Here is a 57,441-nt window from a genome sequence, read left to right as displayed (position 1 = left end):
CGGCATAGTAGCCTCGGGTATCCGGAGCATAAGACGAGGTGTACCGAGGGTAGTCGTAGTACTCGATCGGCTTTTGCAAACTCCAGGTGTTGCTTTCGGCGATACGATAAAGCGGTGGCCCGGAAGGCTTGCGTTCTGCAGGCAGCTTTGCCCGATAGGCCTTCATCGCCTCATCGAACTCCACCATCACCGTTTGTATGCCGCTTTCTGGCGTCTCGTCTGCAACGTCCAAAAACTTTTTGTTCTTGTACAACCTCAGTCCGGCCGCATCGGGTGCGGATAATTCGCTCCCGGGATGTTGTACATAGCGTTCCAGTGGAGAGGTTGGGGTGGTGCGCTGCGTCGTGGCGATATCCGCTATCGGCGATACCGTGACGGCAGGCTCCGGGTGCAGTGTTCCTCCCGTTGTTGTTTCGACTCTCACGCCTGACGTGGTCTCGCTTGAGCCGTCCGGCCTGATTCGACCGGGCAGGTTGAAACTCAGATCGTCCGACCCGTTGTCCGGCGTGGTTGAGCGGGGCGTCGAGATGCCGGATGTATCGCCCGTGGTCGATTGTCGAGTGGCTTTGGGTTTGTTGCGCATTAAGGGTGACTCCATGTGGGTAAGTCAGCCGATCCGTCGGCTGATTGAGACTGGCACCGGTGTGACGATGAACATCACACCGGGCGCCTGACGTTAAGCGGGTTCAGTCAGGATCAAGAAATGTTGGCCGATGCGATAACCAGGTCTTCGGGTTTGATCCGGTACGTCGGTTGCTGGTCGATTCCCCAGTAATCTTTTGTCGAGTTGTAATACACCGTGCCGTCCATTTTCGGTACCACGCCAATGTTCTGGACAATGACTCGAGCCGCCAGCTCATTGCGCTGCTTGTGCAGGCGCATGTCGGCCAGGAGGGCATTGACGCTGGAGTAGCTCTGCGCATTGATCAGGTACAGCTGCAGCAACTCAAACAGGAATGCCACCTCATAGATGTTGCCGGAGCGGGTCACCACGCTGACAGACTCGACCGGTGCGTCATCTTCTATGCTCGGCAGTTCGATCAATGCGCTGCCAACATTCAAGCGTTGGCCTTCGAGTTGAATATCGTTGCGGGTGATCACTTCAGTCATTTGCCCGGTGTAGAGGCTCCAGGTTGAGGCATCGGCAATTTTTGCCGTGGCACCTGGGGTCGTCAGGTGAATGATTGTGTTGCTCATAAGGTAGATATCGTAAGTCGAGCTTTCGCCCTTCAGTACATAGATACCGTTGTGCGAGGTCGCCTCGATATCAACCCGGCTGGGCTTGGCGGGCAGCGCAATGTTGCGCGCGACTTTGGGGCTGGAAAACAGATAGTTTCCGTTACGAAACTTCAGGCAGCTTCGTGCGCTGCGGATCTTGTCGCCGGGTTCATTGGCGTCTGACAAATACGGCATGTCGGGCATTTGCAGTCGATACGAGATACCGTCCTGCATGATCAGAACAATGTCTTGGGCCAGGCGCGGAGTCGTGACCTTCAGGCTGTTTCGACCGCTGTAGCCGTTGGCTTGTGGGGCGACCTGGATGACGCCTTTGAACGTCACGATCTTCGAGGCAAGCAGCAACGAAATGTCGATGTTGCGGTAGATCAAGTGGGCGTTACCCGATACGCCATCGCGCTTTTCGACCTGGTAATTGACGATGACGTCGGCAATTTCAGCGTCCTTGAAGTCAAGGAAGATGACACGGGATGTTTCGGCCAGATCGCTGCGGGCAACAAATTCCACCCGACGGTTGGTCCGTGCCACAAAGTGCCGTTTCGATCCCTGCGCGGTGAGCAGAGCCGTGCCGCCGTTGATGATCTCGGGGCTGACGGACGGTTTGCCCATGACGCTGATCACGACTTCAACATCTGGATCGTCAGATCCATTTATCTGTGGGGGCAGGAGAAGCACCAGCTCGTAGCCGTCCTGGGTTTTGAACAGCAGTTGGTCATTTTTCAGGTGACGCTGACCCTCGACCCACTGGTAGACATTTTCGAGGGTCAGGACATGCTCGGGATCTTCACCGTCCTTGCCGCGCAAAGAGTTGACGATCAACGAGGTGCCGACGATTTGCCAGCGCTGAATCCTTTCGATGGGCCAACCGAACTCGATGGTGCTCGATTGTTGGCCATCTTCGATAAGCGTGACCAAAGCCGAGGTATCGGCGATGTAGTAGCGATCCTGGCCGGAGCCGCCATCGACACGGCAATCCGCGCCGCGGATGGCGATGGTGTCATCGCCCGCACCGGTCGCGATGTGATCGTTGCCATTGGCCGAAATTCGATTGGCATGATCGTCCCCGGTGACCCGGCTGACGCCGTTTGGCAATGTCGAGATATTTTCGATGGCCTGGATCTGCGCCAGCTCGACCGCTTCCGTAGCCGGTGTGTGGCTGCGCAACGCCAACTTTCCGCTGTGCAGATTGATGTCGTAACCGATGTGGCGGGTATCCGTGAAAGGGCGGCGGCCTTCGAAGGCCAGGGTGTCGGAACCTTTGCCGCCATCAAGCGTGCTGGCAAGCGCTGGGGCTGTCACCTGGTTGAGTACGTTCTCGGTGGTCTCAAAGTAAAACTCATCAGCTTTATCGCCGCCCGTCAGGTTTTTTGGCCCCTCCCGATAACTGAAGAGATTGGGCTTGTCCTTGACGCCAACGACTTGATCGTTACCGTCATCGAGTCGCCAAAGCACCCCTTTGTCATCGCCGGGCGCGCCTTTGACGCTGCCCTTGAGGCTTGGCGGTATGCCGTCGCGTGCATCAATGATGTCATCGCCGCCGACGATGACAGGTTCACTGTCGAGCTTGAACGCTGACTCCCCGGCATGCTCGTTCCACTCATGACGCCAGACTTTCAAAGGCTTGAGTTCAACGCTGAAACTGCCGTTCACCACATATTCCACAAAATTTTTGTACGCACCCTCCAGCAAGGTTTTTGCCGAACTCTCCAGTTGCTTGGTGTGATCGCTGAAGGCTTTGGAGATTTTGAAACGATCCAGCACTTCTTTATCCAGTTCCTTCCCGGTGAAGGCGAACCAGCCGGAGCGTATGCGTTCGTGAGTGCTCAGTTCGATGTAGTCGTCAATATCGTCCACGACGCGGGCGGCCTGGTAGATCATCGAGCCGAGGATAAGAATGGCCGCCGCCGCAAGTCCCAGTGGGCCGGCGACACTGCCGAAACCGGCCAGTGCCGCCAGGCCCAGCGCCAGACTGATGCCGGCGCCCGCTACGCTCAGGCCACCGCTGACGTAGTGATCCTGAGCCTCCTTGCCGCTGGTCGCTGCCGCAGCATTGAAAGACTTGACGGCATCATTGATGTCGAACGGAAGAGTGATCGCACTGGCAAACAGGCCGGCGCCCCGACTCAGGAATTTGCCTGCCGACGTCAGCGGGAATCGGCCAAAGGCCTGCGAGCCGTTTCTGAGCATCGTTTCGCCGGTTTTGGTCAGGCCTCGCTCGATAATCAGCGAGCCGACTTCGGCGGCGATCGATCCGCCCTGATATGCCGCCTCCAGCGAGTCGCCTTGCTTTATCGCGTCCATCATCCCCCTGTAACCGCTGTAAATGCCGAACGCTTGCAGCCCTACGCCGGCACCGCTCATCAGGTAACTTTTGGATCTGCTTATCCAGCCCGGTGCGTCGTCGAGGGAGTCGACCCGATGAATGTCCAGTTTTTGCGCGGCGTTGCTCAGTTGGTTGAGACGATCCATCCCGCTGCCGGGGGGCAACGGTTTGGCGCTGACGAACAAGGGGGGCGCATCGACCGAGCGCTTGCAGGCAATTTCAAAGAAGAGGGTGGCCACGACACCGCTGTCGGAGATGTCTGCGTGCTTCAGGCGGGTGTCGACGGTCGCCGAATCAAAGTTCAGCGCGTTCAGAAAGGCCTGATCCGGTGTTTTCATATTGGCGCTCGACGGGCTTAACGCCTGACCGTTGACGGTGGCGCCCAACGCGTTGAGTTCCACGCGAGTGACCCAGATTTCGCCAATGCGCAAAGGCCCGAAATGTTTGTCGAGGGATTTGAGCGTGTGTCGGGAAGTGTCAACCGCGGGCGCGGTGTCCGCTGTTGAAGTGGATGTATCGGCTGCTACTTCGACTCTTCCTGCCTGCGGCGCGTGGATGTTGGCCGAAGTGCTGATCTGCGTTACCTGAATGATGTTGTCGGTTGAAACTGTAATAGCCGGTTCAATAAGTTTTGACACGATTCAATCCTTTGAAAATAAGCGTGATTGCGCCCCGGTGTCCGTACCGGTTTGCTGATTGCCGAGTTGTGTTGTCTGAACAATAAAACTGGATGTAACCCAATGCACTTAAGAGCCTTTATTCAGGCCAGGTTATGTCATCCCCAAACTCGTTTTTATTACCGGAAAGTTTAAGTATGGGTTTGCCTGCTGCTTCCACGGCATCGATCAACCGATCGTATTCATATCGGTTGGAGCGCCCTGCGTGAGTCACCGCTTCAATACGGTCAGCGTCAGCACCGGCCTGGTCGTGGATGTCGTGCACTTTCGCTGCTTTTGTCTGCGTGGAATCCAGCAACCAGATCCGGTCAGCGTCCAGACCCTTTTGAGTCACGGAAATCAGGCCTTCATGGTCATCGGAGGGGAACCAGGTGTCTGGGTTGTCCCGGGCGGATGAATTGAACATATGGTTTTGTTCATGCGGGACCACTTCCAGTTGGCGGGTGTCCAGGACATACAGAAACATCTCTGTCTGGCGTTCTCGAATCCGTTCGTAGTTGCGTTCGCGATCCATCGCGACGGGGCTCCCAGGGTCGGACCACGCAGAGGAGGTGCTGCTGTCACTATCGCTGCCGTCGCTCGAATCGCTGTTCGGGGGCGTATCGTCAGCGGCCCTGCCGGGGTATTTGTTGGTTTGGCTGTTGAAACGCAGGTACTCAGGGTCTGGCGCGCTGGCGTACATTTGCCCCTCCTTGAGGCTGAACGTGGCGCTCATCGGTTTGTGCGTGGTGGCACCGCGTCTGTGGGCATAACGGGGCAGCATGGCGTCGTCTTTTGCCAGCTCGAACGGGGTGCGTTCATCGCCCCTGAACAGCGCCGGAATATCGGTTCGATAAAGGCAGTTTTGCGCGTTGCGCCGATAACCCATTTTGGCCAGCAGGGCTTCGCGCAATTCAACGGTCAGGCTGCTTTCCGGGTCGTACCAGTCATGCCGGGCCTCACGTTTGAGATTCAATTCCTGGATTGCATCCAGGCTGTATTGGTCGAGCCGGTGCGGGTTGTCGACCTCTTCCATCAGGCGCTTATGCACCGTTGCCCACTCCGGCATCGTCAGCGCTGTCTTCATGTCTTGTTGCAGTCGGGTCAGTTGGCTCGGTAACAGGTTGTAAGTTTGCAAGAACGTCTCGCGTTCCTTCGCAGTCATGGACGGATGCAGCCAGCGCAGGGAGTCACGCATCAATACATCGAGCGGATTTCCTGTTTCCCGGGGGGTGGCCCATTGCGGTGGTTTACCGGACGCTTGAGCCTGAAGACGAAAGCGCTCTATGTCCTGGCCTTGAATCGCGAAGGCCTCCCAAATCTCCTGATCGGTCCATTGCGTCAAATGTGTAGGATGCGAACCGAAGCCTGCGCTGGGCGGGTCGACCTGAATCCATCGAGCGTATTGATCCTTGAAGGCAAACAATGTGTCCGTTTCCTTCATTCCAAGCCTTGGCTTGAGTTCGTAATAACCCTGGGTGTCCGGAGAACGGTGCGAAGGACTGTAGCGGTTGGGGTCGATGAACATCGGCTCTTCGGCCGGGCGAGGCTTTTTAGCGGCGGGGGGTTGATCAGCTAGTTCGCCCACGGAGGTATTGGGCCGCTTGGGTGCGGCGTCGCTGACGTTCTGTGGTGCAGGGCTGACAGAGGGCCTTTGGCTTTCGTTGAGGGTCAGGCGCCAGGTTGGCCGGCCATCGTTTTTATAGATGATCGGGCCGAGCGCATGCCGGTCTTTCAGCGTCTTCAACCGATAGACGTTGAGGTTTGCATCGTAGTCGGCGTGAGCGGTACACAAGACACCCTCATATTCGACGTCGACGAATCTGCGCCCGACGATAAAACGCCAGCCGTCAGCGTCCGCTTCCTGCATGCCCCGCAGAAAACTGTCGGGGAACCAGTATTTATCGATAGAGGTTTCGCTCGCGCGGTCCACAGGAGTGCGCGTCGGCATTTCGGTGACCTGCACCGCAGGGTGCCGGGTGTGATCGGTTGCTGAGTGGGGAGCGGGTGCTTGACTCGGGGGGATCGAAAACGGGTTGTCGACAGCCCCGGGCATTCGTGTCGATGTGGCGTCGGTTTGTCGCGGCAAAGAAGTATTAGGTTCAGTTGTTTGTGTTGTCGGCGTGGGCGGTTTGCGCGTTATTTTTGGACTCATGGATTGCTCTGTGTCGATAGCATTTATGGGTATTTGAATGTCGTGATTTTGTATTGGACATATTTATTCAATGACGCTGAATGTTGGCGTCTGTATTTAACTTGATGAATTGAATGTTGATGAGGGTGGGGCGGGTTGAATGTAAATGATTTTTCGAGCAGTGATAGGCGAGAGTTTGTGGTGGTGCAATTAAATATGTAACTTAAGTTAATTATTTGGGTGTTGTGTAAGTTGTTGGTGTTTTTAAGTTGGGAATAATTACCGCGAGGTATAAAACAGACGTAGGGCGGGAGCGCCACTCTTGTCGGAATAGTCCTCAAAGAGTGGCGTGGAAAGGGAAGGGCAGCCGAATCTAGTAGGCGTAACGCAGCAGCGTGTGAGGCAGGTGGCGAAAGACGAAGAAGCTGAACAGCACCACCAGCGCCGGCAGGATCAGCCACCAGACTTTGAAGGGCATGGCATTGAGCGGTGTCTGGCGCTGACTCAGCCACAGGGCCGCAGCGCATACGCCCGATGCCAGCATCGCGCCGGCCAGCACATCGGTCGGCCAGTGCGCCCCCAGATAAACCCGCGACAGGGCAATGGACAGGGCCGGAATACAGCCGACCAGCAGCCACGTCAGGCGCATGCGTGGCGGTTGCCCGCGTCCGGCAAGTACAGCCAGAGTCAGAAACAGCGCGAACGACCCCGAGGCATGGCCGCTGGGCATGCTGTAGCTGGTGATCGGATCGGTCAGTACTTCCGGGCGGACCCGGGCGAAAAACAGTTTGGTCCCCGTGTTCGCCAGCGCGGTGACGAGGAGGGTGCCGCCGGCGAAAACCGCGTGACGCCAATGCCGGCACAGCAACAGCAGGCCGGTCAGGAGGATGCTGAACAGCAGCATGTTGCGGAACTCGCCGATCAGGGTCAGCGTGACCGCGATTTCATCCAGCACGGGTTGGCGATGTTCTTGCACTAGCGTCATCACGCCTTGGTCGAGTGCCGTCAGGTACGGGTATCCGATAAACAGACCAATCAGGATCAGCAAGCTCATGCTGCTGATCCAGATAGTCGCGCGGCGGTGGCGGCGCATGCTGCTGTTCACACTCAGGCCGACCATTACCGCGATGCTGCCAGCAACGATCCCCGCCTCCGGCCAGAAACCTTCCGGCAACGGCAGGCGGAAGGCGGCACCCGTGGCCCAGCCCGGCAACAGATAGGCCAGACTCCAACCAGCGGCGGCGAGCAGGCTGACGGCGGCAAAGCGCGGGAAGGGCATGTCGCACATGCCGGCAACCATCGGCAGCATCGGGCGTAGCGGGCCGATGAAGCGTCCGACCAACAGACTGGCAATGCCGTAGCGCTGGAAATAGCTTTCGGCGCCGGCCATCCATTCCGGATGATGGCGCAGGCCCGGCAGTCTTCGGATGTTCTGGTGAAAGTGGCGACCGAGGAAGTACGAGATCAAATCGCCGAGGATGCCGCCGAGAAAACCCAGCAACAGGGTTTCACTCAACGACAGCGCGCCGCTGCCGGCCAGCACCGCCACGGCAAACAGCAACACGGTGCCGGGCACAATCAGTCCGGCAATCGCCAGGCATTCGACAAGGGCAACAATGAACACCGCCACGGCCAGCCACTGAGGGTTGGCCGCCAGCCAGCCGGTAACGCTATCGAGCCATGGGCCCATACAAACCACTCCATTTCATTGATCACCCCGTAAGGGTGTGTTCACAGCAGAAAATAATCGCGACCTTCGACCTGGCCCCGGCGCAGCGGGTTCCGCGTACACCATTGCGCATAAGCGGCGTCGACGAAGCGGTACATCAGGTGTTCGTCCCGGCCGTGGGGGATGCCCAGGCGGGTGGTTTGAATGATGTGCGAGGGCGCAGGTCCGGCCTCTTCCACCAGCAAAAGGTCATGATCGAAGCGCTTGGCGTCCCACACCGGCACTTTCAGTCCCAGCGCCTTGCAGAGCAAGGTCTGGCCGGCGCAGAGCTTCTGCGGCGGGCGCGGGCGACCTTGAGCATCAGGGTTGTTCAGCAGCATTTGCGCCAGACTGTCCGGGCCGCTGATCTCATCAACCCACGGATAGGCGGATTTGATCAACACCGCATTGCCCGGCCCTTGCGCGCTGAAGTTCAGCGAATCGCCGCCACGGGCGTAATACATATAGATGTGGCCGCCATCCAGAAACAAAGCCTTACGCTTTTCTGTGTAGCCAAGGGACGCGTGGCTGCCTTTTTCCGCGCAGTAATAGGCTTCGGTTTCGATGATTCGGGCGCTGAGCCACAAATCGCCGACCCGGTGGCGGATGAGTTTGCCCAGCAGATCCTGCGCTAACACTTGGGCGTCACGGTCGAAAAAAGCGTCCGGAAGTCCCAGTGGCAGGCGCTCGTCACGGGTGCGAACGGTGAGGTTGGACATGGCAGGCAAGGTTTATCCAGGCTGAATGAGGTCGAGATGATAACAATTTGAGGCTTAATCCCGGCTGAACATCGGCAATTTGTAGTCCATTTCGACCATCCGCCCGTCACCGCTGTTAGTCCCGGGACGCGACAGCTATAATCTGCCGCTTTCCTCTTTGCCAAGACCCCAGCAGACCATGACTGAGTCCGTTCTTGACTACATGACCCGATTGGGTCGCGCCGCCCGCGAAGCTTCCCGGGTCATTGGCCGTGCCAGCACCGCGCAGAAAAACCGCGCCTTGCAGGCTGCTGCCAATGCCTTGGACGCCGCTCGAACGGAGCTGGCGGTAGCCAACGAACGGGATCTGGCTGTCGGTCGCGCCAATGGTCTGGAGCCTGCGTTGCTTGAACGTCTGGAACTGACTCCGGCGCGTATCGACGGCATGATCGTCGGCCTGCGCCAGGTCGCGGCGCTGCCGGATCCGGTCGGCTCCATCCGTGACATGAGCTTCCGCCCGTCGGGGATTCAGGTCGGCAAGATGCGCGTACCGCTGGGCGTGATCGGGATCATTTACGAGTCCCGGCCCAACGTGACCATCGACGCCGCCAGCCTTTGCCTGAAATCCGGCAACGCGACCATCCTGCGCGGCGGTTCCGAGGCGATTCATTCCAACCGGGCGATTGCCGCGTGCATTCAGCGCGGTCTGGCCGAGGCCGAGTTGCCAGCAGCCGTGGTGCAAGTTGTCGAAACCACCGACCGCGCCGCCGTTGGCGCGATGATCACCATGCCCGAGTACGTCGATGTGATCGTGCCGCGCGGTGGCCGTGGCCTGATCGAACGTATCAGCCGTGATGCCCGCGTGCCGGTGATCAAGCATCTGGACGGCATCTGCCACGTTTATGTCAGTGAGCACGCCGACCTCCCGAAGGCCCAGCGTATCGCCTTCAATGCCAAGACTTACCGTTATGGCATCTGCGGTGCGATGGAGACCTTGCTGGTCGATCAAACGGTTGCGAAGGATTTCCTGCCGTCGATGGCAGCCCAGTTCCGCGAAAAAGGCGTCGAGCTGCGTGGTTGCGAGCGCACCCGGGCAATCATCGAAGCCGTCGCGGCCAGCGAAGACGACTGGAACACCGAGTATCTGGCGCCGATCCTGTCGATCCGCGTGGTCGACGGTCTGGATCAGGCTATTGAGCACATCAACCATTACGGCTCCCACCACACCGACTCGATCGTCAGCGAAAACCTCGCCGACACCCGCCGGTTCGTAGCGGAAGTCGACTCGGCGTCGGTGATGATCAACACCCCGACCTGCTTCGCCGATGGATTTGAATACGGATTGGGTGCCGAGATCGGCATTTCTACTGATAAGCTGCACGCCCGCGGCCCGGTGGGCCTCGAAGGACTGACCTGCGAGAAGTACATCGTGGTCGGTGATGGCCAGTTGCGCGGCCAGGCGACGGTCTGACTTGACCGACCTCGACCTGACAGCGCCGCAGCCCGGCAGCGAGTCCCGCCCACGACGCATCGGCATCCTGGGCGGAACGTTCGACCCGGTGCACATCGGCCATTTGCGCGGAGGCCTGGAAGTGGCCGAAGCGCTGGCACTGGATGAACTGCGCCTGACGCCCAGCGCGCGACCGCCACACCGCGATACGCCGCAGGTGTCGGCGCAGGATCGGTTGGCGATGGTGGAGTGCGCGGTGGCCGGAGTGCCGCCGCTGGTGGTAGACGCCCGCGAATTGCAGCGGGACAAACCGTCTTACACTATTGATACCCTGGAGTTGATGCGTGCCGAAATGGCCGCCGAGACCCAGGTTTTTCTGCTTTTGGGCTGGGACGCATTTTGCGGCCTGCCCACTTGGCACCGCTGGGAAGAGTTGCTCCAGCATTGCCACATCCTGGTGCTACAGCGCCCGGACGCCGACAGCGAACCGCCGGATGCCTTGCGCAACCTGCTGGCAGCGCGTTCGGTGAGCGACCCGCTGGCCCTGAAAGGGCCGAGCGGACAGATTGCATTCGTCTGGCAGACACCGCTCGCGGTCTCCGCCACCCAGATCCGTCAACTGCTGGCCAGCGGTAAGTCGGTACGTTTCCTGGTGCCCGACGCGGTCCTGGCCTACATCGATGCGCACGGTCTGTACCGTGCGTCGAATTGAACAAGGCGTGCTCAAGTAACACGATCTACGTGTGACGAGGCGCCGAATACATGAGCAAAACGAGTTTTATATGACTGACAACGTAAAGAAAGTTAAGCGCAAAGGCACATTCAAAAGCGCTCCGCTGCCAGAAGTGGCCAGCTCCAACGAGCCGCTGAAGGGCGACGAGCTGGTCAAGGTTGCCGTTGCAGCCCTGGAAGACGTCAAGGCGCAAGACATCCAGATCATCGATGTGCGCGAGAAGCAGAGCATCACCGACTACATGATCATCGCCACCGGTACGTCCAACCGTCAGATCGGCGCGATGCTCGACAAGGTTCGCGAAGCCGTCAAAGCCCAAGGCGTCAAGCCACTGGGTGAAGAAGGCAAGGGCGACAGCGACTGGGTGCTGCTGGATATGGACGATGTCATCGTGCACATGATGACCGCCTCGGCTCGCCAGTTCTATGACCTGGAACGCCTGTGGGCCGGTGCCGAGCAAAGCCGTTCGGCCAGCGCTGCCCACCACAGCCCGGAAAACACCCACGAGCATTTCACCAAGCTCAACAAAGACCAGCTGTAAGGGATTGCTGTGCGACTGCGACTGATCGCCGTCGGTTCACGCATGCCCAAATGGGTGGAAGAAGGCTGGCATGAATATGCCAAGCGTCTTCCGTCCGAGCTGGCGCTGGAACTGGTGGAAATACCGCTCAATACCCGTGGCAAGAATGCCGACGTGGCCCGTTTCATCCGCCAGGAAGGCGAAGCCATGCTGGCCAAGGTCGGGCCGAACGAGCGGATCGTCACGCTGGAAGTCCACGGCAAACCCTGGAGCACCGAGCAACTGGCGGTCGAACTCGACCGCTGGCGCCTGGATTCACGCACGGTCAATTTCATGGTCGGTGGCCCGGAAGGGCTGGCGCCGGAAGTCTGTGCCCGCGCTGATCAGCGTTGGTCGTTGTCACCGTTGACGCTGCCGCACCCGCTGGTGCGGATTCTGATCGGCGAACAGTTGTACCGTGCCTGGACCGTGCTGTCCGGTCACCCTTACCACAAGTAAGCCTGCCCACATGTCTCAGCCGATCCGCATCAAGGACCACGAAAAGGACGCACGCCTGGTGCGTAGCCGCGTCGTGTTCGGGGCCATTGTGATCGTGATGCTGATTGGCGTGCTGATCGCGCGGCTGTATTTCCTGCAGGTGATCCAGTACGAGTATCACTCGACCCTGTCGGAAAACAACCGCGTACATGTGCAGCCGATTCCGCCGACGCGCGGGCTGATTTTCGACCGCAACGGCGTAGTGGTGGCGGACAACCGTCCCAGCTTCAGCCTGAGCATGACCCGTGAGCGCTCCGGCGACTGGCAGCAAGTGCTCGACGTCATCGTCGAAGTGCTGGAGCTGACGCCCGAAGACCGGGTGATCTTCGAGAAGCGCATGCGTCAGGGGCGCCGGCCGTTCGAGCCAGTGCCGATCCTGTTCGAGCTGACCGAAGAGCAGATCGCTCGTATCGCGGTGAACCAGTTCCGTCTACCGGGTGTTGAAGTGGTCGCGCAACTGGTTCGCCACTACCCGCAGGGCGCGCACTTTGCGCACTCGGTGGGTTACATGGGGCGGATCAACGAGAAAGAGCTGAAAACCCTCGATCCGGTCAACTACAGCGGCACCCACCACATCGGCAAAACCGGTATTGAACGTTTCTACGAACCGGAACTGCACGGGCAGGTGGGTTACGAAGAAGTCGAGACCAATGCCCGTGGCCGCGTCTTGCGCGTGCTCAAGCGAACCGATCCGATTCCCGGCAAGGACATCGTCCTGAGCCTGGACATCAAGTTGCAGGAAGCTGCCGAAGCCGCGCTGGGCGGGCGCCGTGGCGCGGTGGTGGCGCTTGATCCAAAGACCGGCGAAGTGCTGGCGATGGTCAGTCAGCCGAGCTTCGATCCGAACCTTTTCGTCACCGGGATCAGCTTCAAGGCCTACGCCGAGTTGCGTGACTCCATTGACCGGCCACTGTTTAACCGCGTGTTGCGCGGTCTGTACCCACCGGGTTCGACGATCAAACCGGCGGTGGCGATTGCCGGTCTCGATTCGGGCGTGGTGACGGCGTCCAGCCGGGTGTTCGACCCGGGCTACTACATGCTGCCCAACTACGACCACAAATACCGCAACTGGAACCGCACCGGTGACGGCTTCGTCGACCTCGACACGGCGATCATGCGTTCCAACGACACCTACTTCTATGATCTGGCGCACAAGCTCGGCATTGATCGGTTGTCGGCTTACATGAACAAGTTCGGCATCGGCCAGAAGGTCTCGCTGGACATGTTCGAAGAATCCCCGGGCCTGATGCCGTCCCGTGAATGGAAACGAGCGACCCGCAAGCAGGCCTGGTTCCCGGGCGAAACCCTCATCCTCGGGATCGGCCAGGGCTACATGCAGTCGACCCCGCTGCAGCTGGCTCAGGCCACGGCGCTGGTGGCGAACAAAGGCGTGTGGAACCGACCGCACCTGGCCAAATCGCTGGAAGGGGTGAAGCCGGTGGACGAAAACCCGATGCCGAACATCATTCTGCGTGATCCGTCGGACTGGACCAAGGTCAACCACGGCATGCAACAGGTCATGCATGGCGCCCGGGGTACCGCGCGAAAAGCGGCCATCGGCGCGCAATACCGGATCGCCGGCAAGTCGGGTACTGCCCAGGTGGTGGCGATCAAACAGGGCGAGAAGTACGACCGTTCCAAGGTTCAGGAGCGCCATCGCGACCACGCCTTGTTCGTCGGTTTCGCCCCGGCCGATGATCCGCGCATTGTCGTGTCTGTGATGGTCGAGAACGGGGAGTCCGGTTCCGGCGTCGCCGCCCCGGTAGTTCGTCAGGTGATGGACGCCTGGCTGCTCGATCAGGACGGACGTTTGAAGGCCGAATACGCCAGCCCAATCAGTGCGGAGGCTACGGCCCGTGATGAATAACTTTGATCGCATGCTCTCCAGTGAGGATGTGATGCGTCGCCGCGCGACGCTGCTACAAAGACTGCATATCGATGGCCCGTTGCTGATCCTGCTGCTGATCCTCGCCGCCGGCAGCCTGTTCGTGTTGTATTCGGCCAGCGGCAAGAGCTGGGATTTGCTGGCCAAACAGGCCACTTCGTTCGGCATCGGTCTGGTGTCGATGATCGTCATCGCCCAGTTTGAACCGCGCTTCATGGCCCGTTGGGTGCCGCTCGGCTACGTGATCGGCGTGGTTTTGCTGCTGGTGGTGGACATCATGGGCCACAACGCGATGGGCGCCACACGCTGGATCAACATTCCCGGGGTGATCCGCTTCCAGCCTTCGGAATTCATGAAGATCCTGATGCCGGCGACCATCGCCTGGTATCTGTCCAAACGCACTTTGCCGCCACAGCTCAAGCACGTTGGCATCAGCCTGATGCTGATCGGTGTGCCGTTCGTTCTGATCGTGCGCCAGCCGGACCTCGGCACCTCGCTGCTGATTCTGGCCGGCGGGGCGTTCGTACTGTTCATGGGCGGGCTGCGCTGGCGCTGGATCCTCAGCGTGCTGGCCGCTGCAATCCCGGTGTCGGTGGCGATGTGGTTTTTCATCATGCACGACTACCAGAAGCAACGGATCCTGACGTTCCTCGACCCGGAAAGCGATCCGCTCGGTACAGGCTGGAACATCATTCAGTCGAAAGCTGCGATCGGTTCCGGGGGCGTCTTCGGCAAGGGCTGGCTGCTCGGCACCCAGTCGCATCTGGACTTCCTGCCGGAAAGCCACACCGACTTCATCATTGCGGTATTGGGTGAAGAGTTCGGGCTGGTCGGCATCTGCGCGCTGCTTTTGATCTATCTGCTGTTGATTGGTCGGGGGCTGGTGATTACCGCTCAGGCGCAAACGCTGTTCGGCAAATTGCTCGCCGGGGCGTTGACCATGACGTTTTTTGTTTACGTTTTCGTCAACATCGGTATGGTCAGTGGCCTGTTGCCGGTCGTAGGGGTGCCGTTGCCGTTCATTAGCTACGGAGGAACTTCGCTGGTGACGCTGCTGTCAGCGTTTGGGGTTTTGATGTCGATCCATACCCATCGCAAGTGGATCGCACAGGTTTGAATAAGGTGAAGAGTTCAATGCAAGTAATGCGTGGCTGGGCGACTCGATGCGCGCCATGGGTTGGCCTGGTAGGCCTCCTGGGCAGCGTGCAGGAAGCGCTGGCCGGCGAATACGAAGGCTCGCCTCAGGTGGCCGAATTCGTCGGTGAAATGACCCGCGACTACGGTTTCGCCGGTGAGCAACTGATGGGTGTGTTCCGCGAGGCAGCGCGTAAACAGGCGATTCTCGACGCCATTTCCAGGCCCGCCGAACGGGTCAAGCAGTGGAAAGAATACCGCCCGATGTTCATCACCGACGCGCGTATCGCCCGCGGTGTGGACTTCTGGCGCCAGCACGAGGCCACGCTGGCCCGTGCCGAGCAGGAATACGGCGTGCCGGCACAAGTTATCGTGTCGATCATCGGCGTTGAGACCTTTTTCGGGCGTAATACCGGTAATTACCGGGTGATCGATGCCTTGTCCACCCTCGGTTTCGACTATCCTCCCCGTGCCGAATTTTTCCGCAAGGAACTGCGTGAGTTCCTGCTGCTGGCGCGCGAAGAGCAGGTCGATCCACTGACCCTCAAAGGTTCCTACGCGGGGGCCATGGGCCTGCCGCAATTCATGCCGAGCAGCTTTCGCGCCTATGCGGTGGATTTCGACGGTGACGGCCACATCAATATCTGGAACAACCCGGATGATGCGATCGGCAGCGTCGCGAGTTATTTCAAGCGCCACGGCTGGGTTGCCGGCGAGCCTGTGGTCAGCCGCGCCGATGTGCGCGGCGAGCAGGTCGATGAAGGCCTGACCACCGGCATCGAACCGACAAAGACCGTCGGGGAGTTGCGAGTGCTGGGCTGGTCGAGTCATGATGCGCTGCGCGATGACATGCCGGTCACTGCATTTCGCCTCGAAGGCGACAACGGCCCTGAATACTGGATGGGCCTGAAGAATTTCTACGCGATCACGCGTTATAACCGCAGCGTGATGTACGCCATGGCCGTACATCAACTGTCTGAACAGCTGGTACAAGCACGGGGCGTCAAGTAATGCGGGCATTGCCTATCAATAAACCCCTGAAGCTGGTGGCATTCACTGCGTTGGCGGTGCTGGTCGCCAGTTGTTCGACCAGCCGTACCCCGACTCAAAAAGCACCGTCTACCGCTGTGCGCGCACAGCCGGGGCTGGACATCAACCGCGCCCACAAAGATGGCGCGCCGTGGTGGGACGTCGATGTCTCGCGCATTCCTGATGCCACGCCGACCCTGCATACCGGCGCGTACAAGGCCAACCCTTACACGGTGCTGGGCAAGACCTACTTCCCGTTGCAGGAATCCAAGACGTACGTCGCTTCCGGCACCGCGTCCTGGTACGGCACCAAGTTCCACGGGCAGAACACCGCCAACGGCGAGGTCTATGACTTGTACGGCATGAGCGCCGCCCACAAGACATTGCCACTGCCAAGTTACGTTCGGGTGACCAACCTGGACAATAACCGTACGGTGATCCTGCGCGTTAACGACCGTGGGCCGTTCTACTCTGATCGCATCATTGACTTGTCCTATGCCGCCGCGAAGAAACTCGGTTACGCCGAAACCGGCACCGCGCGGGTCAAGGTCGAAGGCATCGATCCACAGCAATGGTGGGCCGCCAAGGGCCGTCCGGCGCCTTTGATGCTCAACGAGCCGCAAGTCGCGCAGAATAGCGCCCCGGTGATCACGGCTTCAGCCGGCACCGTCGAGCAATGGACTCCGCCGCCGCAGCAACACGCCGCGGCTGTTGTGCCAGTTCAGCTCGACGCAAAAAAAAACGCTTCTGCAACAGCGTCTGGCCAGTATCTGCAGGTGGGCGCGTTCGCCAACCCGGACGCTGCAGAACTCCTGAGGTCGAAGCTCAGCGGGATGGTGAGCGCTCCGGTGTTCATCAGCTCGATCGTGCGCAATCAGCAGACCCTGCACCGGGTACGCCTGGGGCCGATCGGCTCGCCGGGTGAAATTGCCCAGGTCCAGAACAGCGTGCGCCTGGCCAACCTTGGTTCGCCAAGTGTGGTCACCGAGTAAGTAATACGTAGGACTTGATTGACGATTCACCAGCGATTGGGGGGTGAATCAGGTTGTTGGCTCGTCGAAGAACAAAAGCCCGGCAAGGGTGACTGGAGTGAGCAACTGAACACGCGATAACCCGTTAGAAGGTTATTTGATTAGTTTTTGCCCTTGGGCAAGTTTCCATTAGCGATTTCGAGAGACGGATGAACATCACCACCTTTGCCAAACGCCTGTGTCTGCTAGTCCCGCTGCTCCTCTCGCCAGCCGCCTTCGCGGCCGAGATGATGCCATCGCCACCACAACTGGCCGCCAAGGCTTACGTGCTCATGGACGCCAGCAGCGGCAACGTGCTGGTCGAGAACAACGGTGACCAGCGTCTGCCGCCGGCCAGCCTGACCAAACTGATGACCGCGTACATCGCTACGCTGGAAATCCGTCGTGGCCAGATCGGTGAAAACGATCCGGTGACTGTCAGCGAAAACGCCTGGCGTACCGGCGGTTCGCGGATGTTCATCAAAGTCGGCTCGCAGGTGACTGTCAGCGACCTGCTGCACGGCATCATCATCCAGTCCGGCAACGACGCCAGCGTGGCGCTGTCCGAGCACATCGCCGGCAGCGAAGACGCGTTCGCCGACCTGATGAACAAGACTGTCACCGATCTGGGCATGACCAACTCCCACTTCATGAACCCGACCGGTCTGCCGAACCCTGAGCACTATTCGTCGGCGCACGACATGGCGATCCTGGCTCGCGCGATCATCCACGAAGACCCGGCTCACTACGCGATCTACTCGCAGAAAGAGTTCTTCTGGAACGGCATCAAACAGCCTAACCGCAACCTGTTGCTGTGGCGCGACAAGACCGTCGACGGTCTGAAAACCGGTCACACCGACGAAGCCGGCTACTGCATGGTGTCCTCGGCTGTACGTGATGGCCAGCGTCTGATCGCCGTAGTGTTCGGTACCAACAGCGAAGTGGCTCGTGCCGCTGAAACCCAGAAGCTGCTGACCTACGGTTTCCGCTTCTTCGAAACCCAGACCTTCTATCAGAAGGGCACCGAACTGGCTCAGGCCCCGGTGTGGAAAGGCACCACCAATCAAGTCAAGGCCGGCCTGGCTCAAGACTTGACCATGACTCTGCCGAAAGGCCAGCTGAAGAAGCTCGCTGCCAGCATGACCATGAACCCGCAACTGACCGCGCCAATCGCCAAGGGCGACGTGATCGGTAAAGTCGAAGTCAAACTGGAAGACAAGGTGGTGCACAGCGCCGACCTGATCGCTCTGGATGGCGTCGAGGAGGGTGGTATCTTCCGCCGCATGTGGGATAGCATCCGTCTATTCTTCTACGGCTTGTTCAACTGATTTGTGTTGACCTGCATGGCCTCGCCCCGATCCGGTGCGGGGCCATGCGCGTTACCACGGCTTAAGAGGCCGTTACGCCATGACCGATACCGAAGTAAAGGCGCCAAAGATCGAATTCCCTGCCACTGACTACCCGGTTAAGGTGATCAGCGACACGGGTGTTGGCAACAAAGACAAGATTATCGACATCGTCAAAAAGCACGCGACCATAAATGATGAGCGCATCGACGAGCGTCAAAGCACCAACGGCAAGTACACCACCATCCAGCTTCACATCATCGCCACCGGTCAAGACCAGCTGTACGACATCAACAGCGAGCTGCGGGCTACCGGTTTCGTGCACATGGTGTTGTGATGCCGGGCACGCTGGGCTTTCGTGAGCTCGGCCAGATGGCTTACGAGCCGGTCTGGCATGCCATGCAGCGTTTTACCAACGAACGCGGCAGCGATGCCGCCGACGAAATCTGGCTCGTCGAACACCCGCCGGTGTTCACTCAGGGCCAGGCCGGCAAGGCCGAACACTTGTTGCTGCCGGGAGATATCCCGGTGGTGCAGGTCGATCGCGGCGGCCAGGTGACCTACCATGGCCCCGGGCAACTGGTGGCTTATCTGTTGCTGGATGTACGCAAGCTGGGTTTCGGCGTGCGTGATCTGGTCAGCCGCATGGAGCTTTGCCTGATCGAACTGCTGGCCAGCTACGGCGTGACCGCCGCGGCCAAGCCAGATGCTCCCGGCGTGTACGTCGATGGAGCGAAAATCGCTTCTCTGGGTTTGCGGATTCGCCACGGTTGTTCCTTTCATGGCCTGGCCCTGAACGTGGATATGAACCTGGAACCGTTTCGACGGATTAATCCCTGCGGCTACGCCGGGCTGGCGATGACCCAGCTGAGCGACCATGCAGGATCGATTGAATTTGCCGAGGTAAGTGCCCGGCTGCGCGCGCAGCTCGTCAAACACCTCGACTATGCTGAGCAGACGACCCTGACGGGCGGAATCGACTGATATGACTACTGATGCAGTGCAAACCATGATCCCGACGCTCGACGTGACCGAGCGCCCGGCCCCGCGTCCCAAGGTTGAAGCCGGCGTCAAGCTGCGCGGCGCCGAGAAGGTTGCACGCATCCCGGTAAAGATCATTCCGACCACCGAGCTGCCGAAGAAGCCTGACTGGATTCGTGTACGCATCCCGGTTTCGCCGGAAGTCGACCGTATCAAGAGCCTGCTGCGCAAACACAAACTGCACAGCGTCTGCGAAGAAGCCTCCTGCCCGAACCTGGGCGAGTGCTTCTCCGGTGGCACCGCGACCTTCATGATCATGGGTGACATCTGCACCCGTCGCTGCCCGTTCTGTGACGTTGGCCACGGTCGTCCGAAACCACTGGACGTCAACGAGCCGGAAAGCCTGGCCATCGCCATCGCCGACCTCAAGCTCAAGTACGTGGTGATCACCTCGGTTGACCGCGACGACCTGCGTGACGGCGGTGCCCAGCACTTTGCCGACTGCATCCGCGAAATCCGCAAACTGTCGCCGAATGTGCAATTGGAAACCCTGGTCCCGGACTACCGTGGCCGCATGGACGTCGCCCTGGAAATCACCGCGGCCGAGCCGCCGGATGTGTTCAACCACAACCTCGAAACCGTGCCGCGCCTGTATAAGGCTGCGCGTCCGGGTTCGGACTACCAGTGGTCGCTGACCCTGCTGCAACGCTTCAAGCAGATGATGCCGCACATTCCGACCAAGTCCGGCCTGATGCTGGGTCTGGGCGAGACCGACGAAGAAGTCATCGAAGTCATGAAGCGCATGCGCGAACACGACATCGACATGCTGACGCTGGGCCAGTACCTGCAACCATCGCGCAGCCACTTGCCGGTGCAGCGTTTCGTGCACCCGGACACCTTCGCCTGGTTCGCCGAGGAAGGTTACAAGATGGGCTTCAAGAACGTTGCGTCCGGTCCGTTGGTGCGTTCTTCGTACCACGCCGACGAGCAGGCGAAGCTGGTCAAGGCTGAGCTGCTGGGTTCCTGATTTCTGCGCTGAACTGAAAAATGCCCGCCGAGGCTTCAACGCCAGGCGGGCATTTTTTTGCCTGTCCTACAACACGCAGCCACTTTTCCTGCGAGCCGTGGAGGAGCAAAGCCTCTTCTGTTTATCGCGGTTCCTGACTACTGTGTGCCCATGACTTTATACGCGGAGACTCATGGATGACTGTTCGACCGACCCACACACTTTGTCCTTATCGTGCCGTGCCAGCGCTGCCGTCCGAGGGACTGATCGGCGTTATCGCACCCGCCGGCCCCGGCGTCCTCGACACCGACAAGGCTGTGCAGTGGATGCGCGCCCGGGGTTATGGACTGCGTGTGTTTCCCGGAGTCTATGAAAAAGACGGCTATCTGGCTGGCAGTGATGACGTGCGGCTTAACGATCTGCATGCCGCGTTCGCCGATCCCGAGGTCGACGCGATCATCTGCTTGCGCGGTGGCTACGGTACACCGCGACTGCTGGATCGGATCGACTTCGATCTGTTGAGTCGCAATGCCAAGCCGTTTGTCGGCTACAGCGACATCACCGCGTTGCATCTGGCCATCAGTCGTTACGCGGGTTTCGTCACCTTTCACGGGCCGTTGCTCAATGCCGACCTGTTGGGTGACAAGGAGCCGCCGACCGTCACTTCATTCTTTGCCATGCTGCGCGGTCAACTGAAAGCGGGCAGTGTGCTCAGCCATCCCGTGGCCTATCCGTTGACCACGGTCGAGCCAGGTATTGCTCACGGGCGCTTGCTCGGCGGCAATCTGGCGATGATCGCAGCGACGTTGGGTACGCCTTACGAAATCGACGTCGAGGGGGTCATTCTGCTGATCGAGGATATCAACGAGCCGTTGTATCGCATCGACCGCTTGCTGACCCAGATGCGTCTGGCCGGTAAGTTGGCCAAGTTGCGCGGGGTGTTGGTCGGGGATATCGCGGGAGTTGATGTCGAGGCGTTGAATCGCTTGCTCAAGCAGACCTTTGAACCGTTGCGGATTCCGGTGCTGTCCGGGTGGCGCAGCGGGCATTGTGATCCGAACCTGACGTTGCCACTGGGTGCGCTGGTGCGGCTGGATGCGGGGAAGAAAGAGTTGATGCTGGAGCAGGATGTGGTGGTTCGACGGTAGTCCGGGTGATACAAAAAAGATCGCAGCCTGCGGTAGCTTCTACAGAAATCGGTGTAGAAGTTGCCGCAGGCTGCGATATTTTGATTCTGCTTTACTGCGTACGCAGGCTCTCGAGCAGCTTGTGCGTCGGATACCCGTCCGCTGGCCAGCCAAACGACTGCTGAGCACTGCGGATTGCCTTGCGCGTATTCGCGCCGATAATCCCGTCCGCCGCGCCGGCATCGTAGTTGCGGGCACTCAGCAAGGTTTGCAATTCGATCCGCTCGGTGCGGCTCAGCGGCAAGTCATCTTTCGGCCAGGTGCCATTGATCAGACCACCGCCATCGAAGCGCTCGGACAACAAACTCACGGCCAAGGCGTACGACGAAGAGTTGTTGTATTTGAGGATCGCCCGGAAGTTGTCAAGGATCAGGAAGGCCGGGCCACGATAACCGGCCGGCAGCAACAGGGCGGCGGACAGCTGTTCGGAACCTGCGGGTACCTGACCGCCATTGGGCAGGGTCACACCCAACTGACGCCATTCGGCGACGCTTTTACGAATCGCACCGTCCGCCAGCGTGTAGTTGAAGCTGCTCGGCAGTAGCACCTCGAAACCCCAAGGCTGGCCGCGCTGCCAGCCAGAGCTTTGCAGGTAGTGCGCAGTCGAGGCCAGGGCGTCGGCCGGGCTACCCCAGATGTCGCGGCGACCGTCACCGTCGAAATCCACTGCGTGGGTGTTGTAGGTGGTCGGAATGAACTGGGTCTGGCCCATCGCGCCGGCCCAGGAACCGAGCATCTTCTCGGGTGTGATATCGCCTTGTTGCAGAATTTGTAGCGCGGCGATCAATTGCGCGTGTGCAAAGCCCGGACGGCGGCCTTCGTAGGCGAGGGTGGCCAGCGAGTTGATCACCGATTTGCTGCCCTGGAATTGACCGAAGTTACTTTCCATACCCCACACCGACACCAGTGCCTGACGATCAACGCCATAACGCTGTTCGATGCTTTGCAGAATGTCGGCGTACTGGTTGATCAGCGCCTGGCCTTTGCGTACTCGCAGCGGCGATAGCGCGCCATCGAGGTATTCCCAGACCGGGCGGGAGAACTCTGGCTGGCTGCGATCGGCACGAATCACGCTGGCGTCGAAGCTGACGTTGGCAAACGCACGATCGAACAGATCGGAGCGGATCCCGGCGGCGAGCGCATCCTTGCGAAAACCCGCCTGCCATTCGGCAAAGGACTGGGTCGGCTGAAGGTCGAGAGGGTCGGCGGACGGCACTACCGGCGGAATGATCGCTGGGGCCGTGGCGACAGGGGCCGCTTGAAGAGGTTGCGCGTCGGCGGCGGTAGGTTTTTCCGCACAGGCAACAAGCAGGATGAAACTTGTGGCAGCAACCAATTGGCGAACAGGCCAACGATGGGAAAGACAAAAGGGCATGCACAGGTCCAGAGGATACGAATCAGGTGCAGACCTTAACATGACCGGGGGGTACTGTGCTTCAGGCAGCCAGAAAGTAAGAAGCCTCCCAGTTGTCAGACTGGAAGGCTTCGCGGCGGTAGCTGCCTTTACCCTTGGTTGGTCGTTCCTGGCGACTGCGGAACAGGGGTTGGGCGATGATGGATTTGGCCTTGTTCGGGCCATGTTTCGATGGCTTTTTGCTCATGAGGGTTCTCTTGGGTGAGTGGGTTTTGCGGGGGAAATAATCTGCCGATGTCGGGCGTCTGTCTATAGGGCAAATGCAGGTCGTTTTGTAGGAAAACAAGATCAAAAGATCGCAGCCTTCGGCGGCTCCTACAAGGATTGGTGTAGGAGCTGCCGAAGGCTGCGATCTCTTGATCTTATTCGGCAGGCAATGACAAACGTTGGCCAGCCATCAACAGTGCCAACCGACTCAGACTCATCCACGGTGATCCGGCCGCCTGGCCCTTGATCTGTGCATCGATGCGCTGGGCCTCCAGCAACAACTGCGCCCAGCGTTGCGCCGAGTAGCGTTGCAGGGCTTTGCTCATCAACGGTTTGCGCTTGTCCCAGACCGGCGGTTTGGACTGGCTGAAGGCCTTGTCCAGCGGCGTGCCCTGGCTGTACTGCAGCGAGATATTGGCCAGCAGGCGCAACTCCCGCGCCAGCGCCCAGAGAATCACCGGCGGTTCGACACCTTCACCGCGCAGCCCTTCGAGCATGCGCAGGGCGTGAGCCGGTTCGCCGTTGAGTACGGCATCGGTCAGGCCAAACACATCGAAGCGCGCACTGTCCGCCACAGCGGCCTGCACGGTTTCGACGGTGATCTGGCCGCCTTCGGCCATCAGCTTGAGCTTTTCGATTTCCTGCGCGGCGGCGAGCAGGTTGCCCTCGACACGCGCGGCAATCAGTTCGACGGCGTCCTGGCTGGCCGACAACCCGGCCTGAGACAAGCGCTGACGAATCCAGCTTGGCAGTTGATTGGCATCCACCGGCCAGATCTGGATGAACTGGGTTTGCTGGCCTTCAACCAGTGCCTTGCCCCACTTGGTCTTCTGCGCGCTGCCGTCGAGCTTGGGCAGGCTGATCAGCAGGACGGTGTCTTCGGCAGGACGTGAGCAGTACTCGATGAAGGCGGCAGCACCCTTGTCACCGGGTTTTCCCGACGGAAGACGCAGTTCCAGCAGGCGCTTTTCAGCAAACAACGACATGCTCGCGCCGGCCTGCAACAACGTGCCCCAATCGAAACTGGCGTCGGCGGCGAAGACCTGGCGTTCGTCGAAACCTTGCTGGCGGGCAGCAAGGCGGATGGCATCGGCGGCTTCCTGACATAGCAGAGGGTCATCGCCGCTGATGATGTAGACCGGCGCAAGGGCGCCTTGCAGGTGTTTGCCGAGTTGAGCGGGAGCGAGCTTCATAAGAGCAATCGAACGGGGCGCCTGAGCGCCCCGAACGTCTTACTGCTGCGGAACTTCGAGCGGCGACTGACGCGGGGTTTCCGCTTCAGCCTTTTGCGCCGCTTCCAGCGCGTCGGCTTCTGCCTTGGCGCGGTTATTGGCAGCCTGCTGCAGTTGCTCCAGTTGACCCGGGGTCAGCTGTTGCAGACGCAGCATCATGCGCTGAACCAGCTCGCGACGAATATCGCGACGGGCGTCGTTGGCTTCCTGATCGGAGCCGACGAGGTTGTTGCCGTCGTGGATAAACACTTTCTGCACTTCAAGCTTGTCGCTCAGCAGCGAAAGGTTTTTGTCGCCACGGATGTCGTAGCTCAGGACGGTGTTGACCTGATACTCGCCCGTACGACCGGCACCGGCGTAGCTGAGGATACGCTGGCTTTCCTGCTCGTCAGCCAGGTACAGCTTGTAAGGCGCGCCGCTGTAAATCTTGACGCCGCTGGATTCCAGTACCTGACGCAGTTGGGTGACGGTCTCGCCGTAGGCGTTACGCGCACTCAGGTCGAGTTCCTTGATGGTCAGTTCGGTGGTGCCAGTGCCGCGCAGCTGGAAACCGCAGGCGCTCAACAGGACGGCGAGGCCCATCACCAGCAGATTGCGTTTGATCATTGTGTTGCTCCCCTTGAAACCATGTGGGCCGTTCATGCGGCCCGAAAGGTTTTACTGGGCGCCAGGCACACCTGACGCCCGATCCAATTAGCTGGCGACGATATTGACCAGTTTCCCGGGCACTACGATCACTTTACGAATAGTCAGGCCATCGACGAACCGCAGCACGTTGTCGTTGGCACGAGCAGCGGCTTCGACTTCTTCGCGAGTCGCGCTGGCCGGCATTTCGATCTGACCGCGCAGCTTGCCGTTGACCTGGATGACCAGGGTCAGGCTGTCCTGCACCAGCGCAGTCTCGTCCACTGCTGGCCAGCCAGCGTCGATCACCGGATCGGCGTGGCCCAGTCGGTTCCACAGCTCATGGCTGATGTGCGGTGTGATCGGCGCCAGCAGCAACGTCACGGCTTCCAGACCTTCCTGCACCAGTGCGCGATCCTGTTCGGTGCCTTGCGCGGCTTTTTCCAGCACGTTCATCAGCGTCATCACCTGAGCGATGGCGGTGTTGAATTTGTGGTTCTGGCCGACGTCGTGGCTGGCCTGCTTGATGGCCAGGTGGATCGCACGGCGAACGGCTTTCTGCTCGTCGTTCAGGCCCGCAACATCCAGTTTGCCTGGCAGGCCCTGAGATACGTGGGCCTGCGCCAGACGCCAGACACGCTTGAGGAAACGGTGCGAACCCTCGACGCCGGAGTCGGACCATTCCGCGCTCATGTCAGGTGGCGAGGCGAACATCATGAACAGGCGGCAGGTGTCGGCACCGAACTGGTCGATCATGGACTGTGGGTCAACGCCGTTGTTCTTCGACTTGGCCATCTTCTCGGTGCCGCCGATTTCCACCGGCAGACCGTCGGCAATCAGCTTGGCGCTGATGACTTTGGCCTTGCTGTCACGTTCCAGTTCGACGTCCGCCGGGTTGAACCAGGTGTAGGCACCGTTGGCTTCGCGACGATAGTAAGTCTCGGCGATTACCATGCCCTGGGTCAGCAGATTCTTGAACGGCTCGTTGGAGCTCACCAGACCTTCGTCACGCATCAGCTTGTGGAAGAAGCGCGCGTAGAGCAGGTGCAGGATCGCGTGTTCGATACCGCCAATGTACTGATCAACCGGCAGCCAGTGGTCGGCCGCGGATTTTTCCACCAGGCCACCTTCAAAGTGCGGCGAGGCGTAGCGGGCGTAGTACCACGAGGACTCGACGAAGGTGTCCATGGTGTCGGTTTCACGCTTGGCAGGCTGGCCGCATTTCGGGCAGCTGCACTCGTAAAACTCGGGCATGCGTGCCAGCGGCGAACCGGCGCCGTCCGGCACCACGTCTTCCGGCAGTACAACTGGCAATTGGTCTTCCGGCACCGGCACGTCACCGCACGCATCGCAGTGGATGATCGGGATCGGGCAGCCCCAGTAGCGCTGACGGCTGATGCCCCAGTCGCGCAGACGGAACTGAGTGCGCGAAGCGCCCAGTTCTTTCTTGATCAGTGCGACTTCGATGGCGTCGAACGCGCCGGCGAAGTCCAGACCGTCGAACTCAGCGGAGTTGATCAGCGTGCCGTGCTCGCCGTAGGCGTCTTGCCACGGGGCCGGGTTGGTGTCGCCGGAGCTGGTACGCACCACCGATTTCACCGGCAGGTTGTACTTGTGGGCGAATTCGAAGTCGCGCTCGTCGTGAGCCGGCACAGCCATTACTGCGCCATCGCCGTAATGCATCAATACATAGTTGGCGACCCATACCGGGAGTTTTTCACCGGTCAGCGGGTGCTCGACGAACAGGCCGGTCGGCAGGCCTTTTTTCTCTTGAGTGGCGACGTCGGCTTCGGCAACGCTGCCGCCCTTGCATTCAGCGATGAATGCTTGCAGCTCATGGTTGTTCTGCGCAGCCTGGGTGGCCAGCGGGTGTTCGGCGGCCACGGCGACGTAGGTCGCGCCCATCAGGGTGTCCGGACGGGTAGTGAAGACTTTCAGGGTGCCGGCTTCGCCGATGGAATCGACGTTGTACGGGAACTGCACTTCCATGCCGCGGGATTTGCCGATCCAGTTGCGCTGCATGGTCTTGACCTGTTCAGGCCAGCCAGTCAGTTCGTCGAGGCTCTCCAGCAGCTCATCCGCGTAAGCGGTGATCTTGAAGTAGTACATCGGGATTTCGCGCTTTTCGATCAGAGCGCCGGAACGCCAGCCGCGACCGTCGATTACCTGTTCGTTGGCCAGAACGGTCTGATCGATCGGGTCCCAGTTCACGGTGCCGTTTTTACGGTAGATCACGCCTTTTTCGAACAGGCGAGTGAACAGCCATTGTTCCCAGCGGTAGTAATCCGGCTTGCAGGTGGTGACTTCGCGCGACCAGTCCACCGCCAGGCCCAGGCTGCGCAGCTGGGTTTTCATGTAGGCGATGTTTTCGTAGGTCCATTTGGCCGGCGCGACGTTGTTTTTCATCGCGGCGTTTTCTGCCGGCATGCCGAAGGCGTCCCAACCCATCGGTTGCAGAACGTTCTTGCCTTGCATGCGCTGATAGCGGGAGATCACGTCGCCGATGGTGTAGTTGCGCACGTGCCCCATGTGTAGTTTGCCGCTGGGGTAAGGGAACATCGACAGGCAGTAGAAAGTCTCCTTGCCTGGCTGTTCACTGACTTCAAAGGACTTTTGCTCGTCCCAGAACGACTGGGCGGCGGCTTCGATTTCACGGGGCTGATATTGTTCGTGCATGGCTACTTTTGTACTGGATATGGGTGGCCTAATCCTCTTCAACGCGGCATCGGGATGGCCCGGACGAGCTGGAAGTGGAATGACAGGAAGCGCCGTAGCATACATGACCGCGCTTGGCCTAGGGAAACCCTGATTACAGCTGTTTGGCCCGGTAAATACGTGGCGAGGGCCGTTGGTCGCGGCGTGTAGCCGGTTTGTGCAGCGAAGCTAAGCTCTAACTGGGGAGTGAGTCTTATCTTCAATGAGGTGAGGGATGGTGGAGCAACAGCAGAGAAACATCACGAAACCTGAGTTGTACGAACGGTTGATGGATCGTCTGGGGATGGCCCTGGATGCTGCAAAAACCGCTGATCGGCTGCGCGATGAGCGCCCCTTGGAACTGGAATTGCGTGGCTTGAGCCCCGCCGAGTTCAAACTGGTCAAGGCCTATCTGGATCGCAGTGAACGTGAAACGCACGGATGCTTGTCGCAAGCAGTGAAGCAGCTCGATGCAGCACATTCGGCCAAGGTCATCTGGCTCAAGGACAAGGCGCCCCGCAAAGACACCGTCAAGGTGCGTGCTTTGCAGGCCAAGTAAGCGCATGGCAGGTCAAGAAACGGATCTTTTTCAACAGGATCCCACCCTATCGGTTGTCGCGTTGGTTTAACCCACTTAGGCTTCGGGCATCTTTGGAGATGCCCGATGCCTTTTCGTTACTTCATCAAACAACTTTTGCTGCCGCCCGGCATTCTTTTACTACTGTTGCTGGCTGCCTGGTGGCTGCGACGCTCACGGCCGCGCCTCGCTGGATTGTGTTTTGCCATTGGTTTTGGAGGGCTCTGGCTGATGAGTCTGCCGGTGGTCGTGCAGTGGGGCGCCAAGGCCCTTGAGCGCGAGCCGCCGCTGGCTCGCGAAGAGTGGGCGACGCTCGCGCAACGGGCCGATGCGATTGTAGTGCTGGGTTCCGGGCGTGAGCGCGGTGATCTGGCCTGGGGCGAGGATCAGCCGACCGGCGTGGGGCTGGAGCGTCAGCGCTATGCGGCACGGCTGGCCAAGGCGTCGGGATTGCCGATTCTGACCAGTGGCGGCTTGCATTACGGCACGCCGCCGACCGAGGCGAAATTGATGGCTGACTCGTTACTGGATGACTTCGGCGTGACTGTGCGCTGGCAAGAGGGTGAGAGCCGTACCACATGGGAAAACGCCAAATTCAGTGCTGATATGTTGTTGCCGCAGGGGATTAAGCGCGTGGTCGTGGTGACACAGGCCTGGCATATGCCGCGCTCGGTCTGGAGTTTCGAGAAGGCGGGATTTGAAGTGGTGCCGGCGCCAGTCGGGTTTCTCGGCACCGATAACGCCAGGCCATTTGGTGGCTGGCTGCCGGAGTTCAAGTCGATCTGGCAGAGCGGGCAGTTGCTCAATGAAGCGGTGGGGCAGGTGGGGTATTCATTGTTTTACCGCTGATCCCCCAGCCCACTGGATATTGGGTTTTTGTGGCGAGGGGATTTATCCCCGATCGATGGCGAAGCCATCGCAAAACCTGTGTGCGCGATGTATCAGACACACCGCTGTTGCAGGTCGGGGCGGCTTCGCCACCCATCGGGGATAAATCCCCTCGCCACAATGGGGCGAATCTCACAATTGGGTTGGATCTGAAAATTGTGTGATCAGACCGTTTTTGACATCCGCCCCGCCATCAATGCCCAGCCAAACAGCAGCAAGCAGACAATGATCAACGGCCACGAACGCCATTGCAGATACGGCGTCAGGTTATGCATTGGCACCACTTCGCCGTACAAAATGCCTTGCTCGAACTGCGGAATCTGCTCGGTGATCTGCCCAAACGGGTTGATCAAACCGGTCACGCCATTGTTGGTCGCGCGGATCATCCAGCGACCCGCCTCAAGGGCGCGCATTTGCGCCATCTGCAAGTGTTGCAGTGGGCCGATCGAGGTGCCGAACCAAGTGTCGTTACTGATCGTCAGTAGCAGATCACTACGCGCCGACAGACTGGCGGCGAACTCCGGATAGACCACTTCGTAGCAAATGAACGGTGCGATCTGATACCCCTTGGCTTGCAACAGAGGTTGGTCCGCCGGGCCACGGGCAAAGTCGGACATCGGCAGGTCGAAGAACGCGATCAGTCCACGCAGGATGTCCTGCAATGGCACGTATTCACCGAACGGCACGAGTTTTTGCTTCAAGTAAGTGCCATCACCTTCGCCAACCACGGTAATACCGTTGTAGAAGCGTCTCTCGTGATGCACCGTTTGGCGAATGGGTACACCGGTAATCAAGGCCGATTTACGCTCGGCGGCGAAGGTCCCCATCATGCTCAGGTAACCCTCGGCGGATTCCTTGAGCACCGGCACGGCGGTTTCCGGCCAGATCAGCAGATCCACTGGTTTGGAGCGCAAACTCAGATCGCGGTACAACGCCAGCTGTGCGTTAAGTTCTGCCGGATCCCATTTCATGCTTTGTGCGACGTTGCCCTGAATCGCCGCCACGGTCAGCGGCGCGCCGGACGGACTGGTCCAGGCGTGACCCTTGAGCGCAATGCCCGCCACCCATGGCCCGACCAACAACAGCAGGCCAACGGCAACAAAAGCCTTGCGACCGGTTTGCAGCAGGCGCGGCGCGTTGTAGATCAGCGCGCCAGTCAGCGCCAGAACGAACGACACCAGCCACATGCCACCGACCGGCGCCAGACCGGACAGCGGCCCATCGAGCTGACTGTATCCGGAATACAGCCACGGAAAACCGGTAAGGAACCAGCCGCGAAACGCCTCCTGACCCACCCACAACGCAGCGAATGCCAGCGCATCGGCCAGCGGCGCTTCGTTGCGACGCAACCAGCGCGTCCAAATCCAGGCGGGCAGGGCGAAGAAGAACGCAATCGCTGCGGTAAACAGCAGCATCAGGAAACCGGCCAGCAACACCGAAGCGCCGCCGAAGTGGTGGATGCTGTAGTAGATCCAACTGGTGCCAGCGCCGAACAGGCCGAAACCGAAGCACCAGCCACGGCCCACCGCCTGACGCGGGCTCAGCTCGCGCAACCCGGCATAGAACAGGCCGACCGCCAGCAAGGCCAGCGGCCAGATATCGAACGGTGCCAGAGCGAGGGTGGTGATTGCACCGGCCGCCACGGCCAGCAGGTTACCGGGCCAGCCGGGGCGGGTTGTCCAGCGCATTTCTATCCTTAATGATTACCGAGCGATTGGCGAAAGTCGCAGCAAGTGAATCCGACGGCTGTCGGCGTTCAGAATGCGGAAACGATAGGCGCCGATTTCAGTGATTTCGTTACGTTTTGGCAAGTGCCCGAACGCGCTCATCACCAGGCCGCCGACGGTGTCGAATTCATCATCGGAGAACTCGCTGTCGAAGAACTCGTTGAAGTTCTCGATCGGCGTCAGGGCCTTGATCAGGAAGTCACCGCTGGGCAGCGGCTTGATGTAGCTGTCTTCTTCGACGTCGTGCTCGTCTTCGATGTCGCCGACGATTTGTTCCAGCACGTCTTCGATGGTCACCAGACCCGCCACGCCGCCGTATTCGTCAATGACGATGGCCATGTGGTTGTGGTTGGCGCGGAATTCACGCAGCAACACGTTCAGACGCTTGGACTCCGGCACGAACGTGGCCGGGCGCAGCAGGTCCTTGATGTTGAAGCTGTCGCCGTTCTCCTTGAGGATCAGCGGCAGCAGATCCTTGGCCAGCAGCACGCCCATCACGTCGTCATGGCTTTCGCCGATGACCGGGTAGCGCGAGTGGGCCGAGTCGACCACGGCGGGGAGGAATTCACGGGGTGTCTGGGTCGCCTTGATGCTGATCATCTGCGAGCGCGGCACCATGATGTCGCGTACTTGCAGGTCAGCTACCTGAATGGCGCCTTCGACGATGGCCAGCGCTTCGCTGTCCAGCAGCTTGTTTTGATGTGCATCGCGCAGCAGCTCAAGCAGCTCCTGACGGTTCTTCGGCTCGTGGGCAAAAGCCTGGGTCAGTTTACCCAGCCAAGACTTCTGCCCGTTGCTCGATCGATCTTCGCTCATAGCGATTACTCTGAATCCTTTGTTGTAACGATAGGGAATGGTTCGGTTTCGTCGTCCGCGTACGGATCGGGATAGCCCAGTTCAGCAAGCAACTCGCGTTCCAGTGCTTCCATTTCTTCGGCTTCTTCGTCATCTATATGGTCGTAACCGAGCAGATGCAAGCAGCCGTGAATGACCAGATGTGCCCAGTGGGCCTTTAGTTCCTTGCCTTGTTCAGCAGCTTCGCGCTCGACCACGGCCACGCAGATCACCAGATCGCCCAGCAGCGGGATATCGAGAAACTCGTCGGGCACTTCGGCGGGGAACGACAGGACGTTGGTCGCGTAGTCCTTGTGGCGCCAGGTGTGATTGAGTTCGCGGCCTTCTTCCTCGTCGACCAGACGAATGGTCATTTCCGAGTCAGCGGTGCGCTGGCGCAGGGCCAGTTCGCACCACAGGCGGAAATCGGCCTCACTCGGCGCGCTCGCTTCAGTCGCGATTTGCAGGTCTAGCTCAAGCATTTCGCGAGGTTTCCTTGGGTGCTTCGTCACGGTTTTCGAAGCGCTCGTAGGCTTCGACGATCCGCTGTACCAAAGGATGGCGCACGACGTCTTTAGGCTGGAAGTGAGTGAAGCTGATGCCCGGTACGTCTTTCAGCACCTCGATCACATGGTGCAGACCGGACTTGGTGCCTTTCGGCAAGTCGACCTGAGTAATGTCGCCGGTGATGACCGCAGTTGAGCCGAAGCCGATCCGCGTCAGGAACATCTTCATCTGTTCGACGGTGGTGTTCTGACTTTCGTCGAGGATGATGAAGCTGTTGTTCAGTGTACGGCCACGCATGTAAGCCAGCGGTGCAACTTCGATCACCTGACGCTCAATCAGCTTGGCCACGTATTCGAAGCCGAGCATCTCGTAGAGCGCGTCGTAGAGCGGGCGCAGGTAGGGGTCGATCTTCTGCGACAGGTCGCCGGGCAGGAAGCCGAGTTTTTCGCCCGCCTCAACTGCCGGACGCACCAGCAGGATGCGGCGGATTTGCTCGCGCTCCAGTGCATCAACCGCGCAGGCCACGGCCAGGTAGGTCTTGCCGGTACCGGCCGGGCCGATGCCAAAGTTGATGTCGTTGCCGAGGATTTCCTTCACATAGCGCAGTTGATTCAAGCCGCGTGGGCGAATCATGCCTTTCTTGGTGCGCAGGGCGACGGAGGCTTCGGCGGGGGCGTGGTTGTCCAGTTCTACGACGGCCGATTCCTGGAGGAACAGGTGCACCATGTCAGGCGACAGCTCGGTACCCTTGGTTTCCCGGTACAGGCGGCGCAGCAGGTTTTCCGCAGAAGTGGTGTGCTTGGGGTCGCCGATCAGTTCGAACTGGTTTCCGCGGTTGCGGATCTCGATGGTCAGGCGCTGTTCGATCAAGCGCAAATGCTCGTCGAATTGCCCGCACAGATTGGCGAAGCGGCGAGCCTCAAAGGGCTCGAGGATAAAACGATGTGGTTCTATGGGTGCGTTCAAGGTCGTATTTAGCCGCCCTGGGGCAATTAAGATGAAATCAAGGATAACGCCAGAGGCGTGGGTGCGAAAGCTCTTAAATATCGCAACGCGATTCCCGGGTCTGGCGCTGTCCCTGTAGGAGCGAGCAGGCTCGCTCCTACAGGGGAAATGCAGTGTTACTGAATCAGTGAGCCACGCAGCGAATGCGGTTGCGCCGCGTCGATATGCACGTCGGCGAACTGGCCGATCAAGGTTGGATTGTCGCAGCGGAAGTTGACGATACGATTATTCTCGGTGCGCCCTTGCAGCTCGCCCGGGTCCTTCTTCGAATAATCGGTCACCAGAATCCGCTGTATCGAACCGACCATTTGTCGGCTGATCTCGAAACCTTGCTGATTCAAGCGGTGTTGCAGCGCGTTCAGACGTTCCTTTTTCAGCTCTTCCGGGGTGTCATCCGCCAGATCAGCGGCCGGTGTGCCCGGGCGCTGGCTGTAGACGAACGAGTAGGAAAAGTCGAAACCAACGTCGGCAATCAGCTTCATGGTCTGTTCGAAATCTTTCTCGGTTTCGCCGGGGAAACCGACGATGAAATCCGAGCTGATGCAGATCCCCGGTACCGCCGCGCGCAGTTTGCGCAGCTTGGATTTGTACTCCAGCGCCGTGTGGTTACGCTTCATCGCCGCCAGAATCCGGTCCGAACCCGATTGCACCGGCAAATGCAGGTGTTTGACCAGTTCCGGCACGTCGGCGTGGGCCTGGATCAGGCTGTCGGAGAACTCCAGCGGGTGCGAGGTGGTGTAGCGAATGCGGTCGATGCCATCGACGGCGGCGACCACGCGGATCAGCTCGGCGAGATCCGCCAGGCGACCATCATGGGTGGTGCCGCGATAGCCGTTGACGTTCTGCCCCAGCAAGGTCACTTCACGCACGCCGTTTTCGGCAAGGTGGATGATCTCGGCGATCACGTCGTCGAACGGCCGGCTGACTTCTTCGCCACGGGTGTAGGGCACCACGCAGAACGTGCAGTACTTGCTGCAGCCTTCCATCACCGACACGTAAGCGCTCGGGCCGTCGATACGCGGCTCGGGCAGGTGGTCGAATTTTTCGATTTCCGGGAACGAGACGTCGACTTGCGGCAGCTTGGTGCTGCGTGCGGCGTCGATCATCTCCGGCAGGCGGTGCAGCGTTTGCGGGCCGAAAACGACGTCGACATACGGGGCGCGATCGCGGATCGCCGCGCCTTCCTGGCTGGCTACGCAACCGCCGACGGCGATCACCATCTCCGGGTTGGCCAGCTTCAGTTCGCGCCAACGGCCGAGCTGCGAGTACACCCGATCCTGGGCGCGCTCGCGGATCGAGCAGGTGTTGAGCAGAATCACGTCGGCGTCTTCCGCGCGAGCGGTGACTTCCAGGGCCTGATGTTCGCCCAGCAGATCGACCATGCGCGAGCTGTCGTACTCGTTCATCTGGCAACCGTGGGTTTCGATGTAAAGCTTCTTGGCCATGGATTTTGGTCGTCACGTGATTCAAAGAACCGCGCATTATAGGGAACATGCCCTCAGGTTCCTACCGCTGTGCGTCCAGTGGCTATGCTATAGTTCGCGCCCTCATTTTTATCCCCGATGTTGTCCGCCCGCCATGACCAAACGCGAAGCTCCAATCTACAAGGTGATTTTCCTCAACCAGGGCCAGGTGTTCGAAATGTACGCCAAGCAGATCTATCAAAGTGATCTGTGGGGCTTTCTGGAAGTGGAAGAGTTCGTCTTTGGCGAGCGCACGCAAGTGGTCGTCGATCCGAGCGAAGAAAAGCTCAAGGCGCAGTTTGAAGGCGTGGTGCGCAGCTTTGTGCCGATGCATTCGATCGTGCGTATCGACGAAGTCGAGCGTCTGGGCACGCCGAAAATCAGCGAAGCCCGCGGCGCGGTCGGCAATGTGATGCCGTTTCCGATGCCGATGCCTGAGAAATAACAGCAGATTCTGGATTGGAATGAGTTTGTGGCGAGGGGATTTATCCCCGATGGGTTGCGAAGCAGCCCCAAACCCCGCAATCCGGTTCTTTCTGACACGCCTTGCCGAATGGACTTGCGACTGCTTCGCAGCCGATCGGGGATAAATCCCCTCACCACAAGTTAATCACCACAGCCCTTAAGGCAATGGCGAAAACGGCGTGCGCCCATCGGCGCTCTGCAGTTCCATCAGGTATTTACGGAAAATTTGCCCGAGCACCTGCGTAGCGGTTTCGAGATCTTCGCGGGACATTTTTTCGGAGACTTCGTCGGCCGTGTCCAGTGCCTCTTCGGCGCCGTTGACCGCCGCCATCTTCAGCACGATGTACGCCTGAATATTGTTGGCCTGTACGCCTTCACCGTGGAAGAACATGGTGCCGAGCTTGAATTGCGCCTGAGCGTGGCCTTGCAACGAGGCTTTTTCGAAATAGCTCAGGGCTTGATTGAGGTCGCGCGGCGCATTCTTGCCGTCGTAGTAGAACTCACCCAACTCGTATTGCGCTTGCGCATCCCCTTCGTCCGCCGCTTTCTGGCAGGCGGCCAGTGCCTGCGTGACGTCTTGCGGCTGAGTATTGAGGGTGCAACGACCCATCGCCGGGATCAACAACGAGTTGCCGCCTGCTTGTGCATGCGCGAGCAGGGGCTGAAGGAGCAACAGGCAGCCCAAGGCAAGGGTGCGGCCGGTGCGGTTCATGGGAATCGACTTACCTCTGAAGGGCACGCGGACCCATCGAGGGATCCAATAAGCGCGCATTATGAAATAAGCAGGGCCAACCTTACAAAGTCTTTACTCGTTTTTCTGCTGCGCGGGGAATATATCGCCCACTTTACGGGTGAATTCTGGCAGGTGCGTCGGAAAAACCGGGTGGATGTAGGTGAAAGCTGACGTCGGCGATAGCCAACGTCCGCGGTGCGGCGATTACTTCAGTGCAGCGAAGGCGCGTTCGGCAGCGTCCAGGGTCAGTTTCAACTCGTCTTCGCCATGCGCGATCGAGGTGAAACCGGCTTCGAATGCGCTCGGCGCCAGGTACACGCCACCTTCCAGCATCAGGTGGAAGAAGCGACCGAACAGCGCTGCGTCGCTGGCCATCACGTCTTCAAAAGTGACGATGTCGTCAGCGCCGCTGAAGTACAGGCCGAACATGCCGCCTGCCTGCGTCGTCACGAATGGAATCCCCGCGGCATCGGCGCGCTGTTGCAGACCGTCGAGCAGGCGTGTGGTGTAGTCGGTTAGTTCGTCGTGGAAACCCGGACGGCTGATCAGGCGCAGAGTGGTCAGGCCGGCGGCCATGGCCAACGGGTTACCCGACAAGGTGCCCGCCTGATACACCGGGCCCAGCGGCGCGATGCGCTCCATGATTTCACGCTTGCCACCGAAGCAGCCGACCGGCATGCCGCCGCCAATGATCTTGCCGAACGTGGTCAGATCCGGGGTCACGCCGTAGTAGGCCTGAGCGCCGCCGAGGGCGACGCGGAAACCGGTCATCACTTCGTCGAAAATCAGCACCACGCCGTGCTTGTCGCAGAGTGTGCGCAGGCCTTCAAGGAAACCCGGTGCCGGCGGTACGCAGTTCATGTTGCCGGCCACTGGCTCGACGATGATGCAGGCAACGTCCCGACCGACTTCGGCGAGCATTGTTTCCACCGCGTCGATGTCGTTGAACGGCAGGGTCAGGGTGTGTTTGGCAAACGCCGCTGGTACGCCAGCCGAACTCGGTACGCCTTGGGTCAGTGCGCCGGAACCGGCCTTGACCAGCAGGCTGTCGGAGTGGCCGTGGTAGCAGCCTTCGAACTTGATGATGCTGTCACGACCGGTGTAACCGCGGGCCAGACGGATCGCGCTCATGGTCGCTTCGGTGCCGGAGCTGACCATGCGCACCATGTCCATCGATGGCACCAGCGAGCAGACCAGATCGGCCATCTCGGTTTCCATCGCGGTCGGCGCGCCGTAAGACAAGCCGTGTTGCAGTTGATTGCGCACTGCGTCCAGAACGTCCGGGTGGCTGTGGCCAAGGATCATCGGGCCCCACGAACCCACGTAATCGACATAACGCTTGTCGTCTTCGTCGGTCACGTAGGCGCCTTCAGCGTGTTTGAAAAACAGCGGCGTGCCGCCAACGCTCTTGAACGCGCGAACCGGCGAGTTCACGCCACCGGGGATGTGTTTCTGGGCATTGGCAAACAGGGTTTCGGAACGAGACATGATCGGGCTCTCAAATCAGACTTTCAGTAATTCGTTGAAGGCGCGGGCGCGGCGGGTCACTTCGGCGGTGCTTTCAGCGCCGAACAGGCCGTGGACGACGGCCAGCAGGTCGACACGATGGGCCACCAACGGCGCGGCGTTGTCGAGGGTGATGCCGCCGATCGCGCAGATCGGCAAATGCAGTTTGCGGCGAGCCTCATCGAGCAGGTCGAGGCTGCAGGTCGGCGCGCCGGGTTTGGTGTTGGAGTTGAAGAAGCGACCGAAGGCGACGTAGCTCGCACCTTCTCTGGCAGCTTGTTCGGCCAGTTCGATCTGCGCGTGGCAGGTCGAGCCTATGATCGCTTTCGAGCCGAGCAGGGCGCGGGTCGGCGACAGCGGGCCGTCGGTCTGGCCCAGATGCACGCCGACGTTGAGGCGTGCAGCCAGTTCGGCGTCATCGTTGATGATCAACTGCGTCTTGTAGCGCGCACACAAATCGCGCAGCGCTTCGGCCTCGCGCAGACGCCGGGCCTCGTCGCTGCTCTTGTCGCGGTATTGCAGCAGGGTGACGCCGCCTTCCAGCGCCGCCTCCACGTACGAGAGGAATTTGCCGGCCAGCAATTGGCTGTCGGTGATGGCGTACAGGCCACGTAGTTTCATCAGGCAGACCTCACGACGTTACGAGCAGAAATCCAGCGGCAGACGACGCGGCACAAACTGGCCTTTGCCCAGTTGTTCGGCATCGCGCAGGGTGCGCCAGGTGTAATCCAATGCACTGCGTACCGCGCTGGCGAGATTCTCGCCCTGGGCCAGTCGGCCAGCCAAAGCGCTGGCCAAGGTGCAACCGGAGCCGTGATAACTGCCCGGCAAACGCTGGCAATAGAAGGTTTCACGCAGGCCGTCGCGGCTGTACAGGCGGTTGTGGATTTCAGTTTCGTCGCCATGACCGCCGGTGATCAGCAGGTTTTTGACGAACGGCAAAAGTTTTTCAGCGCACTCATCCGCTGTGCCTTCGGGCAGTTCGGCGAGGATGCGGGCTTCGGGAAGGTTGGGGGTGGCAATGATCGATAGCGGCAGCAGACGCTCACGCATCGCATAGCCGACTTCGTCCTTGCCCAGGCGTCCGCCGCCGCCGGCGCGCAGCACCGGGTCGCAGACCACTGGCAAATGCGGGTGCGCCGAAAGCAGTTCGACAACGGTGTCGACCATTTCCAGCGAACCGAGCATGCCCAGTTTGACCGCCGCGACTTCGGAGTCGTTGAGCACGGCATTGGCCTGAGCCAATACCCACTCACGGTCGAGGACGCGGAAATCAGTGACGTTGACGGTGTCTTGCACGGTCAGGGCGGTGACGGCCGGAGCCGCATGGCAACCCTGCGCGAGCAAGGCTTCTATATCTGCCTGCAAGCCGGCGCCACCACTGGGGTCGTGGCCGGAGAGACAGAGGACAACGGGGCGGGAGCTGTAGATATTCATGGTGCGCGAGCTTACCACCAAACCTGATTTTTCGGTTCAGTGCCGTTGTGCCTGGCGGATAACCCGGTCAGAGAATGCTGACCGGTTTGTCACAACCTGACCAACTCAACAGCTCTAGCTCGGTACGTTGCTCTGAAACGCCCGTTCTAGAGCCTTTGTAGGAAAAATTTCGATGGTGCTCAATGGCCATCAACGGCTATGCTAGTCTGGATCCAAACCAATAACAGGTAATACCGGTTTTACGTCTACTCAAAGGGAATGGGGGGGCTTCCTGACACAACCGGACGAGCCACGCTGGGGCTTCAATGCGCTATTTGCTGATGTTGTTGTTCTGCTTGCCCCTCATGGCGAGCGCCGTCGAATTCGACGAATTCACCCAGAGCCTCCCTCTGGGCCGGTCGCTGCAAGTGTTCGAAGACCCGAGCGGTCAGGCGAATATTGCCGACGTCCGCGCGCAGGCCGCCGCCGGCAATTTCAAAGCCCACGATAAAGCCACGCTCAATGCCGGGTACTCGCGTTCGGCGTTCTGGCTGAAGATCGATCTGCATTACCGTCCGAGCAATCCCGCTGCACAGCGCTCCTGGCTGCTGGAACTGGCTTATCCACCGCTCGATCATCTCGACCTTTATATGGCCGATGCCAATGGCGACTATCGCCTGATCCGGCAAACCGGCGACGCCTTGCCGTTCGCCAGTCGCGAGATCCGCCAGAACAATTACCTGTTCAACCTGGCCGTCAAACCGGATCAACAACAAACCCTTTACTTGCGACTGGCCAGCGAAGGCTCGATCCAGGCGCCGGTGACGTTGTGGTCGAGCACTGCGTATCTCGAAGATCAGCCAGTGCGCCTGTATGTGCTGGGCATCATTTATGGCGTGTTGCTGGGGATGCTGGTTTACAACCTGTTCATCTTCCTCAGCGTGCGCGACACCAGCTACCTCTATTACATCTTCTACATTGGCTCGTTCGGCCTCTATCAACTGTCGGTGAACGGCGCGGCGGTCGAGTATTTCTGGCCGGACAATCCGTGGTGGGCCAACGCGGCAACGCCGTTCTTCATCGGTTGCGCGGGCCTGTTCGGTAGCCAGTTCGCCCGCAGCTTCTTGCAGACCAAGACCCACAGCCGCTGGCTCGACCGTTTGCTGATCGCCCTGATTGCATTCGGTGCGTTGGTAGTCGGTTTGTCGCTGATGACCAGTTACGCCTTGGCTCTGCGCCTGGCGACGACGCTGGCGCTGACCTTCACTGTGGTGATTTTTGCGGCGGGGATTCTCGCCTGGTGGCGCGGCCTGCGCGTGGCGCGCTATTTCATCATTGCATGGTCGGCGTTCCTGCTCGGCGGCGTCATCAATACGCTGATGGTGTTGGGCCTGCTGCCAAACGTGTTCCTGACGATGTACGCCAGCCAGATCGGTTCGGCGATCGAAGTGGCTTTGTTGTCGCTGGCCTTGGCTGACCGCATCAACGCGATGCGCGAGCAGCAAGCGCAGACGCTGTTTGATGCCGGGCAGAAACTTGAAGTGCTCAACCAGCAACTGGCCCACAGCAACAAGCTCAAGGACGAATTCCTCGCGACCCTGACCCACGAACTGCGCACGCCGATGAACGGTGTGATCGGTTCGCTGGAACTGATGCAGACCGTCGATCTGGATCCCGAGCTTGAGCAATATCACCAGACCGCCGCCGGTTCCGCCCGGGACATGATGCGCATGGTCAACGGCATCCTCACCCTCACCGAATTGCAGGCCGGCAAACTGAAAGCGAAGCCGGGCAGTTTCAGTCTGCGGGGTGTGGTTGAAGCGTTGCGCGCTCAGTTCGAAGGCAACGCGGCAAGCAAGTCGCTGGACTTTAAGGTCGACGTGCTGCCGACTCTGCCGGATCGCCTGCACGGTGACAGCGCGAAACTGGCGCAATGCCTGGAATGCCTGCTGGATAACGCGATCAAGTTCACCCGTGTCGGTGGGCTGGCGCTGCGGGTCACCGGCAAGCCGTCGACGGACAATCGATTGGCGCTGTCATTTGCTGTGATCGACACCGGTATCGGCTTCAGCGATTTGGGTGAGGCGACGATGTACCAGCGCTTCTTCCAACTCGACGGTTCGATGACCCGTGAGTACGGTGGATTGGGAGTAGGGCTGGCGATCTGCCGACAACTGGTCGAACTGCTTGGCGGCAAGCTCACCCATCGCTCTGAACCCGGAAGTGGCAGTCGCTTTCAGCTGGACGTGGAGTTCGAATTGCCGGTGGTCGAGCCGGCGCCGCCCCCTGCGAATGTGCGCGATTGCGTCCGTGCCCCGCAGGACTGCACGGTGCTATTGGTCGACAACAACACCGTCAATCAACTCGTGATGCGCGGCATGCTGCTCAAACTCGGTTTCCGCGTGCGTACCGCTGAAAACGGTGCAGCGGCGCTCGATTGCCTGCAGCGCGAAATTGTTGATGCGGTCTTGATCGATTGCCAGTTGCCCGCCCATGACGGCGCGTCGCTGTGCTGTCAGATCCACGCCTTGCCGGGTTGCGCACACTTGCCGGTGTTCATGCTGGCGTTGAGCGCGGATCGCGAGGTTTGCGCCACGGATGCAGTGATCGACTACCTGAACAAACCGGTGAAATTCGAAGATTTGCAGTCTGCGCTGGAGCGACGGGTGCTCTGCTGTTGATAGGGTAAAAGCGCCGCAAATTCGGCGGATATGACACTTTGTTCGGGGTTTGGGCGGTGCTTAACTGACCTTCTCGCTGAAAAAGGAACCCGTCATGAACCTGCATCAGTTTGCCGAAACCCACGAGGTCACCAACCAGCCGCCGTCGCTGGACGGCACCAACCTCTATCGCATCGACCTGCCGTTGCAGGAGTGGTCGCGCAGGTTCGGCGCCGGTTGGGCCGAGTCGCGGATTGATGCCTACGGCGCACTGGCCGGCGGGCCGCTGATGGAGGCCGGGTTCCTCGCCAATCAGAACAAACCGGTGTTTGCCAGCCATGACCGCTACGGTCATCGCATCGATCTGGTGGAATTTCACCCGGCGTATCACGAGTTGATGCGAACGGCAGTCGAGCATGGCCTGACCTCGCTGCCTTGGGCGCAACCGCAGGACGGCGCGCATGTCGCCCGTGCTTCCATGACCTATCTGCACAGCCAGGCCGAGGCCGGCAGCGGTTGCCCGCTGACCATGACCTTCGCCAGCGTCCCGGCGCTGCGCCTGCAACCTGATCTGGCCGAGCAATGGTTGCCTAAAGTCCTCGCCACCGAATACGACCCGCGCAATGTCGGCATGGCGCACAAGGCCGGTGTCACCATCGGCATGGCCATGACCGAGAAACAGGGCGGCACCGACGTGCGCGCCAACACCACCAAGGCCTATCCGGTCGGCGCCAGCGGTCCGGGCCAGGCTTATGAACTGGTCGGGCACAAGTGGTTCTGTTCGGCGCCGATGTGCGATGCGTTTCTCACGCTGGCGCAGACCGACAAGGGCCTGACCTGTTTCCTGCTGCCGCGCCATCGCCCGGACGACACGCGCAATCAGTTCTACATCCAACGCCTGAAAAACAAACTCGGCAACCAGTCCAACGCCTCCAGCGAAGTGGAATTTCGCGGGGCGCTGGCGTGGATGGTCGGCGAAGAGGGGCGCGGCGTGCCGACCATCATTGAAATGGTGGCGATGACCCGTTTCGATTGCATGGTCGGCTCCAGTTCGCTGATGCGTCAGGCGCTGACCCAGGCCAGCCACCACTGCGCGCACCGCAAGGTCGGCGGCAAGTTGCTCAGCGAACAACCGTTGATGCAGAACGTGCTGGCCGATCTGGCGCTGGAAAGCGAAGCCGCGCTGGCCCTGAGCCTGCGCATGGGCAAGGCGCTGGATCATTTGGACGATCGCCACGAAGCGCAGTTCGCCCGGTTGGTGACGGCGGTGGGCAAATACTGGATCTGCAAACGCGCGCCGGCAATGATCAATGAAGCGGCGGAATGCATGGGCGGCGCCGGGTATGTCGAGGACAGCATACTGCCGCGTCTGTACCGCGAGGCGCCGGTCAACTCGACGTGGGAAGGCTCGGGCAACGTGCAGTGCCTCGACGTGTTGCGCGCGCTGTCGAAAGAGCCGGGTGTGCTGGACGTGCTGTTCAGTGAACTGGGTGACGGCCATGGCGATAGACGGTTGGCTGCGCATATCCAGCAGTTGCAGGCGCAGTTCAAGGACACCAGTGATATTCAGTATCGGGCACGGCAATTGACCGAGGACATTGCCCTTGGCTTGCAGGCCAAACTGTTGCTGGAGGCGGGGAATTCAGCGGTGAGCGATGCGTTTATTGCCAGTCGGTTGAGTGGTAGCGGCCGTGTGTATGGTGCGTTGCCGCGTGGGCTTGATGTCGAAGCCATCGTTGCCCGCTCGACCCCGCAAGGCTTCTGACCCCATACAAGTCCTACAGGGGGGCGTGGGTGGCTCATATATTGTGCGGCAGCCAACACGCCACTGTTCCCGTCGCGCCACGATGCAGGCAAGATGAAGCTCTGCAAGTCAGAACACAGGAAGCTGATCGTGACCGAAGCGTTTATTGTCGTTCAAACCGCCGAACAAGCCGTGGATCGTCTGGCCGAGCTGCATGAGCAGGCCACCACTGCACTGAATTCCGCGCTCAAGCGGTACCTCAAGGATCGCGTCGAGCCCGACGCCGGGCAGCGTGCCCTGTTTCGTTATCCCGAACTGCGTCTGACCTACCACTGCCAGGGCGAAGTCCCGCAGACCACTCGCGCCTACGCCAAGGTGCAACTGCCGGGTACTTACAGCGTCACCGTCACCCATCCGAAAGCATTCCGCAAATACCTGCTGGAACAGCTGGTGCCGTTGATGCACGACTTCACCGTGACTGTTGAAGTCGGCGTCAGTCAGCAAAATATTCCGTACCCGTACGTGGTCGAGCAGGGCGATGAACTGGCCGGTTCCGGCGTCACTGCCGCCGTGCTGGCGCGCGTCTTCCCGAGTACCGACCTGTCCGCCGCCACCGATGGCATTGCCGACGGCCTCTACGATTGGGAAAACACCGATCCGCTGCCACTGGCGCTGTTCGATGCCGCGCGGGTCGACTTCTCGCTGCGTCGTCTGGTGCACTACACCGGCAGCGACTGGCGCCATGTGCAGCCGTGGATCCTGCTGACCAACTATCACCGTTACGTCGACCAGTTCATCGTTCATGGTCTGGAGCAATTGCGCAGCGATCCCCGTTTCGTGCGCATGGTGCTGCCGGGCAACGTGATCATCGAGAAGGGCATGGATCACGGCGAGGCGTCGGCGATTGCCGCCGGTGTGGTCTGGCACCGTTATCAGATGCCGGCCTATCACCTGATCGCCAGCGATGGCCATGGTGTGACGCTGGTGAACATCGGCGTCGGCCCGTCCAACGCCAAGAACATCACCGACCATTTGGCAGTGCTGCGTCCGCATTGCTGGCTGATGATCGGTCACTGCGGCGGCCTGCGTCAGTCGCAGACCATCGGCGACTACGTGCTGGCCCACGCCTATATGCGTCGCGACGGGATTCTCGACCGCGTGGTGCCGCCGAACATTCCTATCCCGGCACTGGCCGAAGTGCAGATGGCGCTGCAACAAGCGGCCGCCAACATTACCGGTGAGAAGGGCGACGACCTCAAAAAACGCCTGCGCACCGGCACCGTGCTGACTTACGACGACCGTAACTGGGAGCTGCGCTGGGCGCAGGAACGTCCGTTGATCAACCTGTCCCGCGCCGTGGCGGTGGACATGGAAAGTGGCACCATTGCCGCGCAAGGTTATCGCCTGCGGGTGCCATACGGCACGTTGCTGTGCGTTTCGGACAAGCCGCTGCACAGCGAAATCAAGCTGCCGGGTTCGGCCAACGCGTTCTACGAGCGTGCGGTCAGCCAGCATTTGAAGATCGGCATCGAAGCGGTGGATCTGCTGCGCACCGAGCTCAACTCGCTGCACTCGCGCAAACTGCGCAGCTTCGACGAACCGCCGTTCCGCTGATTTGTTGATGGTCATTTAACGGTCAGGCTACTAGCATTGGCAGCCCTGACCGTTAGATGTTCTTTTCGCCATGTCCCGTCCCCCGCGTCCACCTTCCCGCCGCCCCGGCGCGAAGCCTCAGTCTTCTGCCCCGCGCCGTGTTGCCAAGGCGCCGCCGGCTGAGCCGAAACTGATCCTGTTCAACAAACCGTTCGATGTGCTGACGCAATTCAGCGACGGCGAAGGGCGGGCGACGCTCAAGGATTACATCGACGTGCCCGGTATTTATCCGGCCGGACGCCTTGATCGCGACAGTGAAGGTTTGTTGCTGCTGACCAACGACGGGCAGTTGCAGGCGCGGATTGCCGACCCCAAGCACAAATTGGCCAAGACCTATTGGGTGCAAGTCGAAGGCGAGCCGACGGCCGAGCAGTTGCAGTGTTTGCGTGACGGCGTCGAACTGAATGATGGCATGACCTTGCCCGCCGAAGCTCGGCAACTGGAGGAGCCTGAGTTGTGGCCGCGTAATCCGCCGGTACGCTTTCGCATGACCATACCTACAAGCTGGCTGGAATTGGTGATACGCGAGGGGCGCAACCGTCAGGTGAGACGCATGACGGCTGCGGTAGGCCTGCCGACGTTGCGGCTGGTGCGGGTCAGGATTGGTGACTGGACGATCGAAGGTCTAGATCAGGGCCAGTGGAAAGAAGTGCCGGCGCGCTTATAAAGCGCCGGACTCGATCAGGCCGATCACCACACTCTTGATGATGAACGCGGCCACACCCAGGCCCAGCACGAAGAACAGAATGAGCGAGCCAAAGCGCCCGGCCTTGGATTTTTTCGCCAGATCCCAGACGATGAAACCCATGAAAATGATCAGGATGCTGACCAGGCCAGTCATCATCCATTCTTCAAGTAGTGCAGGATCCATCGGGGTTCTCCGGCGCGCATGGGGCTAAAAGGGCGCGTCGAGTATACGCCAAGGTCGAACGGCGGGGCATTGACCTGCGTCGGTGTGCCGCAGTCATTGGTCTGCAACCCTGTGGCGAGGGGATTTATCCCCGACGGGTTGCGAAGCGACCCCAAAAATATCTGCCTCGCTGCAAAATCTTGCCAGTGCTGCGCACTGGATCGGGGATAAATCCCCTCGCCACGAAAGCAATCAGCTACGCAAATGGGTCAGCGGCAATTCGGTGCTGTTGAGCACCTGATTCAGCACAAAACTCGAGCGCACACTGGTCACCCCATCAATCCGTGTCAGATGCCCCAGCAGCAATTTCTGATAGTGATCCATGTCCGGCACCACCACCTTCAACTGATAATCAGCGTCCACGCCGGTTACCAGACTGCACTCCAACACCTGCGGCAACGTACGAATCGCTGCTTCGAAATTCTCGAAGCGCTCCGGTGTGTGCCGGTCCATGCCAATCAGCACATAAGCGGTCAGGCTCAGCCCGAGCATCTTGCGATCCAGCAACGCCACCTGACGCGAGATGTAGCCGTCGTCTTCCAGTTGCTTGACCCGGCGCGAGCACGGCGAGGGTGACAGACCGATGCGCTCGGCCAGTTCCTGGTTGGAGATGCGGGCGTCGCGCTGCAATTCCGCCAAAATGCTCAGGTCGTAACGGTCGAGTTTGCTCATCAATCAGTCCTTGGTTGTAACTATTGCGGCGGATTATCTATCCAGGGTTAAAAATTGCGCAAGTGGTGTTTATTTAAGCAATCTTCGCAATCCTCTGTCGCGGCCTCAGGCCTATTCTTATTACCAGAATCACTGCTCGGTAACACAGTCCACAGCGGCCCGCCTATCAGGCCCGCCGCGGTCGCCACCCCCACCGGGGATGTGCCGGCCCCCGAGCTGCACACTGTCCAGAAGACGGCGTGAGGTGAGCCGACGTCAAAAGCGTCGAGCCAGGACGAAGTTCTCTAGAAGGGAGGCCGACGGGTCTCCCTTTTTCTTGCCTGCGATTTTTGTGCAGCCCTCAATAAATAAGTTTCGTGACTGATAACCTGTTGCAGAACCCGGTGTGTACATTCCCGGTCTTAGTGACAAGTCCCCTCTTAATTTCAGGCCCTGAGCCGCAGCGAGGAAAAGCATGAAGTCGCGCATCTGGCGTCTGGCCGGTGTTGGGTTGCTGTGTGTGAGTGTCGGTGCGCAAGCGCTTGCCGATGAGCCGCAGAATCGTGGGCCGGACAATAATGGTCGCGGCCCGGAGCATCAGGGCAACAATCAGGGCCATGGCGGTAACAATCAGCCTCGGCCGCAGAGCAATGAAATCATTCGTGGCGACAACAGCCGCCAGTTCGAGCACAACGGCCAGCAGCGCAACGATAATGGCCAGTGGCAGAACCGCGACCAGAACCGTCCAGCCTACAATCCCAACCCGGTTCGCCAGCCGCCGCCACCGCCACAGTTACCGGCCAACAGTCTGCCGATCCAGCCGCGTCCCGACGCCGTGCGCCAGACCCAGGAACCGCGTCAGGGCTACTACCGCGACGAGCGTCCACAGAACGGCTACAACAACCAGCATTGGCAGACCGGCAACCGGCCTAACGACAATCGCTGGCCAGGTCGTCCGGACGGGCATGGCAACGGTTGGGGGCCGGGGCCGCAATATCGGCCGGGGCATGTGATCGACCGTTTCCCGGATCGTGACTATCGCGTGCCGTATCGCGGGCAGGATTACTTTTTCTCTGGCGGCTATTGGTATCGCCCGCAAGGCCCGCGCTACATCGTCGTGCAGCCACCGCGCGGGATTCGTACCCAATACTTGCCGGATTACGCCCGTGAAGTGTGGGTAGGTGGCGCGTTGCTGTTCCTTGCCGCCGGTTCCTATTACGCCTATCAGGAAGCGACTCAGGACTACGTGGTGGTCGAGCCGCCGGTGCAGCAACAGCCGCAGCCGCAATCACAGGGCTACGATGTCGAGGCTTACCCGGCCAACGGTCAGTCGCCGGAGCAGGTGCAACAGGACGGTTACCAGTGCTATCAGTACGCGGTGCAACAAAGCGGTTTCGATCCGCGCACCGCGACTTACCAGCCGGCGCCCGAAGTGGTCCAGGCCTACCGTCAGGCCCAGGGCAATTGCCTGAGCAGTCGCGGTTATCAGGTAAGTTACTGAATCCGGGTTTGCGCCCGTTCAGCCTTGACCACTTCCTGCGGGTCGGCGTGCACCAGCACTTCGGCCCGTGGGTAGGCTTTGTGAATGGCATCCGCCGCCTGATCGCTGATGCCGTGCGCTACTGACAGGGTCAATTCCCCCGGCAATTCCAGATGCAGCTGCACGAACCAGTGGTTGCCGGAAATCCGCGTGCGCAAGTCATGTGCGCCCAGCACACCCGGTACGCTGCACGCCAGTTCGAGCATGTGCTGACTGACGTCCGGTGGCAGCTCCTCATCCATCAGCACCGAAAAGCTTTCCCGGGCGATCTGGATCGCGCTCCACAAAATGTACGCGGCAATCCCCAGGCCGAACCACGCGTCCAATTGTTGCCAGCCGAATCCGGCCAGCACCAGCGCCACCAGAATGCTGCCGTTAAGCAGCAGATCAGAGCGGTAATGCAGCGAGTCGGCGCGTACGGCGTTGGAGCCGGTCTGCTTGACTACCCGGTGCTGCAAGATCAGCAAGGCCACCGTCAGCAGCAGGGAAAAAATGATCACGCCAATGCTGATCCACGGCGCACCGAGCGGTTCAGGTTGCTTGATCCGCTCATAGGCCTGAAACGCGATCAACACCGCACTCCCGCCGATGAACAAGGCCTGCGCCATGCCGGCCAGGGATTCCGCTTTGCCGTGGCCATAACGATGATCGTCATCCGCCGGGCGCAGCGCGTAATGCACCGCCAGTAGATTGAGCAACGAAGCAATGCCATCGAGCGCCGAGTCGGTGAGGCCGGCGAGCATGCTCACCGAACCGCTCAGCCACCAGGCGATGGCTTTGGCGATGATCAGCGTACAGGCCACCGCCACCGAGGCGCGGGTCGCCAACCGCAGCAGGCGGGCGTGTTCGGGGCTGGAGGTCATGAAGTTTTTGATTCCTTATGCGGCAGGTTGCAGGCCGAACATTGCCAGTTGTTGAGTGCTGCCCTTGTGCTGGATCAGGCGTGGATCATCCAGCGGCAGATTGCGGCCCAGTTCAGATTCGAGAATAGCCTGCAACTTCAGGTTATCGACCTGACCGTCCGGGCCGATGGCTTGCTTGAGCTTGGCCGGATCGACTTGCGCGGTGTGGCCCGGTTCGAAATAGATCGCGCCGGTGGCGAAGTCGACTGCAAATGCGATCAGACCGGGAATGACATAGAACAGCAGACCCACGGCATCGAGCACGGCAATCGCCGGGTCGATCTTGCCGTCGATCTGGCCGCGACGATCCGGGTAGAAAATCGAGCCGCACGCGGTGATTTGGGTGAGCAGGGTGGCGACCAGTACACCGCCGATCAGGCGAAAGGGTAAACGCATGGGAAATATCTCCTGAGTCATCTGATAACGAAGCTTCGTCTTGTGAAGTTAAGACCCTGACGAACGCTTGGCAGTTCGCCGTTATACTCGCCGCTCTGTTTGGGAGCCAGCATGATTTCTTTGCCGATCGACGAAGTTTTACCCGCCCTGCGTGAAGCGTTGGCGATACGCCACGAAGCCGTGCTTGAAGCACCGCCCGGCGCCGGTAAAACTACCCGCGTGCCTTTGGCCTTGCTCAACGAAGCGTGGCTGAACGGGCAAACCATTCTGATGCTGGAGCCGCGCCGTCTCGCCGCGCGTGCCGCAGCGGAACGACTGGCCAGCGAACTGGGCGAAAAGGTCGGTGAAACCGTTGGCTATCGCATTCGTCTCGACAGCAAGGTCGGCCCCAACACCCGTATCGAAGTGGTCACCGAAGGCATTCTCACCCGCCGTTTGCAGGACGACCCGGCGCTGGAAGGCGTGGGCCTGCTGATCTTCGATGAGTTTCACGAACGCAGCCTCGACGCCGATCTGGCGCTGGCCCTGAGTTTGAACGGTCGCGAGCTGTTTCGAGCTGAACAGCCGCTGAAGATTTTGCTGATGTCGGCCACCCTTGAGGGCGAACGCCTGGCCGGGTTGCTCGATGACGCGCCGATCCTGCGCAGCGAGGGGCGTATGTATCCAGTGACCATGCGCTGGGGCCGGCCGTTTCAGCCCGGCGAGTACATCGATCAGCGCGTGACCGCCACCATCCTTGAAGCCCTGCACGATGAAACCGGCAGCCTGTTGGTGTTCCTGCCGGGGCAGGCGGAAATCCGTCGCGTCCATCAACAATTGGCCGACGCCATCGGCGAGCGCAGCGACGTGCTGCTCTGCCCGTTGCACGGTGAACTCGATCTCAACGCCCAACGCGCCGCTATCGACCCGGCACCGGCCGGGCAGCGCAAAGTGGTGCTGGCGACCAACATTGCCGAAACCAGTTTGACCATCAACGGTGTGCGCGTGGTGATTGATGCCGGGCTGGCGCGGGTGCCGCGTTTCGATCCGGGCAGCGGCATGACCCGCCTCGACACTCAACGCATTTCCAAGGCCAGCGCCACGCAGCGCGCGGGGCGGGCGGGGCGACTGGAGTCGGGTGTTTGTTATCGGTTGTGGTCGCAGGATCAGCACGAGCAACTGGCCGCTTATGGCAGTGCGGAAATTCTGTCGGCAGATCTGGCCAGCCTGGCGCTGCAATTGGGGCGCTGGGGGGTGACGCCGGGGGAACTGGTCTGGCTCGATGTGCCACCGACAGCGGCTTATGCACAGGCGCAGGATTTGTTGCAGCGTCTTGGTGCGTTGGAAGGCCAAGCGCTGACCTCCCATGGCCAGGCCATGGCCGAATTGCCAGCGCATCCGCGTATTGGCCATTTGTTGCTGCGCGGGCAGGCGTTGGGCCTGGCAAACATGGCCTGCGATGTCGCCGCGTTGCTCGGCGAGCGCGACATCTTGCGCGGCGCCGGGGCGGATTTGCACAGTCGTCTGGTGCTGTTGTCTGGCGAAGAACGCGCGGCACGCGGCGCTCAGGGCGGCGTGCAACGTGCCCGACAACTGGCGCGGCAGTATCGCGGTTACTTACGCGGCAAGGCGAGCGAGCCGGTCAGCGATCCGGATCACCCCCGCTGGCTCGGCGCATTACTGGCGCTGGCCTACCCGGATCGCGTCGCCCAACAACGTCGTGCCGGAGGCGCCGAATACCGACTGGCCAACGGTCGCGCCGCGCTGTTCGCCGAGGCCGACAGCCTGATGAAAGAACCGTGGATCGTCATCGCCGACCTCGGCAGCCGACAGGGTCAGCGGGAAGAACGAATTTATCTGGCGGCGGATTTCGATCCGGCGCTGTTCGATTCGGTGCTCGCCGAGCAGGTGTGCAACGTCGATCAACTGGATTGGGACGAGCGCGAAGGCGTGTTGCGCGCTGAACGTCAGCGCAAGGTAGGCGAACTGATCCTGAGTCGTGAACCGTTGACTGGCCTCCATGAAGCCGCGCGCAGCCAGGCGCTGGTCAATCTGGTGCGGCGCAAAGGCCTGGAGCTGCTGCCGTGGACGCCGGAACTGCGTCAGTGGCAGGCGCGTGTCGCGTTGTTGCGGCAGTTGGAGCTCAATACTCAGGACGAAAGCCAGTGGCCGGATGTCAGCGACGCGACACTGCTGAACACTCTCGAAGACTGGCTGATGCCATATCTGGGCAAGGTCTCGCGGCTCAGTCACTTCGCCAATCTGGATCTGTCGAGCATCGTGCGCAATCTACTGCCATGGCCGCTGCCGCAACGCCTCGATGAACAGGCGCCGCATCATCTGAGCGTGCCGTCGGGTTCGTCGATTCGTCTGGATTACAGCGAGTTTCCGCCGATTCTCGCGGTGCGTTTGCAGGAGTTGTTCGGGCTGGCCGAAACGCCGCGGATCGCTGGTGGCCGGCAGGTGGTCAAACTGCATCTTTTATCCCCGGCGCGCCGGCCGGTGCAGGTGACGCAGGATCTGGCCAACTTCTGGCGCAGCACCTATGCCGAAGTGAAGAAGGATTTGAAGGGGCGGTATCCAAAGCATTACTGGCCGGATGATCCGTTGGTGGCCGAAGCCACCGCACGGATCAAACCGCGAAAACCCTGAGCGCGCAGCGTTTTATTGAAGCGAAAACACGGTCCTGGTCCAACCCTGCAACGTGTACTTTTCATAGATCTGCACAGGGACGTCCACATACGGGCTCGTGATGAAATGCTCCGGAATCAGCGGGTTGGCCTCATCAATGACCAGGATGTTAGCCGGGTTGTAGAAGTCATAATCGACAACGCTTTTGTTGGTGGTGATCACTTTTTTCCGCGAGGCCATGGCTTCAAAGAATCGGAAGCTCAAACCGGCCTGGCCGGGCTTGGAAATGTCCAGAATGATCCTGGAGCGTTTGACTAACTCACCAACGGATTCCAGCGACATTCTCTGCTCGAAAAAAGTGATACCGGGATGAGCACCCGGAATCGGTTTGCACTGCACCAGAAACTTGTAATCGGTAACGCCGAGCCGATCAAATTCCCGCGCCAGGCCTTCGAGCGCCGGCACGCGGTCCTTGCCGGCCATCACTACGAAAGCCGAGTATTCGCCCGGTTCACCGTCTGCAACGTAGTCTTCATAGATAAAGTTGTAGAGCTTTTTCAGGCCGTAACTCTCGGCATTCTGCGGGTCGAATGAAAACACCTCGTCATAATCAGCCAGTTCTTCCCGGGTCATCGGCCAGCGACTGAAACTGTCGTAAAGGTAGGCGATCTTGCGATCGGAAGCCTTGAGTCCAGCCGCCAATTGCTGTGGGTCGATTTGCGCCGGATTAATGATTAGGGCAGCGTCAAACCGCCCTGCCGCCCGAAGGGTCTTTTTCACATGCCGCCATTGGGCCCAGCGTTTCAGCGGACGTCGAATGATCTTCGGGGCTCGATCAAACCTGTCCGACATCGACGAGGTATCGATGAAGCACACGTTGTTATCGATCATCAAATGCTCAGCCAGTTTGCGTGCGTAGCCGCCGATGTCCTTGCATACAATTAAAATTTTCATGGGTCTTCCGTGCGTTTGATTCGAATGCCCGAGCATCGTTCGTGGCGTAGAGTTGTTGCTACGGCGCAACCGGCAGCAGGAACCGCGCAATGACCGGCAGGTGATCGGAAATCCGAAGCGTATCGTCCTGGCGCACCATCGCTTCAACCCGTTTGATCTTCGGGCTGTAGAACAGATAGTCGACCGTGCGATCCGGACCATTGAGACCGGGGTCATTGGGGTAGTGGGTCAGCCACTGCGCGCGGTCGATGCCGCTGGCCTCGTTGTTGGTCGGGATCATCGGGTACTTGTCCCACAACAGATGCAATTCGCTGTCGGCGGAGTAGGCCGTGCGCTGCTCGGCTGGCAAACGGCGATATTGACCGAGGGGCAACAGGTTGAAGTCACCACCGATCAGCCAAGGCAGGCCTTGGCTTTCATACTTGTCGAGCACCCTGGCCACCGCCGTCACTTGCGCCTGCAACGTCTCATCCGGTTGGCTGGCGCGCTCCAGATGCGTGTTGAACACGGTCAGTTGCCCGCCATCGCTCAGCGGCAGCTTCGTCGCGAGCAGGGCGTCTTTGGGCTGGAACTGGCGGCTGATGAAGTTGCTCGAAGCGACCGGTAATTGCAGGCGCTCGGCGTGTTCGATGCGATAACGGCTCAGCGTCGCCAGTTGCCGGCCAACGCTGCCGAAGATGTGCGGTTCAGGGACGAAATCGGCTTTCCAGTCAAAGGCGCTGGCGCTACACGGGTACAGATCGGCGACCCGCTCCTGCAGCAATTTGAGTTGATCCTGATAATCGCTGGCCTTGGCGCCGTCATCCAGCTCCTGCAACAGCACCACGTCGGGCTGTTCATCGCGAATTACCCGCGCCACTTCATCGAGACTGAAGGCCATGTCTTCCAACGTCGGCGCTTCATCGTCGCCCCCGGCCAGGTCATTCCAGAACACATAACGCTTGCCGGCCAGGTACTGCACGTTCCAGGTCATGACTTTCAGTGCCTGCCCGGGCACCAGCGTCGGCGCGGTTGCGGTGCAACTGACCGGCAGGGTTTCACGGGGTTCGGGACGCCAGGTCAAGCTGAACATCAGCCCGCCAATCACGGCGATGGCGAGCACAACGAGCAACAGGGTGTAGCGCAGTAGACGGGTCATGGCTCGGCTTTTAGCGTTACAGAAAGTGGCCCCGAGCATACCTGAGGGCGAGTCTTAAACCTAAGGCCAGAGCAGTCAGACCGCTCTGTCTCTTTTGTCAGGCAATTCGCTGATCAGCATGAACAGACGGAACAGCACCACGCTGGTGAACAGTTGCAGGAAGCCGTGAGCGCTGTCGATCAACACGGTGATGGCCATGTTCTGCGGTTCTGGATAGACCGCCAGCGTTGCGCCTTTGAGCAACCACAACGGCGTCATCACGCAAAGAATGCACAGCAGAATCCGCCAGAAATGCCCGCGTGTCAGACGCAGGCTTTCTTTCATCGCATGCAGTGGATTGAGGCCGCGCAGCACCAGCAGATATTCGCCGAACGCCAGCATCACCATCAGCATCAGGCCCGGCAGAAAATACAACGACAGTCCCAGCAGGATCAGCAACGTGTTAAGCGCCGTGAGCAGGGCGAAACGCGGCCACAACCGTGCGGCCATCGCCAGCAGGTCAAGATTGCGCGGGGCTTCGCCACGGGTGCGGGCGTCGAGAAACAGAATCAGTGCGGCGGTGTACAGCGGATAGACCAGCAGGCCGACAATGATGCTGGACGCCGAAAAACTGTCCGGGTCGCTGGCGTGATCTACCACTTGTTGCAACAGCGCTTCGACGATCACCAGCGGCAGGCACAACTGCACGATGCTGACCAAATGGCGTTTGAAAAAATACAGAGAGTCGCGCAGCACTTCGAAGGCATTCATCAGTCGGTATCGCAGGTCGAAAACAGTGGCTCACTTTAACCGATGATGTGCGGGCGGACGCAAACGTAAACATTCGGTAAAGGTCGTTGAAACATCCTGTCACTGTCTCCATTACGGGAGAGCACCTTGTCCAAAGTGGGCGAGGGCAATGTTATCCCCGGCAATCTACGAGGTCGCCATGAACAGCGAAGAGCAAACCCTGATCGATGGACTGTTTTCCCGGCTGCAACAGGCCGAAACGGAGGCAGCCCCGCGCGATGCCCAGGCCGAGACGCGGATCAAGGAACACCTGACACGCCAGCCGTCGGCAGGCTATTTCATGACCCAGGCGATTCTGGTGCAAGAGGCGGCGCTCAAAAGCCTCGACGAGCAGAACAAACAACTGACCCAGCAAGTCCAGCGTTTGCAGGCCGAACTGCAATCGGCCAAGGCGCAGAGTGCTGCGCCGGCACCCAGCGGTAGCAGTGGGTTTCTGTCGAGCATCTTTGGCGGCGGCAGCTCGCGTCCTGCGCCAACACAGAGTGCACCGGCATCGACGGGCGGCTGGCGCGAACCGGCACCGCAGCAGAACTTCAACGCTCCCGCGCCACAACAGAACTTCGGCGCACCGCCGCCCAACTACGCGCAACAGGCTGCTCCGGCGGCGGGCAGCAGCTTCCTCGGTGGCGCGCTGAAAACTGCCGCTGGTGTGGCGGGTGGCGTGATGCTGGCGCAGGGTATCAGCAGCCTGTTCCATCACAATCAGCAACCGGAAGAGATTGTTGAAGTGATCAAGGAAGAACCGGCGCAGGTTGCAGACCAGAGCAACAACGGCTGGGGCGATGACCAGCGCATGGCCGGCAACGACCAGAGCGGCTTTACTGATACCGACTACAGCGATGACAACTCATCGTTCTTCAATGACGACGATTCCTTCGTCTGACCCAAACCTTCCAGGTTGACATCGAACTGTGGTGAGGGGATTTATCCCCGATGGACTGCGCAGCAGGCCCAAAAAACCGGGGCCGCTACGCTGCCCAGCGGGGATAAATCCCCTCGCCACATTCACCACTCGTCAGTAGCACCCTTGCGCCTGCGGGCGATTATTCGCGGAACCTTCCTTCGGGCTGGCATACTGAGCGCCTTTTTCGGGCCTGGCGCCTGATCCCGCTTCGTGCGCTCGCGCGCTCACAGGAACTCCGGTGAAAAAAATCGCAGTGTTCGCCGACGTGCAGAACCTCTACTACACCGTGCGTCAGGCCTATGGTTGCCACTTCAACTACGCCGCGCTGTGGGCCGACATCAGCAAGGACGGGCAGATCGTCGAGGCCTACGCCTACGCCATCGACCGTGGTGACAGCAAACAGCAGCAGTTCCAGCAGATCCTGCGCAACCTCGGCTTCATCGTGAAGCTCAAACCCTACATCCAGCGCAGCGACGGCTCGGCCAAGGGCGACTGGGACGTGGGCATCACCCTCGACATCATGGACGCCGCCGATCACGTCGACGAAATCGTCCTGGCCTCCGGTGATGGCGATTTCGACATGCTGCTCGAACGCATCATCAACAAGCACGGCGTGCAAGCGGTGGCCTATGGCGTCCCGGGCCTGACCGCCAACTCGCTGATCCGCGCTGCCAGCCGCTACGTGCCGATCGAAGGCGCGCTGCTTCTGAAGAATTGAGCGGCTACTGAAGAATTGATTTGAACGGAGTTGAACCCGGTTTGGAACGCATTGCAGTCATCGACTTTGAAACCACCGGCCTCTCGCCGAACAGCAGCTGCCGCGCCACGGAAATCGCCGTGGTCATGCTGGAAAACGGCCGCATCGTCGAGCGTTACCAGAGCCTCATGAACGCCGGCGTGCGCGTCCCCGCGTTCATCGAACAACTGACCGGCATCAGCAACGCCATGCTGCGCACCGCGCCCTCGGCGGAACAGGTGATGAACGAGGTCAACGAGTTTGTCGGCTGCACGCCACTGGTCGCACACAACGCTTCGTTCGACCAGAAGTTCTGGGATTTTGAACTGGGGCGGATCAAACGCACCCGTCTCCAGAATTTTGCCTGCTCACTACTGCTGGCCCGCCGGTTGATGCCGGCCGCGCCGAATCACAAACTCGGCACCCTCACCACGTTCGCTCGCCTGCCGCACACCGGTCAGGCTCACCGCGCGATGGCGGATGCGGAGATGGCGGCTAACTTGATGGCGCATCTGGCCGGAGAGTTGCGCGACAAGCATGGCGTGCGCGAGTTGAACCATGACCTGCTGTGCAAATTGCAGAAAGTGCCGGCTGCGAAAGTTGGCGAGCATCTGCAGCGCTATCGCTGATCCCGAACTCAACAAGAACCCTTGTAGGAGTGAGCCTGCTCGCGATGGCGGCGCATCAGTCGCCAGCAATGTTTACTGACACATCGCCATCGCGAGCAGGCTCACTCCTACAGTGGATTTGTGTTGGCCTGGACTATTTTCCGTTGCTTTCAAAAACTCGCGAACCGGGTTGTTTAGTGGTGTGTAGAGTTCGACGAAGCATCCTACTGAAGTTTAGGGATTATCTGTCTTGAGCTCTGATAGCCCCACCGCTAACCTCTTTTCGTCGCTGAAAATTCAGCGATCGGGACTGCAAGCCCGCCGATAATTTGTTAGGCACTGACCGGTGCACCTATAATCGCGTTGCTCTTATGGCGACCA

At 60.0% G+C, this 57,441-nt stretch carries 51 protein-coding genes (1 of these 51 running past the window's edge); 25 read left to right on the top strand and 26 right to left on the bottom strand.

Translation table 11 applies throughout. The annotated features are described in order from the left end of the window. The 5 genes from ACA069_RS25030 to ACA069_RS25010 form a co-directional block, all read right to left on the bottom strand. A protein-coding gene (locus ACA069_RS25030; RefSeq protein ID WP_497615418.1) for a hypothetical protein crosses the window boundary here: on the bottom strand, positions 1 to 583 show its 5' portion. The gene continues 1,394 nt to the left of window position 1, outside the view; 583 of the gene's 1,977 nt are visible here — the first part of the coding sequence; it begins with the start codon at positions 581 to 583; its stop codon lies beyond the left edge, outside the window. 113 nt (positions 584 to 696) lie between these two features. After that, complete coding sequence (locus ACA069_RS25025) at positions 697 to 4,197, bottom strand: calcium-binding protein (RefSeq protein WP_497615417.1); 3,501 nt, start codon at positions 4,195 to 4,197, stop codon at positions 697 to 699. 118 nt (positions 4,198 to 4,315) lie between these two features. Continuing rightward, complete coding sequence (locus ACA069_RS25020) at positions 4,316 to 6,166, bottom strand: hypothetical protein (RefSeq protein ID WP_497615416.1); 1,851 nt, start codon at positions 6,164 to 6,166, stop codon at positions 4,316 to 4,318. A gap of 556 nt (positions 6,167 to 6,722) precedes the next feature. Continuing rightward, the gene (locus ACA069_RS25015) at positions 6,723 to 8,039 is read right to left on the bottom strand and encodes a bifunctional DedA family/phosphatase PAP2 family protein (protein ID WP_497615415.1); all 1,317 of its coding nucleotides are present in this window, start codon (positions 8,037 to 8,039) and stop codon (positions 6,723 to 6,725) included. A 41-nt stretch (positions 8,040 to 8,080) separates the two neighbouring features. Next, positions 8,081 to 8,776 carry a DNA-3-methyladenine glycosylase gene (locus ACA069_RS25010; RefSeq protein WP_497615414.1) on the bottom strand — a complete coding sequence of 232 codons (696 nt, stop codon included), beginning with the start codon at positions 8,774 to 8,776 and terminating at the stop codon, positions 8,081 to 8,083. A gap of 178 nt (positions 8,777 to 8,954) precedes the next feature. On the opposite strand from ACA069_RS25010, the gene ACA069_RS25005 reads away from it, so the two are divergent. The 13 genes from ACA069_RS25005 (at position 8,955) to ACA069_RS24945 (ending at position 21,534) form a co-directional block, all read left to right on the top strand. Then, positions 8,955 to 10,226, top strand: a complete 1,272-nt coding sequence (locus tag ACA069_RS25005; RefSeq protein WP_401269028.1) for a glutamate-5-semialdehyde dehydrogenase — start codon at positions 8,955 to 8,957, stop codon at positions 10,224 to 10,226. Then, positions 10,195 to 10,917 carry a nicotinate-nucleotide adenylyltransferase gene (gene nadD, locus ACA069_RS25000; RefSeq protein WP_262410337.1) on the top strand — a complete coding sequence of 241 codons (723 nt, stop codon included), beginning with the start codon at positions 10,195 to 10,197 and terminating at the stop codon, positions 10,915 to 10,917. Before ACA069_RS25005 ends, nadD begins: the two co-directional genes overlap by 32 nt. 70 nt (positions 10,918 to 10,987) lie before the next feature. Continuing rightward, on the top strand, positions 10,988 to 11,479 hold the full coding sequence (rsfS, locus tag ACA069_RS24995; RefSeq protein WP_401269023.1) for a ribosome silencing factor: 492 nt from the start codon (positions 10,988 to 10,990) through the stop codon (positions 11,477 to 11,479). 9 nt (positions 11,480 to 11,488) lie between these two features. Further along, a complete protein-coding gene (rlmH, locus tag ACA069_RS24990; protein ID WP_003185785.1) occupies positions 11,489 to 11,956 on the top strand; it encodes a 23S rRNA (pseudouridine(1915)-N(3))-methyltransferase RlmH in 468 nt (155 codons plus the stop codon). A 10-nt stretch (positions 11,957 to 11,966) separates the two neighbouring features. Next, positions 11,967 to 13,862, top strand: coding sequence for a penicillin-binding protein 2 (gene mrdA, locus ACA069_RS24985; protein ID WP_187678820.1), 1,896 nt, complete (start codon positions 11,967 to 11,969; stop codon positions 13,860 to 13,862). Positions 13,863 to 13,893: 31 nt separating this feature from the next. After that, complete coding sequence (gene rodA, locus ACA069_RS24980; RefSeq protein WP_187678843.1) at positions 13,894 to 14,997, top strand: rod shape-determining protein RodA; 1,104 nt, start codon at positions 13,894 to 13,896, stop codon at positions 14,995 to 14,997. Positions 14,998 to 15,014: 17 nt separating this feature from the next. Then, positions 15,015 to 16,025, top strand: a complete 1,011-nt coding sequence (gene mltB / locus ACA069_RS24975) for a lytic murein transglycosylase B (protein ID WP_401269021.1) — start codon at positions 15,015 to 15,017, stop codon at positions 16,023 to 16,025. Continuing rightward, the gene (locus tag ACA069_RS24970) at positions 16,025 to 17,035 is read left to right on the top strand and encodes a septal ring lytic transglycosylase RlpA family protein (protein WP_401269019.1); all 1,011 of its coding nucleotides are present in this window, start codon (positions 16,025 to 16,027) and stop codon (positions 17,033 to 17,035) included. Before mltB ends, ACA069_RS24970 begins: the two co-directional genes overlap by 1 nt. Positions 17,036 to 17,223: 188 nt before the next feature. After that, the gene (locus ACA069_RS24965) at positions 17,224 to 18,381 is read left to right on the top strand and encodes a D-alanyl-D-alanine carboxypeptidase family protein (protein ID WP_187678823.1); all 1,158 of its coding nucleotides are present in this window, start codon (positions 17,224 to 17,226) and stop codon (positions 18,379 to 18,381) included. A gap of 79 nt (positions 18,382 to 18,460) precedes the next feature. After that, positions 18,461 to 18,736: a DUF493 domain-containing protein gene (locus tag ACA069_RS24960; protein WP_401269017.1), complete on the top strand. Its 276-nt coding sequence runs from the start codon at positions 18,461 to 18,463 to the stop codon at positions 18,734 to 18,736. Continuing rightward, complete coding sequence (lipB, locus tag ACA069_RS24955) at positions 18,736 to 19,383, top strand: lipoyl(octanoyl) transferase LipB (protein ID WP_008087909.1); 648 nt, start codon at positions 18,736 to 18,738, stop codon at positions 19,381 to 19,383. The genes ACA069_RS24960 and lipB overlap by 1 nt, the downstream gene beginning before the upstream one ends. A 25-nt stretch (positions 19,384 to 19,408) precedes the next feature. Continuing rightward, a complete protein-coding gene (lipA, locus tag ACA069_RS24950) occupies positions 19,409 to 20,407 on the top strand; it encodes a lipoyl synthase (protein ID WP_161986515.1) in 999 nt (332 codons plus the stop codon). Between the two features lie 176 nt (positions 20,408 to 20,583). Continuing rightward, entirely contained in the window at positions 20,584 to 21,534 is a 951-nt protein-coding gene (locus tag ACA069_RS24945; protein ID WP_497615413.1) for a S66 peptidase family protein, read from the top strand. Between the two features lie 91 nt (positions 21,535 to 21,625). Here ACA069_RS24945 and ACA069_RS24940 read toward each other — a convergent pair whose 3' ends face one another. From ACA069_RS24940 to leuS, 5 genes are all read right to left on the bottom strand, one after another. Then, positions 21,626 to 22,948, bottom strand: a complete 1,323-nt coding sequence (locus ACA069_RS24940) for a lytic murein transglycosylase (RefSeq protein ID WP_497615412.1) — start codon at positions 22,946 to 22,948, stop codon at positions 21,626 to 21,628. Between the two features lie 61 nt (positions 22,949 to 23,009). Then, a complete protein-coding gene (arfA, locus tag ACA069_RS24935) occupies positions 23,010 to 23,174 on the bottom strand; it encodes an alternative ribosome rescue factor ArfA (protein ID WP_047602548.1) in 165 nt (54 codons plus the stop codon). Between the two features lie 175 nt (positions 23,175 to 23,349). After that, a complete protein-coding gene (gene holA / locus ACA069_RS24930; RefSeq protein ID WP_401269007.1) occupies positions 23,350 to 24,387 on the bottom strand; it encodes a DNA polymerase III subunit delta in 1,038 nt (345 codons plus the stop codon). Between the two features lie 39 nt (positions 24,388 to 24,426). Then, positions 24,427 to 25,032 (bottom strand): LPS-assembly lipoprotein LptE, encoded by a 606-nt coding sequence (locus tag ACA069_RS24925; RefSeq protein ID WP_401269004.1) that lies wholly within the window; start codon positions 25,030 to 25,032, stop codon positions 24,427 to 24,429. Between the two features lie 87 nt (positions 25,033 to 25,119). After that, positions 25,120 to 27,726: a leucine--tRNA ligase gene (gene leuS / locus ACA069_RS24920; RefSeq protein WP_489879927.1), complete on the bottom strand. Its 2,607-nt coding sequence runs from the start codon at positions 27,724 to 27,726 to the stop codon at positions 25,120 to 25,122. 253 nt (positions 27,727 to 27,979) lie between these two features. On the opposite strand from leuS, the gene ACA069_RS24915 reads away from it, so the two are divergent. Both ACA069_RS24915 and ACA069_RS24910 read left to right on the top strand, forming a co-directional pair. Further along, positions 27,980 to 28,303, top strand: coding sequence for a hypothetical protein (locus ACA069_RS24915; RefSeq protein WP_489879928.1), 324 nt, complete (start codon positions 27,980 to 27,982; stop codon positions 28,301 to 28,303). Positions 28,304 to 28,408: 105 nt separating this feature from the next. Further along, a complete protein-coding gene (locus tag ACA069_RS24910) occupies positions 28,409 to 29,170 on the top strand; it encodes a YdcF family protein (RefSeq protein WP_401272234.1) in 762 nt (253 codons plus the stop codon). 203 nt (positions 29,171 to 29,373) lie between these two features. Here ACA069_RS24910 and lnt read toward each other — a convergent pair whose 3' ends face one another. From lnt to miaB, 5 genes are all read right to left on the bottom strand, one after another. After that, positions 29,374 to 30,897, bottom strand: coding sequence for an apolipoprotein N-acyltransferase (gene lnt / locus ACA069_RS24905; protein WP_497615411.1), 1,524 nt, complete (start codon positions 30,895 to 30,897; stop codon positions 29,374 to 29,376). A 15-nt stretch (positions 30,898 to 30,912) separates the two neighbouring features. Then, entirely contained in the window at positions 30,913 to 31,752 is an 840-nt protein-coding gene (locus ACA069_RS24900; RefSeq protein ID WP_187678832.1) for a CorC family transporter, read from the bottom strand. 5 nt (positions 31,753 to 31,757) lie between these two features. Continuing rightward, entirely contained in the window at positions 31,758 to 32,252 is a 495-nt protein-coding gene (gene ybeY / locus ACA069_RS24895; protein ID WP_497615410.1) for an rRNA maturation RNase YbeY, read from the bottom strand. Beyond that, positions 32,245 to 33,243: a PhoH family protein gene (locus ACA069_RS24890; RefSeq protein WP_221730176.1), complete on the bottom strand. Its 999-nt coding sequence runs from the start codon at positions 33,241 to 33,243 to the stop codon at positions 32,245 to 32,247. Before ACA069_RS24890 ends, ybeY begins: the two co-directional genes overlap by 8 nt. 155 nt (positions 33,244 to 33,398) lie before the next feature. Beyond that, entirely contained in the window at positions 33,399 to 34,727 is a 1,329-nt protein-coding gene (miaB, locus tag ACA069_RS24885) for a tRNA (N6-isopentenyl adenosine(37)-C2)-methylthiotransferase MiaB (protein WP_095190302.1), read from the bottom strand. Positions 34,728 to 34,860: 133 nt separating this feature from the next. On the opposite strand from miaB, the gene ACA069_RS24880 reads away from it, so the two are divergent. Beyond that, complete coding sequence (locus tag ACA069_RS24880; RefSeq protein WP_003185742.1) at positions 34,861 to 35,190, top strand: DUF1820 family protein; 330 nt, start codon at positions 34,861 to 34,863, stop codon at positions 35,188 to 35,190. Positions 35,191 to 35,367: 177 nt separating this feature from the next. On the opposite strand, the gene ACA069_RS24875 is transcribed toward ACA069_RS24880, so the two are convergent. From ACA069_RS24875 to ACA069_RS24860, 4 genes are all read right to left on the bottom strand, one after another. Next, positions 35,368 to 35,922 (bottom strand): tetratricopeptide repeat protein, encoded by a 555-nt coding sequence (locus ACA069_RS24875; protein ID WP_042561233.1) that lies wholly within the window; start codon positions 35,920 to 35,922, stop codon positions 35,368 to 35,370. A gap of 225 nt (positions 35,923 to 36,147) precedes the next feature. Beyond that, a complete protein-coding gene (gene hemL / locus ACA069_RS24870; protein WP_497615409.1) occupies positions 36,148 to 37,431 on the bottom strand; it encodes a glutamate-1-semialdehyde 2,1-aminomutase in 1,284 nt (427 codons plus the stop codon). Between the two features lie 15 nt (positions 37,432 to 37,446). Next, entirely contained in the window at positions 37,447 to 38,070 is a 624-nt protein-coding gene (gene thiE, locus ACA069_RS24865; protein WP_497615408.1) for a thiamine phosphate synthase, read from the bottom strand. An 18-nt stretch (positions 38,071 to 38,088) separates the two neighbouring features. Beyond that, positions 38,089 to 38,886: a hydroxymethylpyrimidine/phosphomethylpyrimidine kinase gene (locus tag ACA069_RS24860; protein ID WP_047303578.1), complete on the bottom strand. Its 798-nt coding sequence runs from the start codon at positions 38,884 to 38,886 to the stop codon at positions 38,089 to 38,091. A gap of 305 nt (positions 38,887 to 39,191) precedes the next feature. On the opposite strand from ACA069_RS24860, the gene ACA069_RS24855 reads away from it, so the two are divergent. From ACA069_RS24855 to ACA069_RS24840, 4 genes are all read left to right on the top strand, one after another. Beyond that, positions 39,192 to 41,546, top strand: a complete 2,355-nt coding sequence (locus ACA069_RS24855; protein WP_497615407.1) for a 7TM diverse intracellular signaling domain-containing protein — start codon at positions 39,192 to 39,194, stop codon at positions 41,544 to 41,546. 94 nt (positions 41,547 to 41,640) lie between these two features. Next, positions 41,641 to 43,290 carry an acyl-CoA dehydrogenase family protein gene (locus tag ACA069_RS24850; protein ID WP_497615406.1) on the top strand — a complete coding sequence of 550 codons (1,650 nt, stop codon included), beginning with the start codon at positions 41,641 to 41,643 and terminating at the stop codon, positions 43,288 to 43,290. 93 nt (positions 43,291 to 43,383) lie between these two features. Beyond that, positions 43,384 to 44,883 (top strand): AMP nucleosidase, encoded by a 1,500-nt coding sequence (gene amn, locus ACA069_RS24845; protein WP_187680961.1) that lies wholly within the window; start codon positions 43,384 to 43,386, stop codon positions 44,881 to 44,883. A 70-nt stretch (positions 44,884 to 44,953) separates the two neighbouring features. After that, a complete protein-coding gene (locus tag ACA069_RS24840) occupies positions 44,954 to 45,589 on the top strand; it encodes a pseudouridine synthase (protein WP_401267338.1) in 636 nt (211 codons plus the stop codon). Here the strand turns inward: ACA069_RS24840 and ACA069_RS24835 are convergent. Next, a complete protein-coding gene (locus tag ACA069_RS24835) occupies positions 45,584 to 45,793 on the bottom strand; it encodes a DUF2788 domain-containing protein (protein ID WP_042561226.1) in 210 nt (69 codons plus the stop codon). The genes ACA069_RS24840 and ACA069_RS24835 overlap by 6 nt on opposite strands. A gap of 231 nt (positions 45,794 to 46,024) precedes the next feature. After that, the gene (locus ACA069_RS24830; protein ID WP_042561225.1) at positions 46,025 to 46,504 is read right to left on the bottom strand and encodes an Lrp/AsnC family transcriptional regulator; all 480 of its coding nucleotides are present in this window, start codon (positions 46,502 to 46,504) and stop codon (positions 46,025 to 46,027) included. A 454-nt stretch (positions 46,505 to 46,958) separates the two neighbouring features. Between ACA069_RS24830 and ACA069_RS24825 the strand changes: the two genes are divergently transcribed. Then, a complete protein-coding gene (locus tag ACA069_RS24825) occupies positions 46,959 to 47,984 on the top strand; it encodes a DUF6515 family protein (RefSeq protein ID WP_497615405.1) in 1,026 nt (341 codons plus the stop codon). On the opposite strand, the gene ACA069_RS24820 is transcribed toward ACA069_RS24825, so the two are convergent. Together ACA069_RS24820 and pmcY are read right to left on the bottom strand one after the other, a co-directional pair. Continuing rightward, positions 47,978 to 48,886, bottom strand: a complete 909-nt coding sequence (locus tag ACA069_RS24820) for a cation diffusion facilitator family transporter (protein WP_187680959.1) — start codon at positions 48,884 to 48,886, stop codon at positions 47,978 to 47,980. The two genes, ACA069_RS24825 and ACA069_RS24820, sit on opposite strands and share 7 nt — an antisense overlap. 15 nt (positions 48,887 to 48,901) lie before the next feature. Continuing rightward, positions 48,902 to 49,321, bottom strand: a complete 420-nt coding sequence (gene pmcY / locus ACA069_RS24815) for a periplasmic Zn2+ metallochaperone PmcY (protein ID WP_401267333.1) — start codon at positions 49,319 to 49,321, stop codon at positions 48,902 to 48,904. Positions 49,322 to 49,432: 111 nt separating this feature from the next. Between pmcY and hrpB the strand changes: the two genes are divergently transcribed. Continuing rightward, complete coding sequence (gene hrpB, locus ACA069_RS24810) at positions 49,433 to 51,952, top strand: ATP-dependent helicase HrpB (protein ID WP_497615404.1); 2,520 nt, start codon at positions 49,433 to 49,435, stop codon at positions 51,950 to 51,952. 12 nt (positions 51,953 to 51,964) lie between these two features. Here hrpB and ACA069_RS24805 read toward each other — a convergent pair whose 3' ends face one another. The 3 genes from ACA069_RS24805 to ACA069_RS24795 form a co-directional block, all read right to left on the bottom strand. Next, positions 51,965 to 52,885, bottom strand: coding sequence for a WaaS/CpsH family glycosyltransferase (locus ACA069_RS24805; protein ID WP_497618304.1), 921 nt, complete (start codon positions 52,883 to 52,885; stop codon positions 51,965 to 51,967). Positions 52,886 to 52,943: 58 nt separating this feature from the next. Beyond that, on the bottom strand, positions 52,944 to 54,023 hold the full coding sequence (locus tag ACA069_RS24800) for an endonuclease/exonuclease/phosphatase family protein (RefSeq protein WP_401267327.1): 1,080 nt from the start codon (positions 54,021 to 54,023) through the stop codon (positions 52,944 to 52,946). A 75-nt stretch (positions 54,024 to 54,098) separates the two neighbouring features. Beyond that, on the bottom strand, positions 54,099 to 54,773 hold the full coding sequence (locus tag ACA069_RS24795) for a YciC family protein (protein WP_497615403.1): 675 nt from the start codon (positions 54,771 to 54,773) through the stop codon (positions 54,099 to 54,101). A gap of 178 nt (positions 54,774 to 54,951) precedes the next feature. Between ACA069_RS24795 and ACA069_RS24790 the strand changes: the two genes are divergently transcribed. From ACA069_RS24790 to ACA069_RS24780, 3 genes are all read left to right on the top strand, one after another. After that, on the top strand, positions 54,952 to 55,695 hold the full coding sequence (locus tag ACA069_RS24790; protein WP_497615402.1) for a DUF2076 domain-containing protein: 744 nt from the start codon (positions 54,952 to 54,954) through the stop codon (positions 55,693 to 55,695). A gap of 259 nt (positions 55,696 to 55,954) precedes the next feature. Further along, positions 55,955 to 56,434, top strand: coding sequence for a LabA-like NYN domain-containing protein (locus ACA069_RS24785; protein WP_221730158.1), 480 nt, complete (start codon positions 55,955 to 55,957; stop codon positions 56,432 to 56,434). Between the two features lie 41 nt (positions 56,435 to 56,475). Then, positions 56,476 to 57,081: a 3'-5' exonuclease gene (locus ACA069_RS24780; protein WP_187680944.1), complete on the top strand. Its 606-nt coding sequence runs from the start codon at positions 56,476 to 56,478 to the stop codon at positions 57,079 to 57,081. The last annotated feature ends 360 nt before the right edge of the window (positions 57,082 to 57,441 follow it).

The sequence above is a fragment of the Pseudomonas sp. LBUM1652 genome, from assembly GCF_059716105.1.
Note: the sequence above shows the minus strand (reverse complement) of the source record. Positions and strands in the feature narration are given on the sequence as shown.

What these genes read in the sequence shown, in the direction of transcription:
- hrpB (WP_497615404.1), top strand. Translation starts at nt 49,433, where the DNA reads ATGATTTCTTTGCCGATCGACGAAGTTTTACCCGCCCTGCGTGAAGCG.
- mrdA (WP_187678820.1), top strand. Translation starts at nt 11,967, where the DNA reads ATGTCTCAGCCGATCCGCATCAAGGACCACGAAAAGGACGCACGCCTG.
- ACA069_RS24940 (WP_497615412.1), bottom strand. Translation starts at nt 22,948, where the DNA reads ATGCCCTTTTGTCTTTCCCATCGTTGGCCTGTTCGCCAATTGGTTGCT.
- rsfS (WP_401269023.1), top strand. Translation starts at nt 10,988, where the DNA reads ATGACTGACAACGTAAAGAAAGTTAAGCGCAAAGGCACATTCAAAAGC.
- ACA069_RS24850 (WP_497615406.1), top strand. Translation starts at nt 41,641, where the DNA reads ATGAACCTGCATCAGTTTGCCGAAACCCACGAGGTCACCAACCAGCCG.
- ACA069_RS24925 (WP_401269004.1), bottom strand. Translation starts at nt 25,032, where the DNA reads ATGATCAAACGCAATCTGCTGGTGATGGGCCTCGCCGTCCTGTTGAGC.
- ACA069_RS24820 (WP_187680959.1), bottom strand. Translation starts at nt 48,886, where the DNA reads ATGACCTCCAGCCCCGAACACGCCCGCCTGCTGCGGTTGGCGACCCGC.
- ACA069_RS24790 (WP_497615402.1), top strand. Translation starts at nt 54,952, where the DNA reads ATGAACAGCGAAGAGCAAACCCTGATCGATGGACTGTTTTCCCGGCTG.
- mltB (WP_401269021.1), top strand. Translation starts at nt 15,015, where the DNA reads ATGCAAGTAATGCGTGGCTGGGCGACTCGATGCGCGCCATGGGTTGGC.
- ACA069_RS24875 (WP_042561233.1), bottom strand. Translation starts at nt 35,922, where the DNA reads ATGAACCGCACCGGCCGCACCCTTGCCTTGGGCTGCCTGTTGCTCCTT.
- thiE (WP_497615408.1), bottom strand. Translation starts at nt 38,070, where the DNA reads ATGAAACTACGTGGCCTGTACGCCATCACCGACAGCCAATTGCTGGCC.
- ACA069_RS25020 (WP_497615416.1), bottom strand. Translation starts at nt 6,166, where the DNA reads ATGCCGACGCGCACTCCTGTGGACCGCGCGAGCGAAACCTCTATCGAT.
- ACA069_RS24805 (WP_497618304.1), bottom strand. Translation starts at nt 52,885, where the DNA reads ATGAAAATTTTAATTGTATGCAAGGACATCGGCGGCTACGCACGCAAA.
- ACA069_RS24945 (WP_497615413.1), top strand. Translation starts at nt 20,584, where the DNA reads ATGACTGTTCGACCGACCCACACACTTTGTCCTTATCGTGCCGTGCCA.
- pmcY (WP_401267333.1), bottom strand. Translation starts at nt 49,321, where the DNA reads ATGCGTTTACCCTTTCGCCTGATCGGCGGTGTACTGGTCGCCACCCTG.
- amn (WP_187680961.1), top strand. Translation starts at nt 43,384, where the DNA reads ATGAAGCTCTGCAAGTCAGAACACAGGAAGCTGATCGTGACCGAAGCG.
- ACA069_RS25010 (WP_497615414.1), bottom strand. Translation starts at nt 8,776, where the DNA reads ATGTCCAACCTCACCGTTCGCACCCGTGACGAGCGCCTGCCACTGGGA.
- rodA (WP_187678843.1), top strand. Translation starts at nt 13,894, where the DNA reads ATGCGTCGCCGCGCGACGCTGCTACAAAGACTGCATATCGATGGCCCG.
- lipB (WP_008087909.1), top strand. Translation starts at nt 18,736, where the DNA reads ATGCCGGGCACGCTGGGCTTTCGTGAGCTCGGCCAGATGGCTTACGAG.
- lipA (WP_161986515.1), top strand. Translation starts at nt 19,409, where the DNA reads ATGATCCCGACGCTCGACGTGACCGAGCGCCCGGCCCCGCGTCCCAAG.
- nadD (WP_262410337.1), top strand. Translation starts at nt 10,195, where the DNA reads ATGGCCAGTTGCGCGGCCAGGCGACGGTCTGACTTGACCGACCTCGAC.
- ACA069_RS24825 (WP_497615405.1), top strand. Translation starts at nt 46,959, where the DNA reads ATGAAGTCGCGCATCTGGCGTCTGGCCGGTGTTGGGTTGCTGTGTGTG.
- ACA069_RS24800 (WP_401267327.1), bottom strand. Translation starts at nt 54,023, where the DNA reads ATGACCCGTCTACTGCGCTACACCCTGTTGCTCGTTGTGCTCGCCATC.
- ACA069_RS24910 (WP_401272234.1), top strand. Translation starts at nt 28,409, where the DNA reads ATGCCTTTTCGTTACTTCATCAAACAACTTTTGCTGCCGCCCGGCATT.
- ACA069_RS24795 (WP_497615403.1), bottom strand. Translation starts at nt 54,773, where the DNA reads ATGAATGCCTTCGAAGTGCTGCGCGACTCTCTGTATTTTTTCAAACGC.
- ACA069_RS24900 (WP_187678832.1), bottom strand. Translation starts at nt 31,752, where the DNA reads ATGAGCGAAGATCGATCGAGCAACGGGCAGAAGTCTTGGCTGGGTAAA.
- lnt (WP_497615411.1), bottom strand. Translation starts at nt 30,897, where the DNA reads ATGCGCTGGACAACCCGCCCCGGCTGGCCCGGTAACCTGCTGGCCGTG.
- arfA (WP_047602548.1), bottom strand. Translation starts at nt 23,174, where the DNA reads ATGAGCAAAAAGCCATCGAAACATGGCCCGAACAAGGCCAAATCCATC.
- ACA069_RS24880 (WP_003185742.1), top strand. Translation starts at nt 34,861, where the DNA reads ATGACCAAACGCGAAGCTCCAATCTACAAGGTGATTTTCCTCAACCAG.
- ACA069_RS24840 (WP_401267338.1), top strand. Translation starts at nt 44,954, where the DNA reads ATGTCCCGTCCCCCGCGTCCACCTTCCCGCCGCCCCGGCGCGAAGCCT.
- ACA069_RS24860 (WP_047303578.1), bottom strand. Translation starts at nt 38,886, where the DNA reads ATGAATATCTACAGCTCCCGCCCCGTTGTCCTCTGTCTCTCCGGCCAC.
- ACA069_RS24835 (WP_042561226.1), bottom strand. Translation starts at nt 45,793, where the DNA reads ATGGATCCTGCACTACTTGAAGAATGGATGATGACTGGCCTGGTCAGC.
- hemL (WP_497615409.1), bottom strand. Translation starts at nt 37,431, where the DNA reads ATGTCTCGTTCCGAAACCCTGTTTGCCAATGCCCAGAAACACATCCCC.
- ACA069_RS24855 (WP_497615407.1), top strand. Translation starts at nt 39,192, where the DNA reads ATGCGCTATTTGCTGATGTTGTTGTTCTGCTTGCCCCTCATGGCGAGC.
- ACA069_RS24915 (WP_489879928.1), top strand. Translation starts at nt 27,980, where the DNA reads ATGGTGGAGCAACAGCAGAGAAACATCACGAAACCTGAGTTGTACGAA.
- holA (WP_401269007.1), bottom strand. Translation starts at nt 24,387, where the DNA reads ATGAAGCTCGCTCCCGCTCAACTCGGCAAACACCTGCAAGGCGCCCTT.
- ACA069_RS24960 (WP_401269017.1), top strand. Translation starts at nt 18,461, where the DNA reads ATGACCGATACCGAAGTAAAGGCGCCAAAGATCGAATTCCCTGCCACT.
- ACA069_RS24970 (WP_401269019.1), top strand. Translation starts at nt 16,025, where the DNA reads ATGCGGGCATTGCCTATCAATAAACCCCTGAAGCTGGTGGCATTCACT.
- ACA069_RS25005 (WP_401269028.1), top strand. Translation starts at nt 8,955, where the DNA reads ATGACTGAGTCCGTTCTTGACTACATGACCCGATTGGGTCGCGCCGCC.
- leuS (WP_489879927.1), bottom strand. Translation starts at nt 27,726, where the DNA reads ATGCACGAACAATATCAGCCCCGTGAAATCGAAGCCGCCGCCCAGTCG.
- ybeY (WP_497615410.1), bottom strand. Translation starts at nt 32,252, where the DNA reads ATGCTTGAGCTAGACCTGCAAATCGCGACTGAAGCGAGCGCGCCGAGT.
- ACA069_RS25015 (WP_497615415.1), bottom strand. Translation starts at nt 8,039, where the DNA reads ATGGGCCCATGGCTCGATAGCGTTACCGGCTGGCTGGCGGCCAACCCT.
- ACA069_RS24965 (WP_187678823.1), top strand. Translation starts at nt 17,224, where the DNA reads ATGAACATCACCACCTTTGCCAAACGCCTGTGTCTGCTAGTCCCGCTG.
- ACA069_RS24830 (WP_042561225.1), bottom strand. Translation starts at nt 46,504, where the DNA reads ATGAGCAAACTCGACCGTTACGACCTGAGCATTTTGGCGGAATTGCAG.
- miaB (WP_095190302.1), bottom strand. Translation starts at nt 34,727, where the DNA reads ATGGCCAAGAAGCTTTACATCGAAACCCACGGTTGCCAGATGAACGAG.